Genomic DNA, 49349 nt, shown 5'->3' on the forward strand with positions numbered 1-49349 from the left:
CGCTCCTTCGCTCAACTGCCTCTCCAAAGAATCCTTTCTCAGCCTAAACTCAACCCCAAAATCGCCATATGCGATTCCCCTGCCCTTGCGGGGGAGATGTCCGGCAGGACAGAGGGGGGTGCGAAGGATCGCCGACGCTTATTCTCCGTCGCGCCCGCCGGCGCAAAAAATCAGCTCTTGTTGGCGGCCAGCACCAGCACCGGCTTTTCGCTGTAGAGATTGGGGAACAGCCGCTTCAGATTCTCGACCTTGGGCAGATCATTGTAGACGATATAGGGATAGGTCGGGTTGAGCGTCAGGAAGTCCTGGTGATAGTCCTCGGCCGGATAGAAGGTCTTGCCGGTCTCCAGCGTCGTCACGATCGGCTTTGCAAACACCTTGGCCCTGTCGAGCTGGGCGATGTAGCTTTCGGCGATCTTTTTCTGCGTGTCGTTTTCGGCAAAGATCGTCGAACGGTACTGGGTGCCGCTGTCCGGGCCCTGGTAGTTCAGTTGCGTCGGGTTGTGCGCCACCGAGAAATACACCTGCAGCAGCTGGCCGTAGGTCACCTCGGACGGGTCGTAGGTGATCTCGACGGATTCGGCATGGCCCGTCCGGCTGGTGCCGACCATTTCATAGACGGCGGTGTCCTTGTCGCCGCCGGCATAGCCGGAAACGGCGCTGGTGACGCCCTTGACGTGCTGGAACACGCCTTGGACGCCCCAGAAGCAGCCGCCGGCGAAGACCGCCTTTTCGGTCCCGGCGGTGGCCTTCTCGTCCATTGCCGGCGGCGGGATCACCACCGCGTCTTCGGCCGAGACTGCCGGTGTCTGCCAGAACACGGCAGCAGCAGCCGTGAGGATGAGCGCGGCAAGTGCTGCTTTTGCGAAAATCGACGATCGTTTCAGGGCTCCGGTCATGTCTGATCTCCCATGATGCTGGTGTGGATTATACGACGGATAGATCCGCCGGGCTCTCACATTGCTGTGCGCATCGCCTATTTGGCCGGAGCCATGGCATCGCAGGCCTTGGTCGCCTCTGCCTTCTTCATGGCGTCCGTCTCGGCGGCGGCCTTGTCCATGCAGTCGGCCTTCATCGGATCGCCCGCCTTCATCGCAGTTGTGGCCATTGCATCAGGCGCCATGGCGCCGGCCGGCTTCATGGCATCGGTTGCCGGCTTCATGGCGTTTGTCGCCATGGCGTTCGCCGGCTTCATCGCATCTTCGGCCCGCGCCGCGCCTCCGGCGAACAGCGCCGTCGAGCAAAGTGCGAAGGCGAGTGCCGCCAGGGTCGGGCGATTGGTCAAACGATTGGTCATGATGATCTCCTTGGGTTTGGCAGGGGTTGATCGCATGCGGCGGCGCCGCTGCGGCGTTGCGCAAATTTCGGAACGTGTTCTAATTCGCTGCGGCAGCAAGGATCGGCCCGCCGCCCGGCACCTGCACCAGCACCGCTGTGCTGAGGCCACCCGTCGCCGCCGGCAGTGGCAGCGCGGTGGCGTCGCCGGTCCAACTGCCCAGCCTGGTCAGCGAATGCACGACATTGGCGTGCGGCAGCGTGCGGCCGGTGTTTTCGCCGCGCGCCACCGGCACCTCGACGACGCCCTTGCCGGTAGTGAACCAGCCAGACGTCGGCCCTGCCGCCGGGCACCGGACCGGCGCCGATGCTGATCTTTCCGCCGGCGAGCGACAGCGAAGGTCCGTCACCGTGGCCGCCGCTCGAAATCAGCTGCTCGATCTCGCCCGGCCTGGCGCCGACGGCATCGGCCCTGCCGTTGACCACCACTTGCGGCGTGAACGGGCCGGAACGGCCGAGCGACGGTTCATAGCGGACCTGGCGCTGCGTGAATTCTTCTTTGCCGAATGTGTCCTTCCAGCCGAGATAGTCCCAGTAGGTGACGTTGAAGGACAGCGCCAGCACGCCGGGTCGGTCCTTGACCTTGATCAGATTGGCGTTGGCCGGCGGACAGGACGAGCAGCCCTGGCTGGTGAACAGCTCTACGACGGTCAGCGTCTGGCCGGCGGCCGCGCTGGTTACCGAAAAACCGATTGCCGGAAACAAAGTCGCGGAAAACAGTGCCGCGGCGAGCCCCATCAGGGCTGTGCTTCGTTCCGATCCGGTCATCGCTGTTCTCCTGTGCGGTTCCATGTCCACACTTCGCCGCCGACACACGGTTCGTTACAGCATCACCGCTTCGTGATTGAGGAGAAGTCCAAGTTTTTCGTCTTAGGGATTGGCGAGAGCGAGGCGACATCCGATCTCCCCCCTTGTGGGCGAGATGTCCGGCAGGACAGAGGGGGGCGCCACCGAGCGTCATCCTACGTGGACGCCGAGTAACGCCAACTCGATGCTAGGATGGGCCAAGCGGATTGGAGGTTGCCAGATTTGCAAATTACGAGAGCCGCGGGACAGCGCCCCCCTCTGGCCTGCCGGCCATCTCCCCCACACGGGGGGAGATCGGCACTTGGCCCGGCTATTGCGTAAGCACGGTCTCCGAAGGCCGCTTGTTGAAGGCGCATTTGCCGGTCACAAAATAGGAAAAATCGGCGTCACCTACGGTGTTGTTGGTAAGTGATCCGCCATCTTCCCACGCTTGGCTGCTGGTGGTGCCGCACGGCACGGCCGTAAAGATGTCGACAGTCGTATTGGCTAGCGTCTTGACCTTGTCGATGAACAATCGATCGGAAGTGACCGGATCGTCCGATCGCAGGGTTGTCTTCGTGCCTGAGGCCAGATAGCCGCCGCCAAGACCAGGATTGGGATTCGGAATCTTCATCTCGAGAGACAGGTTGTCGATGTCCTTCACATCGATCACCGCACCGGCGCCGGTCGCGGGATACATCGTGTTGACGCAGGTGGTTGCGTATTTCTTGGTGCCGCTGGTCTGAGTGATTGTGCCGGTGGGCAAGCCGTAGAAGCTGAGCACCGTGGCGGTCGTGCATACTTGTTTCTGGACCAGCGTCTCCGTCGTTCCGTTGATCGTGTAGACAGAGGACGTTCCGTAACCTTTGGGATCGCCAAACCTGTTGTGTACGTAGGAGATCCTCATCAGCTTGTTAGCCACCGTGTCACCGGGTTTGGTGCCGTACAGCGTCACCGTCTTGTCCCACCAGCCAGAGATCTTGTCGACCTTGAACGTCGCCTCCACCAGTGCCGGCCGCTTTGTCACCGCCGACGCAACGCCGACCTGCACCGTATTGATCTTGACGATCTGCATGAAACTTGTCGGCATGGCGAAGCCGGCCGAAGCCTTGATGCTGGCTGCGCCGTCGGTGGCGACGACGAAGCTGTCGAGCTTGGCCGTGCCTTGCCCGCCATTGGCCAGGTACACCTCCTGCAGCTTCACCTGGCGGTCCGCCAACGTCGTGGTCGTCTCCAGCGTCGTAATCGACAGCGACGCAGCATCGAGTGCGCTCTGCATCGAGGCCCTGGTTGAAACCGCCGAGGTATAGTCGATGGAAAAACCCAATGCGGCAACCATCGGGATAAGCAAGATGGCGAGCAATGGCGCGAACGAGCCGCTCACCGATTTGAGAAATTTGCGTGCGGACAGCGGCATTCCGATCCCCCCGAAACGGCGATGGCCAGTGGACTATCACGCCGGGCGCGAACTATGCTCTAATCTCATGGATCAAAGTTTAACGACTTTGCCGCCCCGCCGCCGCACCCGCGCCCCGCCGCTTGCCGATGTAGCGTGCCCCTGCTAAAGCGCGCCGCATGACCACGCCGATCAAAAACATCCGCAACTTCTCCATCGTTGCCCATATCGACCATGGCAAATCCACGCTTGCCGACCGGCTGATCCAGTCGACCGGCGGGCTGGAGCTGCGCGACATGAAGGAGCAGGTGCTGGATTCGATGGACATCGAGCGCGAGCGCGGCATCACCATCAAGGCGCAGACGGTGCGGCTGAAGTACCACGCCAACAATGGGCAGGACTATATCCTCAACCTGATCGACACGCCCGGCCATGTCGACTTCGCCTATGAAGTGTCGCGCTCGCTCGCCGCCTGCGAAGGTTCGCTGCTGGTCGTCGACGCCTCGCAAGGCGTCGAGGCGCAGACGCTGGCCAATGTCTACCAGGCGATCGACAACAACCACGAGATCGTCGTGGTGCTGAACAAGGTCGACCTGCCCGCCGCCGAGCCCGAGCGCATCCGCGAGCAGGTCGAGGAGGTGATCGGCATCGACGCCTCCAACGCCGTGCTGATTTCGGCCAAGACCGGCCTCGGCATTCCCGACGTGCTCGAAGCGATCGTCAACGATCTGCCGCCGCCGCGCGAGGGCGACATCACGGCCCCGCTGAAGGCGATGCTGGTCGACAGCTGGTATGATGCCTATCTCGGCGTCATCGTGCTGGTCCGCATCATCGACGGCGTGCTGAAGAAGGGCCAGACCATCCGCATGATGGGCACCGGCGCCAGATACCTGGTCGAGCGCACCGGCGTCTTCACGCCCGCCCGCATCAATGTCGATGAGCTCGGCCCCGGCGAGTTCGGTTTCTTCACCGGCTCGATCAAGGAGGTTGCCGATACCCGCGTCGGCGACACCATCACCGAAGACAAGCGCCCGACGGCACAAGCCCTGCCCGGCTTCAAGCCGGCGCAGCCGGTGGTGTTCTGCGGCCTGTTCCCCGTCGACGCCGCCGATTTCGAAGACCTGCGCGCCGCCGTCGGCAAACTGCGCCTCAATGACGCGTCCTTCTCCTTTGAAATGGAAACCAGCGCCGCGCTCGGCTTCGGGTATCGCTGCGGCTTCCTCGGCCTCTTGCATCTCGAAATCATCCAGGAGCGGCTGGAGCGCGAGTTCAACCTCGACCTCATCGCCACCGCGCCCAGCGTCGTCTACCGCCTGCTGTTGAACGACGGCACGGTCAAGGAACTCCACAACCCGGCCGACATGCCCGACGTGGTCAAGATCTCCGCCATCGAGGAGCCATGGATCCGCGCCACCATCCTCACCCCCGACGACTATCTCGGCGGCATCCTGAAGCTATGCCAGGACCGGCGCGGCATCCAGGCCGACCTGTCCTATGTCGGCAAGCGCGCCATGCTGATATACGATTTGCCGCTCAACGAGGTGGTCTTCGACTTCTACGATCGTCTGAAGTCGATCTCCAAGGGCTACGCCTCCTTCGACTATCATTTGACCGACTACAAGGAAGGCGACCTGGTGAAAATGTCGATCCTGGTCAATGAGGAGCCGGTCGACGCGCTGTCGATGCTGGTCCACCGCACGGCGGCGGAAAAGCGCGGCCGCCAGATGTGCGAGAAGCTGAAGGAGCTGATCCCGCACCATCTGTTCAAAATCCCGATCCAGGCGGCGATCGGCGGCAAGGTCATCGCCCGCGAAACGATCTCGGCGCTGCGCAAGGACGTCACCGCCAAATGCTACGGCGGCGACGTCTCGCGCAAGCGCAAGCTGCTCGACAAGCAGAAAGAGGGCAAGAAGCGGATGCGCCAGTTCGGCAAGGTGGATATCCCGCAGGAGGCGTTTATCCAGGCGCTGAAGATGGGCGATTGAACGGGGTTACGCCCATTTCCCCCGTGGCCGGGCTGTTCCCAATTTCGAGCTGACCGAACCGCCTCCCGATGCGATTAAATATGCGCCGGCCAATGCCCTTCGCTTTAGGCAGCGGGCCGCCATTGGAGAAGGTCCCGTCTTGAAGTATCCTTGAGCTTGGAAGGGAGGTCCCGATGCGTCCCGCCAGCCCTGCTATCTCCGACACGATCGCCGCGATCGGCCTTGCCATCGGCGGCGCGATGGGCCTCGTCGGCACCTTCGTCGAGAGCGCGTCCCTTCGCGAAACACTCTGGACGATCGACGGCGTCGCACTGGTGGTAGCAACCGCGCTGCTGACGATGAATATCAGCGGCTGGGCAATGACTGCGTGGCGGCCGGATTTCTGACCTTTCTCGCCGGCGAGAGCCTGCTGCTCGCCGGCAATGCGGCGGGGCTTGAGGCCAGCGTGCCCTCCTATGTCGGCGGTATCTCGCTCTGGGCGGCGGCGCTGATCATGGTCAGCGCGCCGAAAACCTTCGCCCTGTGGATGCGGCTCACCGCTGTCGTGGCGGCTGTGCTGTTTGTCGTCTCAGTGGGCCTGATCCTCTGGGGCACCCCTTTGCTGCCGACCTCGGCGCCGCTGCCCGCTGCCGGATATCCCTTCCTGGTGCTCACATTCATCGGCTGGATATGGACCCTGCTGAAGCCCGATCGTTGAGCCCGTCGGACCGCCCCTCTCCGGCAGCTTCGCGGCCACCTCTCCCCCACCATGTGGGGGCGAGGAACCCAGGTCTTGTGAGGCTTCGGCGATTGGCGGTTTCCTCGCCCCACGAAGTGGGGAGAGGTGGTTTGCGAAGCAAACCGGAGAGGGTTCTTCCTTAGCAGCCTCGCGCGTCTTGCGACGCAAATGCCGCAATCACCTCTTCCACCCTTCAACCCGCCATGCCATGTTCCCCCCGCGCGGCCGAGCAGGCCGTTTCATTCCGGGGGGGAATCATCATGTTGTCTTACGCTTTCGCGCGCCGCGTTGCCGCTGCGCTGTTCATCGTCGGATTGTTTGCGCCCGTCGCGCATGCCGGCGATGTCACGTTCGAGATCAAGAACAGCCATCCCAACGCCATGCGCGTCGAACTGTACAGCCAGGACCGCGACCACGTCTGGCCGGGCAACAATCAGGATTATTATCTCAACGACGGCGAGACCAAGTCGATCCCGCTGTCCTGCAATGACGGCGAATCGATCTGCTACGGCGCCTGGGTCGATGGTGACGAGAATACCTATTGGGGTGTCGGCCCGGCCAACGCGGAAAAATGCGACGATTGCTGCTACACCTGCAGTGGCGGCGAGACCGAGGAAATCGATCTGGTTCCGTGAACTGTCTCCCTTTTGTTCGAGGGCTATTGCACATCGGCAAGCGCCCCCTCACCCGGATTGCCAACCGAATTGCGAAGGGGAATTCGGGGCAATCCGACCTCTCCCCGAGGGGAGAGGAGTCGCCTGCACTGGCGCCAGCCTCTTCTCCCCTCGGGGAGAAGGTGGCCGCGAAGCGGCCGGATGAGGGGGACTCCCGTATGCGATTGCCTCACCCTTGTGGGCCAGGTGGTCGTACAGAGGCCATAGCAGCGGAGCGCTGTCCCGCCAGCGTCGGCCGGCAACGCCGGAATTCAAAGCTGAAACAAAAAACCCGCCTCGGTGGGGCGGGTCGTTGGAGCCAATTGGCACCATAGTCAAATTAGTAGCATAGCTGCCGGCACAAAGCAAGAACAAAATGTAGTGCTGCGAGCAAAAAATGCGAATTCCCTTCCCGCCGCGCCCGAGGTCGGCCCTCACGAGGTGGAGAATGCTGCCTTGACGTCGTCCTGGCCGTCGCCATAGCGTAGTCCGAGAGGAGATCCCACCCATGGCAGTGGTCGAAGGCGAAAACATAGAGATCGGCTTTTCGGGAAAACGTTGCATCCATTCGCGCAACTGCGTGCTTGGCGATCCGCGTGTCTTCGTGCCCAATGCGCCCGACCAGTGGATCCACCCCGAGGCGGCCAGCGTCGAGAAGATCGTGGCGCTCGCCGAAGGCTGCCCGTCCGGCGCCATCACCTATGTCCGCAAGGATGGCGGGCCGCAGGAACAGCCGCCGGTGGTCAACATTGTGCGCATAAGGGAAAACGGCCCGCTGGCCGTGCATGCCGAGATCGTGCTGGGCGGCGAAACATTTTACCGCGCCACGCTCTGCCGCTGCGGCGCCTCGGAAAACAAGCCGTTCTGCGACGGCAGCCACGCCAAGGCGGGCTTCACCGCCACCGGCGAGCCGGCGCTGAAAGACACGCCGGCATTGGAAGCGCGCGATGGCCCGCTCACCGTCACGCCGACCACCAACGGCCCGCTCAAGCTCGAAGGCAATCTCGAAATCGTCACCGGCACCGGCCACACGGTCGACCGCACGCAACGCACCTTCCTCTGCCGCTGCGGCCACTCCGCCAACAAGCCGTTCTGCGATGGCAGCCACAAGCGCGTGGGGTTTGTCGGGTAATTGCCAAGGTTGCGATCCGTCACACCCCCCTCTGTCCTGCCGGACATCTCCCCCTCAAGGGGGGAGATTGGCAGCTTCGCCGGCGGCCACCCTGTTTGCAGCGTTGAAAATTTGCGAGAGCGTGGGTGACACCCAATCTCCCCCCTTGAGAGGGAGATGTCCGGCAGGACAGAGGGGGGTGCTGTCCCGCCGGCATTGGGCGAGCCTGCAGCGTGTTCGCCCGTGGCCCAGCCATCGCGGCTTTATCGATCGGCCGGTATCCGCTAAGGGGCGGAGACGAATTCTCCGGACCCGCCAATGACCGCCAAGCTCAAACCCTCCCCCCTGTTCCTCGGCATAGACACCGGCGGCACCTACACCGACGCGGTGCTGTGGTCGGAGGCCGGCGGCCCCGGCGGAAAAGTTCTGGCCAAGGCCAAGGCGCTAACCACCCGTCACGACCTGGCGGTCGGCATATCGGGCGCGGTCGATGCGGTGCTGCAAAAAGCCGGCACCGACCCGGCGGCGATCAAGCTGGTGTCGATGTCGACGACGCTTGCCACCAATGCGCTGGTCGAGGGCCAGGGCGGCCGCGTAGCACTTGTGATGATCGGTTTTGCCGAGGGCGACCTTGCCCGCGACGGGCTGAAGGCGGCGCTCGGCACCGATCCGGTGGTGTTCTGCCCCGGCGGCCACGATGTCCACGGCAATGCGGCGAGCCTCAATCTGTCCGGGCTGGAGGCAGCTTTGCCGGAATTGGAAAAGTCGGTGTCCGGCTTTGCCGTCTGCGCCTATTTTGCTACCCGCAACCCGGCGCACGAGCTTGCCGCCCGCGACCTGATCCGCGACATAACAGGCCTGCCGGTCACCGCCAGCCACGAGCTGTCGGCCAAGCTCGGCGGCCCGCGCCGGGCACTGACGACCTTGCTCAACGCCCGGCTGATCTCGATGATCGACCGGCTGGTCGCGGCAACCGAAGGTTTTTTGGCCGCGCGCAAGATCGCCGCCCCGCTGATGGTGGTGCGCGGCGACGGCGCGCTGGTCTCGGCCGCCTTTGCCCGCCAGCGGCCGATCGAGACGATCCTGTCCGGCCCGGCCGCCAGCCTTGTCGGCGCCCGCCACATGACCGGCCTCGACAATGCCGTGGTCTCCGATATCGGCGGCACCACCACCGACGTCGCGGTGTTGGACAAGGGCCGGCCGCGGCTCGATCCGGAAGGCGCCACCGTCGGCGGCTTCCGCACCATGGTCGAGGCCGTCGCCATGCGCACTTTTGGCCTCGGCGGCGATTCCGAAGTGGCGCTGGAGGACGGCGCGCTCAACCCGAAGATCCTGCTCGGGCCGCGCCGCCTGGTGCCGCTGGCGCTGGCCGGCATGATGCATGGCGACGCGGTCACATCAGAACTGGAACGCCAGCTGCGCGCACCCAATCCCGGCCGCATGGATGGCCGCCTCGCGGTGCGCACCGGCGTGCCGGAGCGGCTCGCGGCCGGACTGACCGGTGCCGAAGCCAAGCTTTACGAGCTGATCGGTGCCGTGCCGCAGGCTCTCGACAGATTGCTGACTTCGAATGCCCAGAACGCCACCTTGAACCGGCTGGTGTCGCGCGGGCTGGTGCATGTCGCCGGCTTCACGCCGTCGGATGCCGCGCATGTGCTGGGCAGGCAGGCCAATTGGGATCTGGCTGCGGCGCGTCTGGGTGCCGAGCTGTTCGCGCGCAGGCGTGACGGCCGCGGCCAGTTCATCGCCGCCTCGCCGGAGGCGATCTCGGAACGGGTGCTGACCACGCTGACCCGCCTGTCGGCGGAAGTCATCCTCGAGACCGCCTTCGCCGAGGATGGGCTGGATGGCGCGGCGACCGTCGCCCACGCGCTGGTCCAGCGCGCCGTCGACGCCCATCCCGGCATCGCCCGGCTCAGCGTCGCGCTCGACCGTCCGGTCATCGGCCTCGGCGCCTCGGCGCCGTTGCACTATGCCGGCCTGGCCGAGCTGGTCGGCAATGACTGCGTGGTGCCTGAGGATACCGATGTGGCCAATGCGCTCGGCGCCGTCGTCGGCCAGGTCCGGGTTTCGGCCGAGGCGCGGGTCAGCCAGCCCAAGGAAGGGCTGTTCCGTGTCGCCTCAGGCGAAAGCGTGCGCGATTTCAACGACGAGGCGGCGGCGATCGCCGCGGCGGAGAGAGATGTGCGCGCTATTGCCGCCGGGCGGGCGAAGGACGCCGGCACCGACAGCGCCGAGATCGAAATCGCCAGCGAGTTCCGCGTCTCCACCGTCGAGGGCCAGCGCATGTTCATCGAGGCGCATGTCGTGGCGGTCGCGTCGGGCAGGCCAAGGATGGCGGTGTGATTAGCCGATCTCCCCCCTCGAGGGGGAGATGTCCGGCAGGACAGAGGGGGGCGCTGTCCCGCCAACGTCTCAGTCTTTCGCGGTAACACCTCAGACTTGCGGCTGGTCGTAAATGGCAAGGTCGGCGATCCTTCACGCCCCCCTCTGCCCTGCCGGGCATCTCACCCACAAGTGGGGAGATTGGCAGCTCCTGCAACGGCGAAAACGCCCTACCTTCACCTATGCCGAATTGACCCTGCAACCGCGACATGCCAAAGGCCCGGCCTAGCCTTTCGTCTGGAGAAGCCCTGATGACCGATCGCGTCGAGATCGCCGGATTGCGGATTGCCCGCGAGCTTCATGATTTTGTCGTGAACGAGGCGTTGCCGGGCACCGGCATTGAAGCGGAGGCATTCTGGAGCGGTTTTTCGGCGATCGTCCATGATCTCTCGCCAAAAAACCGGGCGCTGCTCGAAAAACGCGATGCCATGCAGGACAAGCTCGACCGCTGGTACCGCGACAATGGCGCGCCCGTCGACATGGAGGCCTACAAGAGCTTCCTCCGCGAGATCGGCTATCTCCTGCCCGAGGGGCCGGCCTTCAGCGTGACGACCGAAAATGTGGACCCGGAAATCGCGCTGGTCGCCGGGCCGCAGTTGGTGGTGCCGGTGATGAATGCGCGTTATGCGCTGAATGCCGCCAATGCGCGCTGGGGCTCACTGTATGATGCGCTCTACGGCACCGACGCCATCCCGGAGACGGACGGCGCCGAGCGAGGCAACAAATTCAATCCGGCGCGCGGCGCCAAGGTCGTCGCCTGGGCGAAAAGCTTCTTCGACGAGGCGGTGCCGCTCACGACAGGCAAATGGGCCGGCGTGAACGGGCTTTCGGTCGCCAACGGCATGTTGCGGCTGGGCGAGGGCGGCGGCGCCACCACGCTTGCCGACCCCAAGCAGTTTGCCGGCTATCGCGGCGATGCCGCCGACCCCGAAGCCGTCTTGCTGGTCAGGAATGGCTTGCACATCGAAATCGCCATCGACCGCAACAACCAGATCGGCCGCACCGATCCGGCCGGCATTGCCGATGTCGTGCTGGAATCGGCGCTGACAACCATCCAGGACTGCGAGGATTCGGTGGCGGCCGTCGATGCCGAGGATAAGGTGCTGGTCTACCGCAACTGGCTCGGCCTGATGAAGGGCGACCTGGCTGAAGAGATCACCAAGGCCGGCAAGAGCGTTGTCCGAAGGCTCAACCCCGACCGCACCTATACCGCGCCCGATGGCGGCACGCTGACCGTGCCCGGCCGCTCGCTGATGCTGGTCAGGAACGTCGGCCACCTCATGACCAATCCGGCGATATCGGACCGCGACGGCAATGAGGTGCCGGAAGGCATCATGGATGCGGCGCTGACGGCGCTGATCGCGCTGCACGATGTTGGCCCCAACGGGCGCCGCGCCAATTCTCGCGCCGGCTCGATGTATATCGTAAAACCCAAGATGCACGGGCCGGAGGAAATTGCCTTTGCCGTCGAGATTTTCGACCGCGTCGAGGCGCTGCTCGGCATGGCGAAAAACACCATCAAGATGGGCATCATGGACGAGGAGCGGCGCACCACCGTCAACCTCAAGGAGGCGATCCGCGCCGCCAGGGACCGCGTCGTCTTCATCAACACCGGCTTCCTCGACCGCACCGGCGACGAGATACATACCTCGATGGAAGCCGGCCCGATGATCCGCAAGGGCGACATGAAGCAGGCCGCCTGGATTGCCGCCTATGAAGCCTGGAACGTCGATACCGGGCTCGAATGCGGGCTGGCCGGCCACGCCCAGATCGGCAAGGGCATGTGGGCGATGCCCGACCTGATGGCGGCGATGCTGGCCGAGAAAATCGCGCACCTTAAGGCCGGCGCCAACACCGCCTGGGTGCCGTCGCCGACGGCGGCAACCCTGCACGCCACGCACTACCACAAGGTCGATGTCCAGGCCGTGCAGAAGGCGCTGAAAAGCCGGCCCAAGGCCAGGCTCGACGACATCTTGTCGGTGCCGGTAGCAAGGCGGCCGAACTGGTCGCCTGAAGACATCCAGAAGGAGCTAGACAACAACGCGCAAGGCATTCTGGGCTATGTCGTGCGCTGGATCGACCAGGGCGTTGGCTGCTCGAAAGTGCCTGACATAAACGACGTCGGCCTGATGGAGGACCGCGCCACGCTGCGCATCTCCTCGCAGCACATCGCCAATTGGCTGCATCACGGCGTCTGCACGCCCGATCAGGTCATGGAAACGATGAAACGCATGGCGGCGATCGTCGACCGCCAGAACGAAGGCGATCCACTCTACCGGCCGATGGCACCGGACTTCAACAATTCAATCGCGTTCCTCGCCGCCTGCGACCTCGTCTTCAAAGGCCGCGTCCAGCCCAACGGCTACACCGAGCCGGTGCTGCACGCGCGGCGGCTGGAACTGAAGGCGAAGCAAGGCGCCTGAAGCGAAGGCGCGGGAGCCGGCGTCCCCCTCCCCTTGAGGGCAGGGTGACCCGAAGGGCCGGGAGGGGTCCTGCATGAAGTGCGCCAACGCCCATTCTGACGATGCGCCTCAGGAAGAGGATCATCGGGGCCCAGGTTCGATTTCCAAAAATAGGGCAAGTCGAGGGACGCCGCGTCCTCCACACCGCGGCTGCCTCTAACCTCACGCGGGCGAGATCGAGCACGACATGAAAATATCGGTATGTCTGACCGGCTCCGGGGTTTCACGGAAGGGCGGGCAGGGCCTGAAGCCGAACGACTCATACACGGCAATGGCGTTTTTCATGTAGAACGTCGTGTGGATCAATACCGTCCGGATTCGGCCTTTCCGGATCTCCGCCAGCGCGGCCCCCATTAGCGCCCGGCCGATTCCTTTTCCGCGAAACGACGCGTCGACAAAAAACTTGTGAATCTCCGCCGTATGGTCGTCGAACTGGTCAAGGCGAGGCAGCCCGCCGGTAGGTTCTCCGATCGCGCGATAAACGCCATGGCATCTGGCGCGCCGAACTTCGCTGCCAGCGAACTGCCGCTCCTTTCGGGGTGGAAGATGGTCCTCACGTCCTCCTCCGAGACGCCGTAAGGCTGCACGGCGTCGACATCCCATTGTGCAAGCTTGCGGCAAAGCCCGGCCATGGTCTCGAAGTCTTCGGCACTGCGTGCCGGCGAAACAGAAATCATCCCCGCCTCAGCCCCGGTTAGGTGCATGACCGTAACATATGCGATCATCGGGCGCGAACCCGCAACCGTACTTCCAGCGAGCAGCAGAAGCACTACGCCGCCTGTGCCATCCGCTCCGAGCTCATGCGGTAGGAAATCGCCTCGGCCAGATGGATGCGGCCGACCGTTTCGCTGGCCTCGAGATCGGCCAGCGTCCGCGCCACCTTCAAGACGCGGTGGTAGGCTCTTGCCGAAAAGCCGAGCTTTTCGCTGGCGTCCCTCAGTAGCGACAGGCCGGCGGCATCGGGCATGGCGATCTCCTCGATAACCGACGGTGAGCAATGCGCGTTGGTGGTGGCGGAGGTCGCGCCGAGCCGTTCGAAACGCTCACGCTGGATCGTACGGGCACGGGCGACGCGCAGTGCCACGGCTGCACTCTTCTCCGCCCGGTCCGGCCGGATCAGATCGCTGGCCGAAACCGCCGGTACCTCGATCCTGAGATCGATGCGATCGAGCAGCGGGCCGGAAATGCGCGCCTGGTAGTCGGTGCGGCAGCGGTCGCCGCGCAGGCAGCGATAGCCCGGCTCGCCGGCCATGCCGCAACGGCACGGGTTCATCGCCGCGACAAGCTGGATACGCGCCGGATAGGTGACGCGATGATTGGCGCGCGCGATCATGCAGTCGCCGGTCTCCAGCGGCTGGCGCAGCGCATCGAGCGCCTGCGGCGAAAATTCCGGAAACTCGTCGAGGAACAGCACGCCGTGATGGGCAAGCGAGGCCTCGCCCGGCCGCACGCGCAGGCCGCCGCCGACCATCGCCGCCATCGAGGCCGAATGGTGCGGCGCGCGGAACGGCCGCCGGTCGGTCAGCTTGCCTTCGCCGAGTTCGCCGGCCACCGAGGCGATCATCGAGACTTCGAGCAATTCCTTCGGCGCAAGCGGCGGCAGGATCGACGGCAGCCGCTGGGCCAGCATCGATTTTCCCGACCCCGGCGGCCCGACCATCAGCAGGTTGTGACCGCCGGCGGCCGCCACCTCCAGCGCCCGCTTGGCGGTCTCCTGGCCCTTGATGTCGGCAAGGTCGGGCAAGTCGCGCGCCGAAGTATGGATGCCGGCTTCCGGCCGCGACAGAACCTGCGTGCCGCGAAAATGATTGGCGATGGCAATCAGGCTGCGCGGCGCCAATATGTCGAAATCCTTGCCGGCCCAGGCGGCTTCCGGGCCACAGGCGAACGGGCAGATCAGGCCCTTGCCTTCGGCATTGGCGCCGATCGCCGCCGGCAGCGCGCCGGCCACCGCGGCAATAGTGCCGTCGAGCGACAATTCGCCAAGCACGACATAGCCGGCCAGCATGTCGCCCGGAATGGCGCCCAGTGCCGCCATCAAACCGAGCGCGATCGGCAGATCGTAATGGCTGCCCTCCTTGGGCAGGTCGGCCGGCGCCAGATTGACGGTGACCTTCTTCGATGGCATCGACAGGCCGGATGCATGCAGCGCCGCCTGCACCCGCTCGCGGCTTTCGGCCACAGCCTTGTCGGCCAGGCCGACGATGTGCATGTTGACCTTGCCCGGCGCGATCATCACCTGCACGTCGACCGGCACGGCCTCGATGCCCTGGAAAGCAACCGTGCGAACCCGCGCCACCATGTCTTCACCCCGGCTGCAGGCTTGCCCCAAGCCCTTGCGATCATGCCGCGAACGGCGTCACCGGAGACAACCACAGATTTCCGGCGAAGGCAAGAACATTTGGGGAACAGCTGAGCGCAACGGCTGCAATGGTTTGCAACGCGGCCGCTCGCGAAGCGAGGCTAGGTGCGCTTCTCCTCCACGGCATCCCAGAACAGGCTGGCGATGTCGGCGCCGCCGAAGCGCTGCACTTCGCGTATGCCGGTCGGTGAGGTCACGTTGATCTCGGTCATGTAGTCGCCGATGACGTCGATGCCGACGAGGATGAAGCCGCGCTCCTTCAGCGAGGGGCCGATGCGGGCACAGATCTCGCGTTCGCGCTCCGTCAGCTCGGTCTTTTCGGCACGGCCGCCGACATGCATGTTGGAGCGCGAATCGTGCTCGGCCGGCACGCGGTTGATGGCGCCGACCGGCTCGCCGTCAATCAGGATGATGCGTTTGTCGCCGGCGCGCACCTCCTTCAGGTAGCGCTGCACGATGTACGGTTCGCGGAACATCTGGCCGAACATTTCGAGCAGCGAGGCTAGGTTGCGGTCGGCCTCATGCAGATGGAAGATGCCGGCGCCGCCATTGCCGTAGAGCGGCTTGACGATGATATCGCCGAACTCCTTGCGGAAGGCTGCGACCTCGAGCGGGTCCTTGGTGATCAGCGTGTCCGGCATCAGGTCGGGAAATTCGGTGACGAAGATCTTTTCCGGGCTGTTGCGCACCCAGGCCGGATCGTTGACCACCAGCGTCTTCGGATGGATGCACTCGAGGATATGCGTGGTGGTGATGTAGTTCATGTCGAACGGCGGATCCTGCCGCAAAAGGATGACGTCCATTTCCGAAAGGTCGGTGCGCACCTTCTCGCCCAGCGAATAATGATTGCCCTTCTCGTCGCGGACCTGCATCGCCTCGATGCGGGCAAACACCTTGCCGTCGCGCAGCGACAGCCGGTCGGGCGTGTAGTGGAACAGTTGGTGGCCGCGCCGCTGCGCTTCCAGCGACAGCGCAAACGACGTGTCGCCGGCAATCGACACGGTGGAGATGTGGTCCATCTGGACGGCGACTTTCAGGGGCATTGCGGCTCTCCGGCGCACTTGGAGCGATCCACTTGGATGCACAAAGTACGCTCCAACACTTTTGAATCCATGCATCGTGCTGTCCGAAAATCGATTCCGATTTTCGCGCCGATGCATCGACGACAGCGATATAAGGAAATCGGCGGCTTCTGCCAATCGGCCAAGGTCATGATGAGGCTGCGCTTCGTTTGGCGCAGATCCCAATGCGATGCGCCGTCAGCGATCGAAGACCAGCTTGGAATAGCCGAGGAAGGACAGCGCCATGGCAATCAGCGAGGCGACCGCAAGGGCGATGAGCGGCGACACCATCGGCAGCGCGAACAGCGTGGCGCAATAGACGAGATAATTGACGACGCTGGTGGCAATGCCGACGCCGCCATAGCGTGCGCCCTCCTGCGCGATGCCGCGGCTGGAAGGCGAAAACGTCAGATGGCGGTTGATCAACCAGGTGACGGACAGGGCAAAACCGATCGAAATGATGCGAGCCGCGAATGGTCCGAGCGGTGTTATCGCCAGCACCAGCCAAAGCGCCGCCGCGTCGGCGACGAAGCCGATGCCGCCGGCGAAAATGAAGCGGGCGAGGCGTCCCATTCAGGCTCTAGGCCGCGCGCGGGGTCTTGCCCGGTCCGGCCTTCAAAGTCGCGAGGGCGCTTGCACGTTCACGTTCGACGCGACCGGAAGGCATCGACAGATAGAAGATGCGCTTCTGCTCGGCCCGGCCGCGCGACACCGAATCGAGGATTACCCCGGTCACCGCCGCCAGCATCGACAGCAGCAGCAGCCCGACCGACAGCACCCAGGTCGGCATGCGCGGCACAAGCCCGGTTTCGGCGAACTCGATCAGCACCGGCGCCATCAGGAACAGGCTCGATGCCAGGAAGAACACCGAAAAAGCGCCGAAGAAACGCAGCGGCTGTGTCTCCTTCATCAGCATGGCGAACATCCACAGGATCTTCGCGCCGTCGCGAAAGGTCGACAGCTTCGACGAGGAGCCTTCCGGCCGGCGGCCATAGTCGAGCCCGATCTCGCTGACCGGCAATTTGAGCTGCGAGGCGTGCACCGACATTTCGGTCTCGATCTCGAAACCGCCGGAAACGGCGGGAAAGCTCTTGACGAAGCGCCTGGTGAAGGCGCGGTACCCCGAGAAGATATCGGTAAAGTCCGAGCCGAACAGCCGCTTGTAGAGGCTGTTGAAGATGCGGTTGCCGAAGGCATGGCCAGTCCTGCCGGCATCGTCGGCGACGCCGCGCCTGGTGCCCACCACCATGTCGGAGCGCTCGGTCAGCAGCGTGTTGATCAGTTGCGGCGCGTCCTCCGGCGCATAGGTGCCGTCGCCGTCGGCCATCAGGTAGATGTCGGCCTCGATGTCGGCGAACATGCGGCGCACGACATTGCCTTTGCCCTGGCGCGGCTCGCGCACCACGATGGCGCCGGCGGCGCGGGCTCGGAGCGCCGTCAGATCGCGCGAATTGTTGTCGTAGACATATATCGCGGCGGCAGGCAGCGTCTCGCGAAAGCGCCGCACCACTTCGCCGATCGTCAGCTCCTCATTGTAGCAAGGCAGGAGCACGGCGATGCTCGGCTCATGGCGCACTTCTTGTGGCATTTTCGTCTCCGGATGCCCTGTGAGATCCCTGACCGCTCAAACGCCGGCCTCGCTCGGGGCGGCTTTACTATTTATTGAAGCTGTTAAGGCTAGGTTTAAACCGCCCCGTATTCCTTCCAAAGGTCCTGATATGAGCACAGCCGACGATGGCGCCTCCATTTGGAGGTCCGATATCGCGCTGGCGCTGCTTGCCACGCTGCTGGCGCTTGCCGTCAATGCCTTTGCCGGTTTCCCGGAACTGACCAATGCCGGCGGCGACAACGACAATCTGCTGCGCCTTGTCGAAGTTCGCGACATGCTGGCCGGCCAAAGCTGGTTCGATCTGCACCAGTACAGGATGGGCCTGGAAGGCGGCTTCGTCATGCACTGGTCGCGGCTGGTCGATGCGCCGATCGCCGCCATCACGGCCGTGTCGGCCCTGACCGGGAGCACGGTCTTTGCCGAGAATTTTGCGCAAGTGCTGTGGCCGGCGCTGCTCTTTTGCCTGACCGTGTTTTTCACCGCTCGCACCGCGCGCAGCTTTGCTGGTGACGGCGCCGTGCTGCCCGCTGTCGTCGTCGGCGCCGCCGCACTGCACTTCCTCGGCATTTTTTCGCCTGGCGCGCTCGATCACCACAATGTCCAACTGATGCTGAGCATGGCCAGCCTGAGCCTTCTGCTTGAAGCGCCGTTGCGCAGGCCGGCGGCACTACTCTCCGGCCTGTGCGCCGGATTGATGCTGGCCGTCGGCATGGAAACCGCGCCTTATGTCGCCACCATCGGCGCCTCTGTCGCCACGCTGTTTGCCCTCGACGCCGATGGCGAGAGGCCGATTGCCAGGGATTTCGGCCTCGGCTTTGCCGGCGTGTCGGCTCTCGTCTTTGTCGCCACCATCGCACCGTCCGCCTGGGGTCAGGCGCAATGCGACGCCTTCTCGACCGTGCAGTTCGTCGTCGCAGCGATTGCCGGAACCGGCCTTGCGGCGATAGCGTCGGTCGAGCCCGCTGGCCGCACGCGCCAACGGCGCATCGCCTCGCTTGGCCTGCTTGCCCTGATATTGGCCGCAGTCGTCGTCTTTTTGTTCCCGCAATGCCTGGCAGCGCCCTATGCCAACCTCGATCCGCGCCTCAAGGAGCTATGGCTTGATCACATCGACGAGGCGCAATCGCTGTTCAAGCTTCTCGCTGAAGATCCGGCCGGGGTGGTGGCGCGCTATGCTACGCCGCTCATCGCGCTCGTGCTGATGGCGCTTCGCCTTGGCCGTGGCGGCTGGCGGCGGCAGGACAGCCTTGTCGGCACGCTGCTTGTCGTGGCCTTCATCGTCAGTGCCTGGCAGGTGCGCGGTTCGACATTCTCGATCGCCTTCGCCGTCATCCCGCTTGCTGCCTGGATTGCCAAATGGCGTCAACGGGCCGAGGCCAGCCCGTCGCGCGGCGTGGCGCTGCGCATGGCCGCCGTCTGGCTGGTTTCGGTGAATGCCGTCTGGACTGGGGCTGCCGCGGCGACCTCGGTCGCCTTCGAGGACAGCAATACCGCCGCCGATAATGGCGACGGCGCCGATGTCGCTTGCCAGCGCATGGCCTCCTTTGCGGCGCTTGGCCGCCTGCCCGGCACCACGGTGCTGGCAATTTCCAATCTCGGATCGCCGATCCTGGCCTATTCCGGACACCGCGTCTTCGCCGGGCCTTATCATCGCAACGTCGCCGGCAACCTGCTGGCGCTCGATGCCTTCCTTGGGTCCGATGCCGATGCCAGGACAATCCTGGCGGATCATCACGTCGGCCTCGTCGCATTGTGCCCCGGCAGCCCCGAAAGCAAGCTCCTCGCCGCCAAGGCGCCGGCAGGTTTTCTCGCCGGGTTGATGCGCGGCAGCGTACCGGAATGGCTTGAGCCGGTTGCCGGGACCAGCGGAGCCGCCGTCGAATTGTACCACGTCCGGCTGGGCGGCTGATCGATCGGGGGCGCGTGCGGCCTTTTGTCGGACATAAGTCCCGACTATCCACTCTTTCGCCCTTGCCCGCCCGACATGGCTGGATAGGATGCGCGCCGGTCAGACCGAGATCGTTGGACCGGGAGAGAATTCATGATGCCATCGGCACGCTTTGCCGACCTCGAAGGCGCTTCGGTGCTGATCACCGGTGGCGGCTCCGGCATTGGAGCCGCCTTGACCGAGGGATTTATCCGCCAGGGGGCAAAGGTCGCCTTTATCGATATCGCCGACCGTCCGAGCCTGGCGCTGGCCGATCGGTTAGACAAGGAGCTCGGCCGGCGGCCGCTCTATCTCAAGACCGATATACGCGATATCGAGGCATTGCGGTTATCAGTTGCCAAAGCCGCCGAGGCGCATGGCGACGTGACCGTGCTCGTCAACAATGCCGCGCAGGATGACCGTCATACCGTCGAAGACGTCACGGTCGAGTTCTGGGACAACAATCATGCCATCAACCTGCGCCCGCATTTCTTCAGCGCACAGGCGGTGGCGCCGGGCATGAAGCGGGCCGGTGGCGGCTCGATCATCAATTTCACCTCGACCTCGTTTCTCATCAACCATCCCGATATGCCGGCCTATACCGCCGCCAAGGCCGGCATCGTCGGCCTCACCAAGGGTCTTGCCGGCAAGCTCGGCGTCGACGGCATTCGCGTCAACGCAATCGCGCCCGGCTGGGTGATCACCGAGCGACAGAGAAAGCTCTGGGTCACCGAACAGGCGCTCGCCGCCCACGTCGCCAAGCAGTGCATCAAAGAGGTGATGCAGCCGGAAGACGTTGTCGGCACCGTGCTGTTCCTGGCGTCGGATGCTTCACGCATGCTGACCGCGCAGATGCTGATCGTCGACGGGGGGTTCCTGTGATCTCATCGAGCAAGGCCCCTTCTGTCGCGGCCGTCGACTGGGGCACCACCCGGATGAGGGTGTGGCTGCTCGACGGCGCCGGCAAGGTTCTCGCCGAGCGGCGCGGCGATGACGGGCTGATCACCGCCCAGGCTAAAGGATTTTCGTCCGTTCTCGAAGGGCATCTGGCTGCCATGGGTGCCCCCGAGGCGCTGCCGGTCATCATTTGCGGGATGGCCGGTTCGCGCCAGGGCTGGCTGGAGGCGCCCTATGTCAGCGTGCCGGCGCCGATCGGCGCTATCCTCGCCGGCGCTGCCCGCATCCCCGGCCAGCGCCGCGACATCCGCATCGTGCCCGGCCTTGCCCAACGCCTTGCCGATGCACCTGACGTCATGCGCGGCGAGGAAACGCAGCTTGCCGGCGCCGGTTTGCCGGCACAGGGACGCCACCTCGTCTGCATGCCCGGCACCCATTCGAAATGGGTGCTGGTCGAGGACGGTTCCATTGCCGGCTTCGGCACCTGGCCGACCGGCGAGCTGTTTTCGGTGCTGGCTGCGCACTCGATCCTGCGCCATTCGCTGGGCGAGCCGCTGCAGCCGGTTGCCGCCGAAAGTCCGTTTTTCCGGGACTGGTGCCTGAAGGCGTTGGCCGAGGGCGGTGACATCGTTTCAAGACTGTTCTCGATCCGCGCCGCCAGCCTGTTGCAGGACCTGAAGCCCGAAGATGCCGCAGCCTCTCTGTCCGGCCTGCTGATCGGCGGCGAGATCGCTTCGGCAAATAGCCGCTATGGGGCAAGCGCCGTGCCCGTCGTGCTGATCGCATCGGGCGCACTCGGCAGGCTCTATGCCGAGGCGCTCGGCCTTGCCGGGCTCGCTTTCAGGGCGGTCGACGCCGATGAGGCGGTGCGTGCCGGCCTTGCCGAAGCCGCGCGCGAAAATGGCATGATCGCCAAAAATGGAGTTGCCGCATGACCGAAACCGCACCTTTTCCAAAGCTCAAGCGGGGTCTGGTCGCGATCCTGCGTGGCCTCAAGCCAAGCGAGGCGGTGGCGATCGGCCAGGCGATCTTCGGCGCCGGCATCGAAGCAATCGAGGTGCCGCTCAACTCGCCCGAGCCTTTTGTTTCCATCGCCAGTATTGTCGAAACGCTTCCTCCGACGGCGCTGGTCGGCGCCGGCACGGTGCTCACCGCCGCCGATGTCGACGGTCTGCACAAGGCCGGCGGGCGGCTGCTGGTCAGCCCCAATATCGATGCCGAGGTCATGGGCCGTGCCATGCAGTACGGCATGGTGACGATGCCCGGCGTGTTCACGCCGACCGAGGCATTTCAAGCAATCCGGCTCGGCGCCTCGGCATTGAAATTCTTCCCGGCGAGCGTGCTTGGCGCGGCGGGCATTTCGGCGATGCGCGCGGTGCTGCCAGCCAGTGTGCTGGTCGGCGCCGTCGGCGGCGTTTCGGACAAGGACTTTGCCGGCTACAAAGCGGCCGGCGTCACCGTCTTCGGTCTTGGCTCCAGCCTGTTCAAGCCGGGCATGAGCATCGACGAAGTGGCAGCACGGGCGAAGGCTGCGGTCGTGGCCTGGGACGCGGCGTTTGGAGCGGCATGATGAGCGAGACCATCGTTTCGGTTTTTTCCGACCATGTCTGCCAACTCGGCGAGGGGCCAAGCTATGACCCTGCCACGGACACGCTCTATTGGTTTGACATCGTCAACGGCCAGCTCCTGGAACAGCGCTTGTCCGGCGGTGCGGTCAAAATCCACGAGCTCGGTCAGATGGCCAGCGCCATCGCCATTGTCGACGACCAACGCCAGCTGATCGCCACCGAGGCCGGCCTGCATGTCCGCGATGTCGCGACCGGAAAGCTGACGCTGCACACGCCGATCGAGGCCGATAATACGGTCACCCGCTCGAACGATTCCCGCGTTCACCCTTGCGGCGCCCTCTGGGTCGGCACCATGGGTAAGGGCGAGGAGAAGGCCGCCGGTTCTATCTACTGGTTCTTCAAGGGCGAGCTGCGCCGGCTCTATGCGGATCTCACGGTGCCCAATTCGATCTGCTTTTCCGAAGATGGGACTATCGCCCATTATACCGACACCAGCACCGGGCTGTTGATGCGCGTCGGCTGCGATCCTGCGACCGGCCTGCCGGTTGGCGAACTGAAGGTCTTCGTCGATCACCGTTCGGCCAAGGGCTATATCGATGGTTCGGTGCTCGACCGCGACGGCATATTGTGGAACGCTTGCTGGGGCGGCAGCGTCGTCGAAGCCTATGGACCCGACGGCAAGCTTGTCCGTTCGGTGGCGATGCCGGCGACGCAGCCGTCCTGTCCGGCTTTTGTCGGCAGGAATGCCGACCGGATCGCGGTCACCTCCGCCTGGTCCGGCAAGAGCGAGAAGCAGCGCCTGCTCGACCCGCAAGCCGGCATGACGTTTATGCTCGACATTCCAGTCAATGGTCGCTTCGAGCCGCGCGTGCTGATTGGCTAGACCATGGTCCCGAACCTTTGGTTCGGAAAAGATCATGGTCAAACAAGAAGATGGTGCGCTTGCTGTCGTGCAGGCGTCCGATCAACGTCGGTTCCGCGCAAGCCGAATGCGTTCCCCGTGCGATGGTAGGCAATCGTGCTGCCAGGAGCCGTTCCACCCATGTCAAGCCGCAAGCCGAAGCTGATCCTTGTCTACGAGCCGGAAAAGGCCTGCTTCGATCGGCTGGTCGCCGATAACCACGTGCCGGAGCGTGCCGTCGAAATCGCCTCCTATCTGGCGCAATCGACCGACATCGCTGCTGAATTCGACGCACTTGCCGCCGCTTGCCAGAAGCGCGGCTTGTCGTTTGCGCCGGTGACACTCGACGACGCCGCAAGCGTTCTCGCCGGCGAGGACCCGAAGACCACGCTCGTCTGGACGCTGACCGACGGCATCGCCTATTTCCGCGGCGGCGCGGCACCAGCTCTGGCACGGCTGAACGGCCTGAAGGCGATCGGCGCCGACGATGCGCTTTTTGCGCTCTGTCAGGATAAGTTCCGTTCCGGCGCCGTGCTCGGCGCGCTTGGCTTGCCGGTGCCGCGGGCGGGCCTTGCCCGTGACGGAGCCTGGCTGGTCGCGCCGCCGGACTCGCCCGCCGGCTGGTTCGTCAAGCCGAACCGGCTCGGCGCCAAGATCGGCATCTGGCCGGATTCGCGCTGCCACGATCTCGGCCACGCGCTGGAGCTTAGCCGGCGCGTCTTCGCCGCCTATCGCGACGATGTCGTGGTCCAGCCCTATGTCGCCGGCCGCAACGCGCGCGCCAGTTTTCTCGGATTGAAGCCGGATACCGGCGCCGAGGCGATCGGCATCGCCCTTGTCGATTCGGGCAGCGATTTCCAGACCATGCAGGACAGCCTGGCGCTTTACGGCGATACCGGTGTAGCGGCGAAAGCCGCGGGAAATTACGCTGAGCCGTTGCTGCTTCCCGTTGGCGCCAGCCAGCCTCGAGCCGATGCAAGAATTCGTCGCATCGCCGAAAGCCTGATGGTCGGGCTTGGCCTGCGGGATGTGTTTTCCATCGACTTCCGGGTCGAAGCCGACGACAGCGTGCACCTCATCGAGTTCGAGGTCTGCCCCGGCCTGCCCTGCTTCGATTTCCGCGATTACTGTCGCCAGCAATGGGGCCTGAGCCTCGCCAATGCGATGGCCGAGACCGCGATGAACCGACTTCGCGCCTAAATCCCCTCGACCAGCACGATTTCACCATCAGCCACCTTCTGGCGGATCGCGACCGCGCGCTGGTATTCGGGCGAGTGGTAGCAGTCATGCGCCGCCGCAAGTGACGGAAACTCGATGATCACATTGCGGTCGCGGCCCGGCCCCTCGGCCTTCTCATGCGCGCCGCCGCGCGCCAGGAACTTGGCGCCGAAGCGGTCGAAGGCCAGCTTGGCGGCTGCGACATAGTCCTTGTAGCCTTCCGCATCGCGCACGTCGACGCGAGCGATCCAGTATCCCTTGGGCATCGGTTTCTCCTGGTTTTTGGTCCTTATGCCGAGCGCATTTCATCGAGGATGGCTTCAGCTGCCGCCCGCCGGTCGGCCGCGCCGACGATCGGCCGGCCGACCACGAGGTGGCTGGAGCCGTTGCGGATCGCCTGCGCCGGCGTCACCACCCGCTTCTGGTCGCCATGGTCGCTGCCCGTGGGCCGGATCCCCGGCGTCACGACGGCCAGGTTGGGGCCGACGATGCGGCGCACCGCCTCCGCTTCCTCGGCCGAGCAGACGATGCCGCCCATGCCGGCATGTAGCGCCTGCTCGGAGCGCCTCAGCACCAGCGTATGCGGATCATATTCATAGCCGGCGTCGATCACGTCCTGCTCGTCCATCGAGGTCAGCACGGTGACCCCGAGCAGGCAAAGGTCGCTGCCCTTCGCAGCCTCGACCGCCGCCTTCATCGTCTTCGGATAGGCATGGATGGTCAGCATGCTCATGCCCATCCTGACGATGTTGTCGACCCCCTTGGCCACCGTGTTATCGATGTCGAGCAGCTTCATGTCGAGAAAGATCCTGGTGCCGCCGCTGGCCAGCTCGCGGGCGAAGTCGAGCCCGCCGGCAAAGGCGAGCTGGTAACCGATCTTGTAGAAGGAGACGATCCCGTCGAGCTCGCGCACCGCTTTCTCGGCTTCCTTCAGCGTCGGCAGGTCGAGGCCGACGATCAGCCTTTCCTGCATCGTGTCGGCATGCGCGGCGTCCGGGATCATGCCTCGATCCGCGTCGACAGCATGCGCGAGGTTTCGATCAGCGTTCGGCATAGGTGCTCCATCGATTGGCGTAGTCTCTCGTCCCTGAAGTTGCCCTCGTCGTCGAAGGCGTTGCCGCCCTCCGGCACCGAGCATTCCGGTGTCACCACCTCCATCCGGCAGCGCACCAGAACGGCGCGCAGATGGTTGATGCAGCGTATCCCGCCGAAGGGTCCGTTGGAAGACGAGCAGAGGCCGGCAACCTTGCCGGCAAGCGGCCTGAACGTCCGGCCGCCATCCTTGCGCAGCTGGCTTACCCAGTCGATGGTGTTCTTGAGCAGCGGTGGAATGGAGCCGTTATATTCGGGCGTCGCGATCAGCAGCCCGTCATGGGCGGCGATCATCCGGCCGAGCTTGACGGCGTTTTCGGGAATGCCTTCTTCCTTTTCCAGATCCTGGTCGAGGATCGGCAACGGATAGTCGGCGAGCGAGATGCGGGTCACCTCCGCGCCCTGCATGGCAAGTTCCTTCTGCGCAACGTCGGCGGTCCTGGCGCTATAGGCGCCGCTGCGCACCGAACCGGCGACGACGAGAATTTTCGGGATCACAGCCATGGGGTCTGCCTTGTCACCCGATGGGTATAAGACAAGTGCTATTCAAACCCAACGCTGCAATTCAGGCGGCCCCGCGTCGGTAGATCCAAAGCTGCGTCGGCGGAATGTTGCGGATGACGAAATGGAAATGCTCGACCGTATAGTCGCCGCGGCCCGGCGGGATCGGCGACAGCGGCCCGTAAGTCAGCTGCACGATCGGCCGGCCCGCCGGGATGCGGTCGAGCAGGCTCTCGACATAGGCGATGCGCTGGGCGACCGGGAAGTTGAGCAGCGGCACGCCCGATATCACCGAATCGAAGACCAGATCGCGCTTGTCACCGAGCGTCGCGTCGAGATTGAAGGCGTCGCCCTCGATGACGTTGACGCCTGGATAAAGCTGGCGCAGATGGCGCACGAAATCAGTGGAATATTCGACCGCGTAGAGATTTTCAGGCTTTATGCCCTGAGCGAGGATGGCGCGCGTGATGACGCCTGTGCCAGGCCCGACCTCGAGCACCGGCAGGCCGGATTTCGGATTGACGATCGAGGCCATCTTGCGCGCGGTGATGGAACTGGTCGGGACGATCGAACCGACCGCCTTCGGCTTGTCGATCCAGCCCTTGAAGAACTTCAGTTCGTCGTCGAACTTTTCCGCCAGCGTCTTTCGCAGTCCGGGACTACGCGTCATCGAAAGTCCTCCTCAACGCTCCCTCGCATGCTACTTAGCAGCTACGAGGTGCAAGACAAGGCGAATCCCCGGATAAGGTGTTGATGACGCTCGGGAAGCGTTTCCAGGGATCAGCTTCAATGCTCGCCGAACGTTTCGAAAAAGTCCTTCATGCGGGCGAAAAATCCGCTCGACTGGGGCGAATTGTCCTTTGAGGAAAGCTGCTCGAATTCTTCCAGCAATTCGCGCTGGCGGCGCGAAAGGTTCTGCGGCGTCTCGACCACGGTCTGGATGTAGAGGTCGCCGATATTGGGCTGGCGCAGCACCGGCATGCCCTTGCCCTTGAGGCGGAACTGGCGGCCGTTCTGGGTGCCTTCCGGCACCTTCACCTTCGTCTGGGTGCCGTCCAATGTCGTCACCTCGAACGAGCCGCCAAGTGCTGCCGTCGTCATCGAGATCGGCACCTTGCAATAAAGATCGGCGCCGTCGCGCTGGAAGAACTCGTGCGGCTTGACCGCGAGGAAGATGTAGAGATCGCCCGATGGGCCGCCGCGCAGGCCGGCCTCGCCCTCATTGGCAAGCCGGATGCGGGTGCCGTCCTCGATCCCGGCAGGGATGTTGACCGACAGCGAGCGCTCCTCGGTGACGCGGCCCTGGCCGGCGCATTTCGGACATGGATCCTTGATGGTCTGGCCGCGCCCCTGGCATTGCGGGCAGGTGCGCTCGATCGAGAAGAACCCTTGCGTGGCGCGCACCTTGCCGTGGCCGTTGCACATCGAGCAGGTGACGGGCTGGGTGCCGGGCTTGGCGCCGCTGCCCGAGCATTCCGAGCAGGAGATCGATGCCGGCACGCGGATCTGCGCGGTCTTGCCGGAAAATGCCTCTTCCAGCGTGATTTCCATATTATAGCGCAGGTCGGCGCCGCGCTCGCGACCGCCGGACGAGCGACGCTGGCGCCCGCCCATCATGTCGCCGAAAATGTCCTCGAAAATGTCGGCGAAGCCGCCGGCGCCAAAGCCTTGCGCCCCGCCATTCATGCCGCCGTGCTCGAAGGCGGCGTGGCCGAAGCGATCGTAGGCGGCGCGCTTCTGCGGGTCCTTCAGCGTTTCGTAGGCTTCGTTGATTTCCTTGAATTTGTGCTCGCAGGCATGGTCGCCTGGGTTGCGGTCGGGATGGAACTGCATGGCCAGCTTGCGGAAAGCGCTCTTGAGCTCCTTCTCGTCGGCGCCTTTTTGCACGCCCAGCGTTTCGTAAAAATCAGCTTTCATGTTTTCCCGCAGTCCGGATAGTCAACGTCTTGAAGTATCGTTGCGTCGTTTGCCGGCACGCTGTTCCGATTTAGGTGTGATGGAGCCGGGATGCCAGTGTCTACGAGGCTTTGTCCGCATTTTTTCGGGTAGCTCGGCGTTTTTCCGGCAAAGGGTTGCAAAAAAGCCCGGCTGTGCGCCGGGCTTTTTGCTTACCTGTACCGTCAGGCGGTTCAGGCCGACTTCTTCTTCTCGTCGTCTTCGTCGATTTCCTCGAAATCGGCATCGACCACATCGCTGTCCTTGGCGGCATCAGCCTTGGCGTCGGCCTCGGCGGCTTCCTTCTGCGAAGCCTCGTACATCGCCTGGCCGAGCTTCATCGAGACTTCGGCGAGCGTCTGCGTCTTGGCCTCGATCTCGGTCACATCATCGCCTTCGGCAGCGGTCTTCAACGCCGCGATCGCATCGGCAATCGCCGTGCGGTCGGTCTCCGAGACCTTATCGCCATAGTCCTTCAGCGACTTCTCCGAGGAATGCACCAGAGCCTCGGCCTGGTTGCGGGCCTCGACCAGTGCGCGACGTTTCTTGTCGACTTCGGCATTGGCCTCGGCATCCTTGACCATCTTCTCGATGTCAGCGTCCGAAAGGCCGCCAGACGCCTGGATGCGGATCTGGTGCTCCTTGCCGGTGCCCTTGTCCTTGGCCGAAACGTTGACGATGCCGTTCGCGTCGATGTCGAACGTGACCTCGATCTGCGGCACGCCACGCGGCGCAGGCGGGATGCCGACCAGGTCGAACTGGCCGAGCGCCTTGTTGTCGGCGGCCATTTCACGCTCACCCTGGAAGACGCGGATGGTCACCGCCGACTGCGAATCCTCAGCCGTCGAGAACACCTGGCTCTTCTTCGTCGGAATCGTCGTGTTGCGCTCGATCAGCCGCGTGAATACGCCGCCCAGCGTCTCGATGCCGAGCGACAGCGGCGTCACGTCGAGCAACAGCACGTCCTTGACGTCGCCCTGCAGCACGCCGGCCTGGATGGCAGCGCCAAGTGCGACGACCTCATCCGGGTTGACGCCCTTGTGCGGTTCCTTACCGAAGAACTGCTTCACGATCTCCTGTATCTTGGGCATACGGGTCATGCCGCCGACCAGAACGACCTCGTCGATCTCAGCGGCCTTGAGGCCGGCATCCTTGAGCGCCGCCTTGCAGGGCTCGATGGTGCGCTGGACGAGATCTTCGACAAGGCTCTCGAACTTCGCACGCGTCAGCTTTAGCGTCAGGTGCTTGGGGCCGCTGGCATCGGCGGTGATGAAGGGCAGGTTGATCTCGGTCTGCGTGGTGGACGACAGCTCGATCTTGGCCTTTTCAGCCGCTTCCTTGAGGCGCTGCAGGGCGAGCTTGTCGTTCCGCAGGTCGATACCCTGTTCCTTCTTGAACTCGGCCGCCAGATATTCGACCAAACGCATGTCGAAATCCTCGCCGCCGAGGAAGGTGTCGCCATTGGTCGACTTCACTTCGAACACGCCGTCGCCGATTTCGAGCACCGAAATGTCGAACGTGCCGCCGCCAAGGTCATAGACGGCAATCGTCTTGCCTTCCTTCTTGTCCAAGCCATAGGCAAGTGCTGCCGCCGTCGGCTCGTTGATGATGCGCAGCACTTCCAGGCCGGCGATCTTGCCTGCATCCTTGGTGGCTTGGCGCTGGGCGTCGTTGAAATAGGCCGGAACGGTAATGACCGCCTTCTCGACCTTTTCGCCGAGATAGGCTTCCGCCGTTTCCTTCATCTTCTGCAGGATCATCGCCGAGATCTGGCTGGGCGACTGGTTCTTGCCGCCGGCCTCGACCCAGGCGTCGCCATTGTCGCCCTTGACGATCTTGTAGGGGACAAGCTTCTTGTCCTTCTCCGTCACCGGATCGTCATAGCGGCGGCCGATCAGGCGCTTGACCGCGAAAATGGTGTTTTCAGGATTGGTGACCGCCTGGCGCTTGGCCGGCTGGCCGACGAGGCGCTCGCCGTCGCTGTTGATGGCGACGATCGAAGGGGTCGTGCGCGCGCCTTCCGCATTCTCGATGACCTTGGATTCCTTGCCGTCCATGATGGCGACACAGGAGTTGGTTGTTCCCAGATCGATACCGATTACTTTTGCCATTTCTCTAATCTCTCCGCTAAGCAGGCTCTCAGGACCCGTACAGGCGTTCCGACGAAAGCCCCTGTTCACAAGAAATTCCGCTCCGGCAACCGGCATTCGGCGCTGGACGGCTTGGCGCGTATATAAGAACAGGCTGCGTGGCGCGCAAGCATTCTGCGCAAGGCGTTCACCATTCATCGCGGTTGATCGGATTCGGGACCGGCAGGCCCGTATTTTCCGGCCGTGATCCAGCCGGCCCGGCCCCGGTCCATGAACCTTTCCGCCTCACCTCGCGACTGACGCTCAGGTGCCGCGTGGTGCGGCCCCGGAAAGGAAAGCCCCATGACCACAGATCCAGAGGCTCGATGGTCTCCGGGAACAGCAGGAACTCAGCGCGACAGTCGCCTTCGGGACCGGGTCGATGCGCTGGGCTTTCCGCTGGTTCCGTTGACCCTGCGCGGACGCCGGCGTATCATGACGGTGAGGAAAGCAGACAATTCGATCAGGGATGAACGTGCCGGAACGCCGCGCCTTGCCCTGATTTGCGCGCCGAGACCGGATGTTTCTCCCATGACCTGTGGGGGGAGATCCATGTCTTGCGACCATGGCGCGTCCGTGCGCTCTCGTGCCGGCCATTTGCGCCGCGCAATCCAGGCTGCCAGCGGATTATCGGCTTTGGCACTCGCCGCTGGGCTCTGGCTCGGCGGCTCGGCACAGGCCCAGGAAACCCAGATCATCTATCCCGGCTCGATGGCAGTGACCGGATTCTCTGGCACCATCATCCCCAATTTCGAGGAAGGCCTGCCGCCGGGCGTCGATCCGGTCGACGAGACCTTCATCGACACGGCGCGCGCAACCTTGCGCGTCTTCGACGTTTCAAGGCTGGGCGGGCCGGCGTCTGGCCAATTGGTCTTCCCCCCGCCACCCTTCGAGGTCACGGCCGAGCAAATCGGCCAGGTGTTCGGCATCACTTATGACGACGGCGTGCGCGACGGCGTTCCCTCGGCCATTCCAAACCTCTATGCCGGCGCCACCTCGCTGCACGGCATCCGCGTCGTCACACCAGACGGCGACGCCGACGGCCGGCCGGAGCGGCAGCGCCGCGGCACGGCTGACGCGGTCTTCATGGACGGCCAGTTCGGCACCGAAAACGGCGGCGGCCCCGGAACGATCTGGAAGATCGATGGCATCACCGGCGCCGTCTCGAAATTCGCCGATATCGACGCCAATAGCGGTCCCGGCATCGGCGACGTCACTTTCGACAATATCCACCGCCAGTTCTTCGCCAGCGATCTCGACACCGGCCTTATCCACCGCATCGACGCCAATGGCGCGCTAGTCGACACGTTCGACCACGGCGTCGCCGGCCGCCCGGCGCACGGGCTGCCCCCAGTCGCCGACGACGGCTCGGTGATGGACATCCAGGGTGCTGCCTTCGACAGCGAGGACCCCGATAGCTGGGGCTACACAATGGACGAGCGCCGCGTCTGGTCGGTCGCCTATCGTGGCGGCCGGCTCTATTATTCGCTCAGTGAAAAGGCGGAGATCTGGTCGGTGGGCATTGCCGGCGACGGCAGCTTCGGCGACCCGCGCTGGGAGCTGACCGTCAAGGCCGACAAGGATTACGCGGTCACCGACATCGCCTTTGACAACAAGGGCTTCATGTATCTGGCTCAGCGCGGCCCGGTGGAAAACCGCTACGACTACAGCCAGTTCGCCGATTCCGGCAAGGGTGAGGTCATCCGCTACTGGCGCGAAAATCCGGACGATCCGGCAACGGAATCGGTCTGGGTGGAAGTGCCGCAGGAATATGCGGTCGGCTTCCCGCAAGACAACCGGCAGTCGGCCGGCGGCCTCGACCTGCAATATGGCTACGATTCCGAAGGCAATCTCGATACCGGCATCTGCACCGACACGCTGGTCGATACCGGCGACAAGTTGCGCGACAACCCGGCGCTCGCCGAACAGCTCGCAGCCGGGGGGCCGCTTGCCGTGCACGGCGTGCAGATCACGCCGACGGCGCTGGTCAGGCCGGCCAACGTGCCGCCTTTCGGCTCGTGGTTCGTCGATTTCGACACTTATTTCGAAGACCCGGAAGTGGAAGGCCATGTCGGCGACGTCGAGGTCTGGCGCCCCTGCGAAGGCCGTGCCGGCTATTACGAGCAGGTGCCGGGCGGCTATCTGCCACCGTTCTATCCGCCGGACTTCCCGCCCCCCGGCAATCTGCCTCCTTGCCTTGATGTCGAGGATGTCGAGTATTTCTGCACGCCCTCCGGCCTCGAGGCCGATCTCTATCTTCATGACCATACCGGCTTCGGCGGCGATTCGATCAAGGCTCTGTCCAGGACGCCCGGCGTCGGGGTGACTTCGCCCCTGTCGCATGCGCCCGGCGCGCCATTCACGATCGGTATCACCGGCCATTATCCTGGCGACAGGGTCGATGTCGGGCTCTGCTTCTACAGGCAGTCCGACCGCGACAAGGGTGGCTACTACCCTTGCTGCAAGATGACCTTGCCGCTCAGAACCCCAGCCGTCAGCTGCGAACCGTGAGGAGGGGAAGATGAGCAATCTTGCACAGTCCCCGCTTGCGACGAGCAGCCAATCAACCGGCAAACAATCAATCGTCATGGAGACCGTCATGAAACCCCTGTCACTCGCCAGGCGGAGCGCGCGCTGGCTGATGGCGGCCGGTATCGCGGTCGCCATGCTGAGCCCGCTGCAAGGCTTCGCTGAAGACCTTGCTCCGGCCAAGGCCAAGCCTGCCGATGCAGGCACTGTCATTCCAGATCCCAAGCTCGATTTCGACAACCCCCGCATCGTCAACCCGGAGCCGGGCCGGATCGTGCCCTTCTTCACCAAGAAAGGCGGCCAGAGGGGCTGCGACTATGTCGTATACTCGCTGAGCTTTGGCTTGCGTGGCAATCCGCAGGGTTTTGCCAGCCCGGGCCTCGCGGCCATGCTGAAAAAGGTCAGGCTCGATTTCAGGGACCAGCTCCCGCACGGCCTGCGGATTGTCGGCGTGCATGTGACCGGCGACGGCACCGACGCATCCGGCGGACCGCTGCCCGGCGCTACAATCAGCAGTTCGGCTGGCCCGGACGATAAGGCGACGGTGTCCGATTTCCGGATTTCCGCCAGCGACCTCGACGGCATCGGCGCTCCGAACGAGCGCGCCATCACCTTCCAGATCACCGCCAAGATCGACCATGCGGCGTTTCCGTCGCCGACGATCGTTCACAACCAGGGCATGGTCAAGGTGAGCCGCGAACGCGGCGCCGGCATCGAAATCCCGTCGCAGGATCCGGGCAAGCCGGACGACGGCAATTATCTCACGGGTGCAAAGACGTCGATCAAGATCGACGTCACAAGGTGCAACCCGCCGCCTCCACCTCCCGGCAAGGAATGCTTCAAGGTGGAGCGAGGCACGGTCGATTGCGTGCCCGGCGGCGGCGCCTTCATCTACCACATGCCGGTCGGCCCAGAGATGGCTGGCAAATGGGTGCAGCTTTCGACGACGACACCCGGCATCACCATCATTCCCGACACCCAATTGGTGCCGGCCGGCGGCGGTGTGCTCAACTGGAAGATCGTCGGCGCCTCACCGGGCGACGTCATCCACATCATCGTCACCGGTATCGAAACCTATGCCGGCCCGAAGGAGGGCTGGGGCCTGTGCTGTACGCAGACCATCGACATCGTCATCCCGCGTGACCAGAGGTGCCCGCCGAAGGACAAGGAACCGGATCTGAAAGTCGAAAAGCGTGCCGACGTGCAACGTTGCACGATGGCGGGCGGCTGCGACTTCACCATCAGGGTCACCAATGTCGGCGATGCGCCCTACTACGGCAAGATCGTGCTCGACGAAGTCACCCTGCCGGCCGGCTCCACCCTCGATTCAGGGCCGAACCCGCCTTGGGTCTGCGCGCCTGGAATCACCCCGATGATTTGCACTCATCCGGTGACCACGCTCAATCCGGGTGCCTCTGTCGACCTCGAGCTCGGCTTCAAGCCGGCCGCAGGCTGGCAAGGCAGCGTTTTGCGCAACTGTGCCACCTACAATTACGGCGCCAGCGGCAAGCCGCTTTTCGGCAGCCAGCAAAACGACCGCGGCTGTGCGTCGATCCCGGTCTGCCGGCGTGGCGATCGTGGCCGCGACTGCCGGCTACCGGTGGAGAAGAAGGTCGACCTGATCCTGAAGAAGCGCGCCCGCACCGAATTCTGTTCGGCCGATGGCGTCTGCACCTTCGTGATCGACATCATCAACAATGGCAGCGTCCTCTATAACGGGCCGCTGACGGTCGTCGATACCTATCCGGGCGGCGCGCCGGCATCCTCGACCTTCGGCCCGACTCCGCCATGGACGTGCGGACCGAACGGTTCCGGCAAGTTCCGCTGCGACAATCCCGGCATCGCGCTTATGCCGGGCGCCTCGACGCCGATCGTCGTCAGGGCGGTGATGCCGGCCAACTTCCGGCCCGATAGTGTCGAGAACTGCGCCGAGGTGAAGGCCATTCCCGGTGAGAACGACATCACCAACAACAGGGCCTGCGCCAAGGAACGCATCCGTCATCCGAATGGCGGGCAGCCGGCCATGCGCATCACCAAGGTGTGCAATGGCTCGCTGGCCGGTGCTGCGGTCGTTTCCTGCCGCATTACCGTCATCAGCCTCGGCGCCACAGCCCCGACCGGTCCGGTGCGGGTCAACGATGCCGCGACGGTGATAGCCGGTGGAGCGCAGGTCCAGATCCAGAGCGTCACCCCAGTCGGTGCGGAATGGGCTTGCGGACCGGTTCCGGCCAATGCGCTGTCGTGCCAGATTCCCGGCGCCGTTATGACGCCTGGAACCAGCCGCCATTTCGACGTTACGGTTGCCGCGAACGGCGAATTCGAGAACTGCGCACGCGGCTCCTACGGCCCGGCTCCGGGAGACGATATCGTCTATCCGATCGGCCAGGCCTGCGCCAAGGGCGGCGGTGCCTCGACCATCCGGGTCGAGAAGACCGGCGACGCCGAGTGCAAGCCCGGCCAGCCCTGCTCGTTCGAGATCACCATCACGAACGATGGGACGAGCGCCTTCTCCGGTCCGGTTCGCATCGGCGATGCGATCGGCGTCGAAGGCCTCGGCCGGCTGGAAGGCGTTGCGATCACCTCGATCGATCCGCCCTTCGGCTGCTCGCCGGAGCCGGCAACCTTGCCTCTGTCCTGCATCGCCCAACTGACGCTCGGCGCCGGGGAAAGCCATGTGCACAATGTGACCGTGATCATTCCCGACGATGGCCGTCTGACCAATCTGCAGGGCACTGTCAACGGCCAGAACTGCGTCGGCGTGCTGTCTCCGAACACGTCGGTGCAAGGCGGTGGCGACGTGTTGTCTCGTGGTGCCGCCAATGTGCAGGGCGATCGCGGCAAGGCCCATGCCTGCCATCCCTTCATCATCACGCATGAGGTGAAGAAGGAATGCTCGCAAGGCTTTGTCATGAACGACGCCGGCAACTGCGTCTGCCCGCCAGGCACGACCTTCCGTAACGGCCAATGCTCATCCGGCGGCGGCACGGTCATCGTGCCGAAGCCAAAACCTTGCGTCCTGCTCAAAGGCCAGATCCGTACCGAGGACGGACGCTGCGTCTGCCCGCGCGGGACCGAGCTGGAGAACGGCGCTTGCGTGGGGAACGAGCCGAAGCCGGAGCAGTGCACCATTCGTGGTCAGATCCACAACGCCAACGGCGAGTGCGTCTGCCCGCGGGGCACGGAAGTCAGGGGTAATGTCTGCCGGCCAATCCAGCCAAAGCTCGAGGAGTGTACCATTCGTGGCCAGAGCCACAACGCCGCTGGCGATTGCGTCTGCCCGAGAGGTACGGAAGTCAGGGGCAATGCCTGCCGGCCAATCCAGCCAAAGCCCGAACAGTGCACCATTCGGGGCCAGATCCATAACGCCGCTGGCGATTGCATCTGCCCGAGGGGTACGGAAGTCAGGGGCAATGCCTGCCGGCCAATTCGGCCGCAGCCCAAGCAGTGCACGATCCGTGGTCAGATCCACGACGCCAACGGCGATTGCGTCTGCCCCCGGGGCACGGAACTGCAGGGCAATGCCTGCAGGCGCAAGAAGCCGGTTGTGGTGGAGTGCCCGATACCTGGCCAGATCCACAACAAGCGCGGCGCCTGCGTCTGTCCGCGTGGGACAGAGCTGCGCGACGGCGCCTGCCGCAAACCACGGCTGGAATGCGCACCGGGCGCGCGGCCGATCAATGGCCAGTGCCAGCCGATCATCAAGCGGCGCTGCCCTATCGGAACGGTCGGACGATATCCGGACTGCGTCCCGGTCCGCAGGAAATCGACGCTTGAGCCGAACCTGCTGCTGAATCCGAATGTTCCTCAGCAGGTCGTGCCAAGGCGCAAGCCGCAGCCGGAGCAATAGGATACGGCAGGATACGGCGCGGGAAATCCAGAACTTCAAACAGTGACCGTACTCGTCACCCAATACCCGCCGGAGCGATCCGGCGGGGTTTTTCTTCAGCGGGCAGATGAGAAGGCAGCGCAAACCTGAAGCCGCTGCATCGGCGGAAGGACAAACCGGCTTCCACTTTCCGGACTCATGGTCTAGGCAGTCGATACAGACAGAGGGTCCGCAAACCGGGGCGTACGGGAAGGCCGCATCATGAGCAAAAAAACCCTGATCGCGCCATCGGTGCTGGCTTCCGATTTCTCGAAGCTCGGCGACGAGGTCGAGGCGGTGACGGCCGCCGGCGCCGACTGGATCCACCTCGACGTCATGGACGGGCATTTCGTCCCGAACATCACGTTTGGGCCACCGGTGATCAAGGCGATCCGCAACCGCACCGAGGCGTTTTTCGACTGCCATCTGATGATCGCGCCGGCCGACCCCTATCTGGCCGCCTTCGCCGAGGCCGGCTGCGACGGCATCACGGTGCACGCCGAAGCCGGGCCGCATCTCGACCGCTCGCTGCAGACGATCAAAAACCTTGGCAAGAAGGCCGGCGTGTCGCTCAACCCGGCGACACCGGAGACGATGATCGAATACGTGCTCGACCGGCTTGATCTGGTCCTGATCATGACGGTCAATCCGGGGTTCGGCGGCCAGGCCTTTATTCCAGCGATCGTCGACAAGGTGAAGCGGATGAAGGCGCTGATCGGCAACCGGCCGATCCGGATCGAGATCGACGGCGGCATTTCGCCTGAAACTGCGCCCCTTGTCACCGCGGCCGGCGCCAGCGTGCTGGTCGCCGGCGCGGCTATCTTCAAGGGCGGCAGCGTCGACGCCTACCGGGCAAACATCGAGGCAATCAGGGCAGCGGCGGACAAGGCGGCCGGCTGACCGCTGCCGTCCGGCCGGACCAGCCGCTCGGGGGGAAATATGAGCAACCATCTGTTCGATGCTTTCCGTGCCCGGATGCCCGCGCCCGAACGCCTTTTGATGGAGACAGAGGATGGGCGCTCGATCAGCTATGGCGAGACGCTGGCGCGCTCCGCTCAACTGGCGCATGCGCTGTCGCAGCTGGGCGTCGAAGCCGGCGACCGCGTCGCCGTTCAGGTCGAGAAGAGCCCGGAGGCCATTTTCCTTTATCTCGCCTGCCTGCGTGCCGGCGCGATCTTCCTGCCGCTCAATACCGCCTATACGCTGACCGAGCTCGACTATTTCTTCAGGGATGCCGAGCCGCGACTGGTCGTCTGCGACCCGGCGCGAGCGGGCGAGATCGGCGCTTTGGCGCAGACCTCGGGCGCTGCGGTCGCGACACTCGGCAGCAAGGGCGAGGGTTCGTTGACTGATCGAGCCTCTGAGGCGGCCGTGGACTTCCACGATGTGGCGCGCGGACCGGACGACCTTGCCGCGATCCTCTACACGTCCGGCACCACCGGCCGTTCGAAAGGCGCCATGCTCAGCCACGAAAACCTCGCCTCGAATGCGCGGGTGCTGGTCGACCTCTGGCGCTTCACTGCCGCAGACGTGCTGATTCACGCGCTGCCGGTTTTCCACACGCATGGCCTTTTCGTCGCCACCAATGTCGTCCTGATGGCCGGCGCCTCGATGCTGTTCGAAACCAAATTCGACCCGACCCGCATCGTCTCGCTACTGCCGCGCGCCACCGCGCTGATGGGCGTGCCGACCTTCTACGTCCGCCTGCTGCAGCAGGACGGTTTGAACCGGCAAGCGGCGAAAAACATCCGGGTGTTCATTTCCGGCTCGGCACCGCTTTTGGCCGAGACGCACAGAGCGTGGCGCGAGCGCACCGGCCACGCCATCCTCGAGCGCTACGGCATGACCGAGACCAACATGAACACGTCGAACCCGTACGAGGGCGAGCGGCGTGCCGGCACGGTCGGCTTCCCTTTGCCCGGCGTCTGCCTGCGCATCTCCGATCCCGATGGCGGCGAAACACTTGCCCGGGGCGAGGTCGGCATGATCGAGGTCAAGGGCCCGAACGTCTTTTGCGGCTACTGGCGCATGCCGGAAAAGACCAGGGCGGAATTCCGCGACGACGGCTACTTCATCACCGGCGATCTCGGGCTGATCGATGCCGACGGCTATGTCCACATCGTCGGCCGCGGCAAGGACCTGATCATTTCCGGCGGCTACAATATCTACCCGAAGGAAGTGGAGAGCGAGATCGACGCTCTTGCCGGTGTTGCCGAAAGCGCTGTCATCGGCGTTGTCCATCCGGATTTCGGCGAGGGTGTCACGGCGATCGTGGTGAGGGCGCCGGGCTCGACGATCAGCGCCGCCGCGATCATCGAGGCCATCGCTGGGCACCTCGCCAGGTACAAGCATCCGAAACAGGTGATCTTCGTCGACGAACTGCCGCGCAACACGATGGGCAAGGTGCAGAAGAACCTGCTGCGCGAAGCCTACAAAGACCTCTATACGTCCAAAGCCGGCTAACCCTAACAAGCAGGGCTGGCTGCAAAAACCCTGGCGCCGTCGATCCAGACGCTTTTCATGTCCAGATCGTCCGACAACGAAACGATGTTGGCGGCGGTTCCCCTGGCGAAGCGCCCGAGCCGGTGCGACTGGCCGATCGCCTGCGCCGGATAGAGCGAGGCCATGCGCAAGGCTTCGTCGAGGTCGAGACCGACCACGCGATGCACGAAGCGCACCGCGGAAATCATGTCGAGATCCGCGCCCGCCAGCGTGCCGTCGGCAAGTGTCAGCCTGCCATCCTTGCGGTGGATGGTGCGACCGTTCAGCGTGAACGAGGTCATGTCGGTGCCGATCGTCGCCATGGCGTCGGTGACGAGCAGGATCTTGCCCGGCCCCTGCTTGGCGCGCAAGGCGATGGCCATGGTGGCCGGATCGACATGGATACCGTCGGCGATGATGCCGGCATAGAATGTGCCGGTATCGATTGCCGCGCCCGCCAGCCCCGGCTCGCGATTGCCGATCTGGCTCATCGCGTTGAAAAGATGGGTGACCACCGTTGCGCCGGCCTCGGAAAAGGTGCGGGCCGTGGCATAGTCGGTATCGGAATGGCCGATGCTGACGATGACGCCGGCATTGCTGAGCGCCGATACCTGGTCGGGCTCGACGGATTCGGGCGCCACCGTAGTCAGCAGCACCGGCAGGTTTTTCCGCGTCGCGATCAGCATCGCCTGGTCGGGATCTAGCATCGGCCGGATCAAGGCCGGGTCATGTGCGCCCTTGCGGGCGATCGACAGATGCGGGCCTTCGAGATGCAGGCCTAGGAAGCCCGGCACCTTCCGTTGTGCGGCCTCTGCTCCGGCGGCAACCGCCGCGGCGGTGATCTCGGACGTGTCGGTGATCAGCGTCGGCAATAGCGCCGTCGTGCCGAAGGGCGCGTGCGCCCGGCAGATGGTCTCGATCGAGGGGACGTCGGGATGGTCGTTGAGCATGACGCCGCCACCGCCATTGACCTGCAAATCCACGAAACCCGGAACCAGCATACCGCCGCCGGTCTCGATAGGCGCAACACCGGATGGGACGGCGCCGGCGGCAACGATGGCCTCGACGAGGCCGTCGCGCACGACAAGCGCCGCATTGTCGTGCCAGTCATCGCCATCGAATATCCGGGCGCCGGTCAGCGCAAAGCGATCGCTCATAGCGTTTCCGTCACCTTGCGCAGATTGGGCGGCGTGTCTGGGTCGAGGCCGCGATGGCGGGCAAAAGCCTCGACGAAACCATAGAACGACACGATCAGTGTCAGCGGGTCGGTCAGCGGATGACCGGTGGCGACATGCGGCAGAGGCTGCGCCTTCTTTGCCTTGTCCGAAGTCACAAAGACAGCGGCGCCCTTGCCGGCCAGGCTGTCGGCGGCCTCGGCGACGGATGGTTCGGACGCATCGCGGGCAGCCAGCGCCAGCACTGGGAAGCCGGGACCGACTAGCGCCAGCGGGCCGTGCATGACTTCGGCGGCACTATAGGCTTCCGCATGCATGGCGCAGGTTTCCTTGAATTTCAGCGCCGCCTCGTTGGCGATCGCCGCCGACGGGCCCCGGCCAAGGATGAACAGCGAGTTCGGCGTCTCGAGTGCCCCGGCCAGCGCCATCCAGTCGCAAGCGATCGCCTTCCGAAAATGCTCCGGCAAGCGGGTAAGTGCTGCCAGAAGTTTGTCGTCGCCGGTGCAATGCGCCATCAGAGCGAGCCCTGCGACCGCCGAATTGACGAAGGTCTTCGTCGCTGCGACGCTGCGCTCCGGTCCGGCAAGGATGTCGATCGCGTAGTCCGAAGCCCGCGCGAGCGGCGAATCGGCGGTGTTGGTGATGGCGACGGTCAGCGAACCGCCGGCCCGCGCCGCTCGCGCCATCGCAACGATGTCCGGGCTCTTGCCCGACTGCGAGATCGCCAGGCAGGCCGAGCCGCCCAGCTTCAGCTTGGCGCCATAGATCGAGGCGATCGACGGGCCGACCGATGCGACCGCCAGCCCGGCGGTCAGCTCCACGGCATATTTCATGAAGGTCGCGGCATGGTCGGACGAGCCGCGCGCCACTGTGACGATGAAATTCGGATCGCGCTCGCGAATGCCGCGCCCGGCTTCCGTCAGCACCGCGGCCGAGCCGTCGAGCAGGCGGGCGGTGGCCTCGGGGATCTCCTCGATCTCGCGCCGCATATGGGTCATTGTTGCGGTCATGGCCTGCCCTCTTCGCCCGGCCCGCTCAGCCGGAGTTCGGCGACAAAATCATAAGCGTCGCCCCTGTAGATGGAGCGGGTGAACTCGATCACCTTGCCGCTCGCCAGATAGGAGATACGCTCGATGTGCAGGCCGGCAATGCCCGGCGGCACTTCCAGCAGATGCGCGTCGCCATCGCCGAGATTGGTGGCGGAAATGCGCTGCACCGCCCGCACCGGCCTGTTGCCGGTCTTTTCCAGCGCCGCGTAGAGCGACGAACCGATCGCCGCCGGATCGGGCAGCACGCTTGTCGATAGTGAGGCGCGCTCGATCGCCAGCGGCGTGTCGTTGGCAATGCGCAGGCGCGCGACGCGCGCCACCAATTCGTTCGACGCCAGGCCGAGCACCATCATCTCGTCGGGCGATGGCGGATAGAGGCCGCGGTCGAGCCAGGCCGAACGCACCGCCATGCCGCGCCGTGCCATGTCCTCGGTAAACGAGGTCAGCATCGACAGGGACTGCTCGACGCGCTCCATGCGCGGCGCAACGAAGGTGCCGGAACCATGACGCTGGACGAGGATGCCGCCCTTGACCAGGTCCTGCACCGCCTTGCGCACGGTGACGCGCGAAATATCGGCCTTGCTGGCGATGTCGCGCTCGGAAGGCAGCGCATCGCCCGGTCCGATCAGCCCGCGTTTGACGGCGTCCTCGATGCTTTTCCTCAGCTGCAGATAGAGTGGCGCGCCACTCTGCGACGATTGTCTCAGCGCCGCGAAAATCTGGTCGGCGGCGTCGCTCATCGCGCCGCCTCCGCCGCCTTCGTAAAAATCCGAACCGCCATCTGAACCGCGCCGCCCAGCGCGTCGTCGAGCGGCGGCTTCAGCAGCGCCCGGTAGCGCGCCGACAGGCGCGGCGCGTAAAGCGGCGCCAGGCCGCCGAGCAGGCAAAGCGGATCGTCGCCACCAAGGTCGAGCACGCCAAGTGCTGCCTCGACATCGGCCACCGCCTTGTCGAGGATCCAGATAGCGACGACGTCGCCTTTTTCGGCATGTTCGAACACCTTGGGTGCGAAGCCGCCGAAATCGCCGGGCTTGGCATTGGTGGTGAATTCGACCACATCCTCGGGATTGTTGCGGAAGATGGCGAGCATGGCCTGCGTCAGTGGCGATCCTTCGCGGATGCCGTCATAGGCGAGCAGCGTCTGCTCGAGCAGGTCGCGGCCGATGCGGGCGCCGCTGCCCTGGTCGCCGACCTGGAACCCCCAGCCGCCGATGGCACGCGATCGGCCGTTCTTGCGCGCCATATAGGCGGTGCCGGTGCCGAGTATGGCCATGGCGCCGTCACCAGAGCCGACCGCGCCTTCCAGCGCGATCTCGGCGTCGGTCTCGACACGGCTGATGCGGAACGGCAAGATCGCTTCGAGCTGCTGCCTGTAGGTGCCGACATTGGCGCCGGCTAGGCCGAGAATGGCCGGAGTTTGCGGGATCAGTCCGGGATCTCTGCCCGCGGCGACAAAGGCCTGCTGCGCCGCGTCGACGATGTTGGCCCTGGCGCCGGTGAGATCGGTTCGGATGTTGGCGGCGCCGCTTTTGGCGCGGCCGAGGACGCTGCCATCGGCCGTCGCAAGGGCCGCCCTGCAGCTGGTGCCGCCGCCATCGATGCCGAGCACGAATTTCACGCGATTTCTCCTCCAGACGGATAATACCAATAAAATACCAATAGCCAAGGATTAATTTCCGTTTCAAAAAAGTTAAGGCGTAGTTTGTTGGAAAATCAGCTGATTTCGTCCGCAAGCCTGCGCCACCGCAAGGATTTGATTAATGCGTGTGGACAAGTGGTATTTTTTTGGTATGGTTTTCTCGATTGGAGGAAAGCGGATGGCCGAAACGCGCACCGAAGCGCTTCACCACAATGCCGAGGGACTGGATATCCAGGCCCCGGAAGCCGTCCTTTCCTCTTTGGCCAACGCGCAGATCGAGGCCGCCAAGGCCGTTCACGGCGCCATTCCTGCCATTGCCGCGGCAGCCGAAATCATCGCAAGCAGACTGAAAAGCGGCGGCAAGCTCGCCTATGCAGCCGCCGGCAGCTCGGGCCTGATGGCATTGGCCGATGCGCTGGAGCTGCCGGGCACTTTCGGCATCCAGCGCGACCGTATCGCCATCCTGATCGCTGGCGGCGACGAAGCTTTCAAGACACTGGCCGGCGGGCCGGAGGATGACACTGACGAAGCTTCGGCAGCGGTCGCCGCCGCCGGCGTTGGCAAGGGCGACTGCCTGATCGCCGTCTCGGCCAGCGGCTCGACGCCTTATGCTGTCAGGGCGATCGAGGATGCCAGGCGCCGCGGCGCGGCGACCATTGCTGTCGCCAACAACGGGGATGCGCTGCTGCTGCGGCTGGCCGACATCGCCATCCTGCTCGAAACGCCGCCCGAGCTGATTGCCGGCTCGACGCGCATGGGTGCCGGTACCGCCCAGAAGATCGCACTCAACATGCTGTCGACGCTGGCAGCCATCCATCTCGGCCATGTCCATGATGGCTACATGGTCAACCTCACGGCCGACAACATCAAGCTGCGCGACCGCGCCGCACGCATCGTTGCCGCCGTCAGCGGGCGCGACAAGGACGAGGCGGCGCGCCTGCTCGATAAGAGCGGCGGCGTCGTCAAGACCGCTATTCTGCTCGCCGCCGGCGCCGCCAGCGCCGATGCGGCCGAGAAGATACTGGAAGGGACCGGCCACAAGCTGCGGCCAGCCCTTTCCGCGATCGAGGGGAGCAAGGGGCGCAATGCCTCCGTTCTCATCAAAACCGAACCTGAAAAAGGTCAACAGGGAGACTGAGCATGACAACGAAGCTACTGACGGCACTTCTTCTCGGCACCAGCATTCTCGGCACCGCCGGGGTGGCTTATGCCGACGACGTAACGCTCAACATCGAAAGCTGGCGCGGCGACGACCTTGCCATCTGGAAGGACAAGCTGATCCCGGCTTTCGAGGCCAAGAACCCCGGCATCAAGGTGGTGTTCGCACCGTCGGCGCCGACCGAATATGACGCCGCCCTCGGCGCCAAGCTCGCCGCCGGCTCGGCCGGCGACCTGATCACCTGCCGCCCGTTCGACAAATCGCTGGAACTCTTCAAGAAGGGCAATCTCGCCGATATCTCGACGCTGCCCGGCATGGAGAACTTCTCCGATGTTGCCAAGGCCGCCTGGCAGACCGACGACGGCAAGTCGAGCTTCTGCGTGCCGATGGCCTCGGTCATCCATGGCTTCATCTACAACAAGGACGCCTTCGACAAGCTCGGCATCAAGGTGCCGACGACCAATGAGGAGTTCTACGCCGCGCTCGACAAGATCAAGGCCGACGGCACCTACATCCCGATGGCGATGGGCACCAAGGATCTCTGGGAAGCCGCGACCATGGGCTACCAGAACATCGGCCCGAATTACTGGAAGGGCGAGGAAGGCCGCCTGGCGCTGATCAAGGGCGAGCAGAAGCTGACCGATCCGCAGTGGGTCGAGCCCTACAAGGAACTGGCCAAGTGGAAGGACTATCTCGGCGACGGCTTCGAGGCGCAGACCTATCCGGACAGCCAGAACCTGTTCACGCTCGGCCGCGCCGCCATCTACCCGGCCGGCTCGTGGGAAATTGGCCTGTTCAACACGCAGGCGCAATTCAAGATGGGCGCCTTCCCGCCGCCGGTGCAGAAGGCCGGCGACACCTGCTACATCTCCGACCACACCGATATCGGCATGGGCCTCAATGCGGCCTCGAAGAACGCGGATGCGGCCAAGACCTTCCTGTCCTGGGTGGCCTCGCCGGATTTCGCTACCATCTACGCCAACGCGCTGCCCGGCTTCTTCAGCCTGAACAACACGCCGGTGAAGATGGAAGACCCGCTGGCCCAGGAATTCGTCTCTTGGCGCGGCAAGTGCAAGTCGACGATCCGCTCGACCTACCAGATCCTGTCGCGCGGCACGCCGAACCTCGAAAACGAGACGTGGGTTGAATCGGCCAACGTCATCAACGGCACCGACACGCCGGAAGCTGCCGCCAAGAAGCTGCAGGACGGCCTCGACAGCTGGTACAAGCCGGCGAAGTAAGGCGCGGCGAAGCGATATCTCCCCCCTTGAAGGGGAGATGTCGCCAAAGGCGACAGAGGGGGTCGGTCGAGGCAGGCGGCAGCTTGATCGTTGCTGGAAAGCACGGTCGAACGACGATGGCGCGCTGCCTCGGCCGACCCCACCCGCCTCGCTTCGCGAGGCACCCTCCCCTCGAGGGGGAGGGAGGCGCCGTGGCTTTTGACGGCAATAGCAAGACCTGATCGGCGGGGACCGAACGCATGGCCGCAGCACCGAAAAGACCGTTCCGCTGGCATATCGGCGTTTTCCTGGCACCGGCGTTGCTGGTCTACACGGCGATCATGATCTTGCCGCTGGCCGGCACGCTGCAGCTGTCGCTGTTCCGCAACATCAACCAGTCGCAGGTGTTCGTCGGACTGGAAAATTTCCGCATGCTGTTCGGTGATCCCAACTGGTCGGTCAATTTCTGGAACGCGCTGCGGAACAATGTCTGGTTCTTCATCATCCACATGCTGGTGCAGAACCCGATCGGCGTCCTTTTGGCAGCACTTCTGTCCAGCCCCCGATTGCGGTTTTCCGCCTTCTACCGCACGGCAATCTTCGTGCCGACGATCCTGTCCTTCGTTATCGTCGGCTTCGCCTGGAAGCTGATACTGTCGCCGCTATGGGGCGTGGCGCCGCATATGATGGACCTTGTCGGCCTGAAAAGCCTGTTCACGCCCTGGCTCGGCAAGGCGCAATATGCACTGACCGCGCTCAGCCTGATCTCAGTGTGGCAGTTCGTCGGCATCCCGATGATGCTGATCTATGCGGCACTGCTGTCCATCCCCGAAGAGGTGATCGAGGCCGCCGAATGCGACGGCATCACCGGCATGGCGCAATTCTGGAAGATCAAGCTGCCGCTCATCCTGCCGTCGATCGGCATTATCTCGATCCTGACCTTTGTCGGCAATTTCAACGCTTTCGACCTGATCTACACGGCGCAAGGCGCCTTGGCCGGGCCGAACTATTCGACCGATATCCTCGGCACCTTCCTCTACCGCGCCTTCTTCGGTTTCCAGCTGCAGGTCGGCGACCCCAATATGGGCGCGGCGATCGCCACGATGATGTTCCTGATCATCCTCGGCGGCGTCTGCGTCTACCTATTCCTCGTGCAGACGCGCTTGCGTCGCTACCAGTTTTAGGGGAGCGTGACCATGAGCACCGCAACCCGTTCGCTGCCCCGCACCATCGGCGCGCATGCGATCCTTCTGACCTACACCGCGATCGCGCTGTTTCCGGTGATCCTCGTGATCATGAATTCGTTCAAATCACGTGCCGGTATCTTCGGCGCGCCGCTGACGCCGCCGACGCCAGGGACCTTCGACTTGATCGGCTACACCACGGTGATCGGCCAGGGCGACTTCATCCACTATTTCCAGAATAGCCTTGTCGTCACCGTCGCCTCGCTGTTCTTCGTGCTTCTGTTCGGCGCCATGGCGGCTTTCGCGCTGTCGGAATACCGCTTCCGCGGCAATTCGCTGATGGGGCTTTACCTGGCGCTCGGCATCATGATCCCGATCCGCCTCGGCACCGTCGCCATCCTGCAGCTGATGGTGGCGAGCGGGCTGGTCAACACGCTGACGGCGCTGATCCTGGTCTACACGGCGCAAGGCCTGCCGCTCGCCGTCTTCATCCTGTCGGAATTCATGAAGCAAGTCTCCGACGATCTGAAGAATGCCGGCAGGATCGACGGCCTGTCCGAATACACCATCTTCTTCCGGCTGGTGCTGCCGCTTGTGCGGCCATCGATGGCGACGGTCGCGGTCTTCACCATGATCCCGATCTGGAACGACCTGTGGTTCCCGCTGATCCTGGCGCCGTCGGAGGAGACCAAGACGGTGACGCTCGGCGCGCAGCTGTTCCTCGGCCAGTTTGTCACCAACTGGAACGCCATTCTGGCCGCACTGTCGCTGGCGATCATGCCGGTGCTGATCCTCTACGTCATCTTCTCGCGGCAGCTGATCCGCGGCATCACTTCGGGAGCGGTCAAGTGAGTTCGCAAACACCCCTTCGCGTCGTCGTCGCCGGGCTCGGCAATATGGGGCGCAGCCATGCGCTGGCCTATCACACCAACCCGGGCTTCCAGATTACCGCACTGGTCAACCGCTCGGATGTGCCGCTGCCGGAAGGGCTTTCGAGCTATGGCATCCGGCGTTCATTCGACGAGGCGCTGCGTGACGAACGGCCTGACGTCGCCTGCATCGCCACCTATTCCGACAGCCATGCCGATTATGCGGTCAAGGCATTCGAGGCTGGCTGCCACGTCTTTGTCGAAAAGCCGCTGGCAACGACGGTCGCGGACGCAGAACGCGTCGTAGCCGCGGCCAAGGCCAACGGCAAGAAACTGGTGATCGGCTACATCCTGCGCCACCACCCGTCCTGGATCAGGCTGATCGCCGAGGCGCGGAAGCTCGGCGGCCCGTACGTGTTCCGCATGAATCTCAACCAGCAATCCTCCGGACACAGCTGGGAGACGCACAAGCAGCTGATGCAAACGACGTCGCCGATCGTCGACTGCGGCGTGCATTATCTCGACGTGATGCTGCAGATCACCGACGCCAGGCCGGTCGAGGTGCGCGGTATGGGGCTGCGGCTGAGCGACGAGATTGCGCCCACGATGTACAATTACGGCCACCTGCAGGTGCTGTTCGACGACGGTTCGGTCGGCTGGTACGAGGCCGGCTGGGGGCCGATGATTTCGGAGACGGCTTTCTTCGTCAAAGACGTGATCTCGCCCAACGGCTGCGTGTCGATCGTCATGAAGGAGGGCGTCAGGTCCGACGACATCGACACCCACACCAAGACCTCGACCATCCGCCTGCACAGTGCTGCAACCGGCGCGGACGGCAAGTTCGCCAAACCGGACGAGATGCTGTCGATGGAAGGCGAGCCCGGCCATCAGGACCTCTGTGACCTCGAACAGGCGTTTGTGCTGAAGGCGATCCGCGAGGACCTCGATCTTGGCCGCCACATGGACGACGCGGTGAAGTCGCTCGCCGTCTGCCTTGCCGCCGACGAGAGCGTGCGCAGCGGCCTCGCCGTGAAACTCTAGAACAGGGACGAAGCCGTGGGCTCGCTGAACATCGAGAACGTGAAAAAGGCCTTCGGGCCGGTCGAGGTGCTGAAGGGCATCAACCTCGAGGTGACGGATGGCGAGTTCGTCGTCTTCGTCGGTCCATCCGGCTGCGGAAAGTCGACGCTGCTCAGGGTCATTGCCGGGCTGGAGGACTCGACCTCGGGCCGCGTGGTCATCGACGGGGCGGACGTTTCCGCCACGCCGCCGGCCAAGCGCGGCATCGCCATGGTGTTCCAGACCTATGCGCTCTACCCGCATCTGACGGTGAAGAACAATATGGGCCTCGGCCTCAAGCAGGCGGGCACGCCGGCGGCCGAGATCGACCGCCGCATCGGCATCGCCTCGTCGATGCTGTCGCTGGAGCCCTACCTCGAAAGGCGCCCGGCCGAATTGTCCGGCGGCCAGCGTCAACGCGTCGCCATCGGCCGCGCCGTGGTGCGCGAACCCAAGCTTTTTCTGTTCGACGAGCCGCTGTCGAACCTCGATGCCGCACTGCGCGTCAACACCAGGCTGGAGATCGCCCAGCTGCACCGTCGGCTGAAGGCGACGATGATCTATGTCACCCACGACCAGGTCGAGGCGATGACGCTGGCCGACAAGATTGTGGTCCTCAACGCAGGCAAGATCGAGCAGATCGGCGGCCCGATGGAGCTTTACAATTCGCCGGCAAATGAATTCGTCGCCGGCTTCATCGGCTCACCGAAGATGAATTTCGTCGACGGCACCAGGCTTGGCGAAACGGCAAAGACCATCGGCGTCCGGCCCGAACATTTGACCGTCGATCCCAAATCCGGCGCCTGGAAAGGCACGGTCGTGCATGCCGAGCACCTCGGCGCCGACACCAACCTCTATCTCGACTGCGAGAAGGCCGGCTTGATCACCGTGCGCATTTTTGGCGTCTACAATGCCGAACCCGGCACCACGCTCTATGCGACGCCGGATCCGGTAAAGACCTATCGGTTTGGAGCGGATGGCAAGGTGATGAAGTAGCGCCCCTCTTCCTTCTCCCCTTGCGGGCCTGTTGCGTAATTCGCTGATTGTGATTCTCTGAGGTGGACGGTCTGAGGGAATCGCGATGGCAGT

42 protein-coding genes and 1 pseudogene are annotated in these 49349 nt (G+C 64.1%); 23 read left to right on the forward strand and 20 right to left on the reverse strand.

Annotated elements, in window-relative coordinates; genetic code table 11:
* Nucleotides 1–170: 170 nt before the first annotated feature.
* From msrA to NKJ93_RS31850, 4 genes and pseudogenes are all read right to left on the reverse strand, one after another.
* Entirely contained in the window at nucleotides 171–899 is a 729-nt protein-coding gene (msrA, locus tag NKJ93_RS31835; RefSeq protein ID WP_352593261.1) for a peptide-methionine (S)-S-oxide reductase MsrA, read from the reverse strand.
* Nucleotides 900–976: 77 nt separating this feature from the next.
* Nucleotides 977–1297, reverse strand: coding sequence for a hypothetical protein (locus NKJ93_RS31840; protein WP_352593263.1), 321 nt, complete (start codon nucleotides 1295–1297; stop codon nucleotides 977–979).
* A gap of 79 nt (nucleotides 1298–1376) precedes the next feature.
* Nucleotides 1377–2103, reverse strand: a pseudogene (locus NKJ93_RS31845) (DUF1223 domain-containing protein).
* 349 nt (nucleotides 2104–2452) lie between these two features.
* Nucleotides 2453–3538: a TadE/TadG family type IV pilus assembly protein gene (locus NKJ93_RS31850; protein ID WP_352593266.1), complete on the reverse strand. Its 1086-nt coding sequence runs from the start codon at nucleotides 3536–3538 to the stop codon at nucleotides 2453–2455.
* Nucleotides 3539–3696: 158 nt separating this feature from the next.
* Here NKJ93_RS31850 and lepA point away from each other — a divergent pair, with 158 nt between their 5' ends.
* The 7 genes from lepA to NKJ93_RS31885 all read left to right on the forward strand — a co-directional run bounded on the left by lepA (nucleotide 3697) and on the right by NKJ93_RS31885 (nucleotide 12792).
* On the forward strand, nucleotides 3697–5502 hold the full coding sequence (lepA, locus tag NKJ93_RS31855; protein WP_352593269.1) for a translation elongation factor 4: 1806 nt from the start codon (nucleotides 3697–3699) through the stop codon (nucleotides 5500–5502).
* A 173-nt stretch (nucleotides 5503–5675) separates the two neighbouring features.
* The gene (locus tag NKJ93_RS31860; RefSeq protein ID WP_352593272.1) at nucleotides 5676–5888 is read left to right on the forward strand and encodes a hypothetical protein; all 213 of its coding nucleotides are present in this window, start codon (nucleotides 5676–5678) and stop codon (nucleotides 5886–5888) included.
* A complete protein-coding gene (locus NKJ93_RS31865; protein ID WP_352593275.1) occupies nucleotides 5870–6199 on the forward strand; it encodes a hypothetical protein in 330 nt (109 codons plus the stop codon). The genes NKJ93_RS31860 and NKJ93_RS31865 overlap by 19 nt, the downstream gene beginning before the upstream one ends.
* A 281-nt stretch (nucleotides 6200–6480) precedes the next feature.
* On the forward strand, nucleotides 6481–6855 hold the full coding sequence (locus tag NKJ93_RS31870) for a hypothetical protein (RefSeq protein ID WP_502896353.1): 375 nt from the start codon (nucleotides 6481–6483) through the stop codon (nucleotides 6853–6855).
* Between the two features lie 526 nt (nucleotides 6856–7381).
* Nucleotides 7382–8005, forward strand: coding sequence for a CDGSH iron-sulfur domain-containing protein (locus NKJ93_RS31875; RefSeq protein WP_023718894.1), 624 nt, complete (start codon nucleotides 7382–7384; stop codon nucleotides 8003–8005).
* 297 nt (nucleotides 8006–8302) lie between these two features.
* Nucleotides 8303–10330, forward strand: a complete 2028-nt coding sequence (locus NKJ93_RS31880) for a hydantoinase/oxoprolinase N-terminal domain-containing protein (RefSeq protein WP_352593278.1) — start codon at nucleotides 8303–8305, stop codon at nucleotides 10328–10330.
* A gap of 290 nt (nucleotides 10331–10620) precedes the next feature.
* Nucleotides 10621–12792 (forward strand): malate synthase G, encoded by a 2172-nt coding sequence (locus NKJ93_RS31885; protein WP_352593280.1) that lies wholly within the window; start codon nucleotides 10621–10623, stop codon nucleotides 12790–12792.
* A 201-nt stretch (nucleotides 12793–12993) separates the two neighbouring features.
* Here NKJ93_RS31885 and NKJ93_RS31890 read toward each other — a convergent pair whose 3' ends face one another.
* The 6 genes from NKJ93_RS31890 to NKJ93_RS31915 all read right to left on the reverse strand — a co-directional run bounded on the left by NKJ93_RS31890 (nucleotide 12994) and on the right by NKJ93_RS31915 (nucleotide 17842).
* On the reverse strand, nucleotides 12994–13302 hold the full coding sequence (locus NKJ93_RS31890; RefSeq protein WP_352481514.1) for a GNAT family N-acetyltransferase: 309 nt from the start codon (nucleotides 13300–13302) through the stop codon (nucleotides 12994–12996).
* Entirely contained in the window at nucleotides 13185–13508 is a 324-nt protein-coding gene (locus NKJ93_RS31895) for a hypothetical protein (protein WP_352495471.1), read from the reverse strand. The genes NKJ93_RS31890 and NKJ93_RS31895 overlap by 118 nt, the downstream gene beginning before the upstream one ends.
* Before the next feature lie 92 nt (nucleotides 13509–13600).
* Nucleotides 13601–15133 (reverse strand): YifB family Mg chelatase-like AAA ATPase, encoded by a 1533-nt coding sequence (locus NKJ93_RS31900; RefSeq protein ID WP_352593282.1) that lies wholly within the window; start codon nucleotides 15131–15133, stop codon nucleotides 13601–13603.
* 161 nt (nucleotides 15134–15294) lie between these two features.
* Nucleotides 15295–16236 carry a glutathione synthase gene (gshB, locus tag NKJ93_RS31905; RefSeq protein WP_352481397.1) on the reverse strand — a complete coding sequence of 314 codons (942 nt, stop codon included), beginning with the start codon at nucleotides 16234–16236 and terminating at the stop codon, nucleotides 15295–15297.
* Between the two features lie 216 nt (nucleotides 16237–16452).
* Entirely contained in the window at nucleotides 16453–16827 is a 375-nt protein-coding gene (locus NKJ93_RS31910) for a GtrA family protein (protein WP_352481398.1), read from the reverse strand.
* Nucleotides 16828–16834: 7 nt separating this feature from the next.
* Complete coding sequence (locus NKJ93_RS31915) at nucleotides 16835–17842, reverse strand: glycosyltransferase (protein ID WP_023718901.1); 1008 nt, start codon at nucleotides 17840–17842, stop codon at nucleotides 16835–16837.
* Between the two features lie 130 nt (nucleotides 17843–17972).
* Here NKJ93_RS31915 and NKJ93_RS31920 point away from each other — a divergent pair, with 130 nt between their 5' ends.
* From NKJ93_RS31920 to NKJ93_RS31945, 6 genes are all read left to right on the forward strand, one after another.
* Nucleotides 17973–19772, forward strand: a complete 1800-nt coding sequence (locus NKJ93_RS31920; protein ID WP_352481399.1) for a GtrA family protein — start codon at nucleotides 17973–17975, stop codon at nucleotides 19770–19772.
* A 132-nt stretch (nucleotides 19773–19904) separates the two neighbouring features.
* Entirely contained in the window at nucleotides 19905–20672 is a 768-nt protein-coding gene (locus tag NKJ93_RS31925) for an SDR family NAD(P)-dependent oxidoreductase (RefSeq protein ID WP_352481400.1), read from the forward strand.
* The gene (locus NKJ93_RS31930; protein WP_352593304.1) at nucleotides 20672–21622 is read left to right on the forward strand and encodes a 2-dehydro-3-deoxygalactonokinase; all 951 of its coding nucleotides are present in this window, start codon (nucleotides 20672–20674) and stop codon (nucleotides 21620–21622) included. The genes NKJ93_RS31925 and NKJ93_RS31930 overlap by 1 nt, the downstream gene beginning before the upstream one ends.
* Nucleotides 21619–22257: a 2-dehydro-3-deoxy-6-phosphogalactonate aldolase gene (locus NKJ93_RS31935; protein ID WP_352593285.1), complete on the forward strand. Its 639-nt coding sequence runs from the start codon at nucleotides 21619–21621 to the stop codon at nucleotides 22255–22257. The genes NKJ93_RS31930 and NKJ93_RS31935 overlap by 4 nt, the downstream gene beginning before the upstream one ends.
* Nucleotides 22257–23138: an SMP-30/gluconolactonase/LRE family protein gene (locus tag NKJ93_RS31940; protein ID WP_352593288.1), complete on the forward strand. Its 882-nt coding sequence runs from the start codon at nucleotides 22257–22259 to the stop codon at nucleotides 23136–23138. The genes NKJ93_RS31935 and NKJ93_RS31940 overlap by 1 nt, the downstream gene beginning before the upstream one ends.
* Before the next feature lie 159 nt (nucleotides 23139–23297).
* On the forward strand, nucleotides 23298–24356 hold the full coding sequence (locus tag NKJ93_RS31945; protein ID WP_352593290.1) for a D-alanine--D-alanine ligase family protein: 1059 nt from the start codon (nucleotides 23298–23300) through the stop codon (nucleotides 24354–24356).
* Here the strand turns inward: NKJ93_RS31945 and NKJ93_RS31950 are convergent.
* From NKJ93_RS31950 to dnaK, 6 genes are all read right to left on the reverse strand, one after another.
* The gene (locus NKJ93_RS31950) at nucleotides 24353–24640 is read right to left on the reverse strand and encodes a DUF1330 domain-containing protein (protein WP_023718908.1); all 288 of its coding nucleotides are present in this window, start codon (nucleotides 24638–24640) and stop codon (nucleotides 24353–24355) included. The genes NKJ93_RS31945 and NKJ93_RS31950 overlap by 4 nt on opposite strands.
* A 23-nt stretch (nucleotides 24641–24663) precedes the next feature.
* Nucleotides 24664–25377, reverse strand: coding sequence for an orotidine-5'-phosphate decarboxylase (pyrF, locus tag NKJ93_RS31955; protein WP_352593293.1), 714 nt, complete (start codon nucleotides 25375–25377; stop codon nucleotides 24664–24666).
* On the reverse strand, nucleotides 25374–25970 hold the full coding sequence (locus tag NKJ93_RS31960; RefSeq protein ID WP_352481403.1) for an NADPH-dependent FMN reductase: 597 nt from the start codon (nucleotides 25968–25970) through the stop codon (nucleotides 25374–25376). The genes pyrF and NKJ93_RS31960 overlap by 4 nt, the downstream gene beginning before the upstream one ends.
* A 61-nt stretch (nucleotides 25971–26031) precedes the next feature.
* Nucleotides 26032–26637, reverse strand: coding sequence for a phospholipid N-methyltransferase PmtA (gene pmtA, locus NKJ93_RS31965; RefSeq protein WP_352481404.1), 606 nt, complete (start codon nucleotides 26635–26637; stop codon nucleotides 26032–26034).
* A 116-nt stretch (nucleotides 26638–26753) separates the two neighbouring features.
* Entirely contained in the window at nucleotides 26754–27884 is a 1131-nt protein-coding gene (gene dnaJ, locus NKJ93_RS31970; RefSeq protein ID WP_023679852.1) for a molecular chaperone DnaJ, read from the reverse strand.
* A gap of 212 nt (nucleotides 27885–28096) precedes the next feature.
* Nucleotides 28097–30013 (reverse strand): molecular chaperone DnaK, encoded by a 1917-nt coding sequence (dnaK, locus tag NKJ93_RS31975; protein ID WP_023718912.1) that lies wholly within the window; start codon nucleotides 30011–30013, stop codon nucleotides 28097–28099.
* 321 nt (nucleotides 30014–30334) lie between these two features.
* On the opposite strand from dnaK, the gene NKJ93_RS31980 reads away from it, so the two are divergent.
* The 4 genes from NKJ93_RS31980 to NKJ93_RS31995 all read left to right on the forward strand — a co-directional run bounded on the left by NKJ93_RS31980 (nucleotide 30335) and on the right by NKJ93_RS31995 (nucleotide 38888).
* Nucleotides 30335–32542, forward strand: a complete 2208-nt coding sequence (locus NKJ93_RS31980) for a hypothetical protein (protein WP_502904413.1) — start codon at nucleotides 30335–30337, stop codon at nucleotides 32540–32542.
* A 10-nt stretch (nucleotides 32543–32552) separates the two neighbouring features.
* A complete protein-coding gene (locus tag NKJ93_RS31985) occupies nucleotides 32553–36407 on the forward strand; it encodes a DUF7929 domain-containing protein (protein ID WP_352593299.1) in 3855 nt (1284 codons plus the stop codon).
* Nucleotides 36408–36647: 240 nt separating this feature from the next.
* Nucleotides 36648–37325, forward strand: coding sequence for a ribulose-phosphate 3-epimerase (rpe, locus tag NKJ93_RS31990; RefSeq protein WP_352481407.1), 678 nt, complete (start codon nucleotides 36648–36650; stop codon nucleotides 37323–37325).
* A gap of 39 nt (nucleotides 37326–37364) precedes the next feature.
* On the forward strand, nucleotides 37365–38888 hold the full coding sequence (locus NKJ93_RS31995; protein WP_352549622.1) for a malonate--CoA ligase: 1524 nt from the start codon (nucleotides 37365–37367) through the stop codon (nucleotides 38886–38888).
* 2 nt (nucleotides 38889–38890) lie between these two features.
* Here NKJ93_RS31995 and nagA read toward each other — a convergent pair whose 3' ends face one another.
* The 4 genes from nagA to NKJ93_RS32015 are packed head-to-tail and all read right to left on the reverse strand — an operon-like array spanning nucleotide 38891 to nucleotide 42748.
* The gene (nagA, locus tag NKJ93_RS32000) at nucleotides 38891–40063 is read right to left on the reverse strand and encodes an N-acetylglucosamine-6-phosphate deacetylase (RefSeq protein WP_023718916.1); all 1173 of its coding nucleotides are present in this window, start codon (nucleotides 40061–40063) and stop codon (nucleotides 38891–38893) included.
* Nucleotides 40060–41091: an SIS domain-containing protein gene (locus NKJ93_RS32005; protein ID WP_352593301.1), complete on the reverse strand. Its 1032-nt coding sequence runs from the start codon at nucleotides 41089–41091 to the stop codon at nucleotides 40060–40062. The genes nagA and NKJ93_RS32005 overlap by 4 nt, the downstream gene beginning before the upstream one ends.
* Nucleotides 41088–41870 carry a GntR family transcriptional regulator gene (locus NKJ93_RS32010; protein WP_023718918.1) on the reverse strand — a complete coding sequence of 261 codons (783 nt, stop codon included), beginning with the start codon at nucleotides 41868–41870 and terminating at the stop codon, nucleotides 41088–41090. The genes NKJ93_RS32005 and NKJ93_RS32010 overlap by 4 nt, the downstream gene beginning before the upstream one ends.
* The gene (locus NKJ93_RS32015; RefSeq protein ID WP_023718919.1) at nucleotides 41867–42748 is read right to left on the reverse strand and encodes a glucosamine kinase nucleotide-binding domain-containing protein; all 882 of its coding nucleotides are present in this window, start codon (nucleotides 42746–42748) and stop codon (nucleotides 41867–41869) included. Before NKJ93_RS32015 ends, NKJ93_RS32010 begins: the two co-directional genes overlap by 4 nt.
* Before the next feature lie 199 nt (nucleotides 42749–42947).
* Between NKJ93_RS32015 and NKJ93_RS32020 the strand changes: the two genes are divergently transcribed.
* The 6 genes from NKJ93_RS32020 to NKJ93_RS32045 all read left to right on the forward strand — a co-directional run bounded on the left by NKJ93_RS32020 (nucleotide 42948) and on the right by NKJ93_RS32045 (nucleotide 49256).
* Nucleotides 42948–43907: an N-acetylmuramic acid 6-phosphate etherase gene (locus NKJ93_RS32020; protein WP_023718920.1), complete on the forward strand. Its 960-nt coding sequence runs from the start codon at nucleotides 42948–42950 to the stop codon at nucleotides 43905–43907.
* Between the two features lie 2 nt (nucleotides 43908–43909).
* The gene (locus NKJ93_RS32025; protein WP_023718921.1) at nucleotides 43910–45169 is read left to right on the forward strand and encodes an ABC transporter substrate-binding protein; all 1260 of its coding nucleotides are present in this window, start codon (nucleotides 43910–43912) and stop codon (nucleotides 45167–45169) included.
* Nucleotides 45170–45408: 239 nt separating this feature from the next.
* Nucleotides 45409–46332 (forward strand): carbohydrate ABC transporter permease, encoded by a 924-nt coding sequence (locus NKJ93_RS32030; protein WP_023718922.1) that lies wholly within the window; start codon nucleotides 45409–45411, stop codon nucleotides 46330–46332.
* A 12-nt stretch (nucleotides 46333–46344) separates the two neighbouring features.
* Nucleotides 46345–47184: a carbohydrate ABC transporter permease gene (locus tag NKJ93_RS32035; RefSeq protein WP_023718923.1), complete on the forward strand. Its 840-nt coding sequence runs from the start codon at nucleotides 46345–46347 to the stop codon at nucleotides 47182–47184.
* On the forward strand, nucleotides 47181–48242 hold the full coding sequence (locus NKJ93_RS32040; protein ID WP_023718924.1) for a Gfo/Idh/MocA family protein: 1062 nt from the start codon (nucleotides 47181–47183) through the stop codon (nucleotides 48240–48242). Before NKJ93_RS32035 ends, NKJ93_RS32040 begins: the two co-directional genes overlap by 4 nt.
* Before the next feature lie 15 nt (nucleotides 48243–48257).
* Nucleotides 48258–49256: an ABC transporter ATP-binding protein gene (locus NKJ93_RS32045; RefSeq protein WP_023718925.1), complete on the forward strand. Its 999-nt coding sequence runs from the start codon at nucleotides 48258–48260 to the stop codon at nucleotides 49254–49256.
* The last annotated feature ends 93 nt before the right edge of the window (nucleotides 49257–49349 follow it).

The organism is Mesorhizobium sp. M0028 (assembly GCF_040323855.1).
Lineage (GTDB): Bacteria > Pseudomonadota > Alphaproteobacteria > Rhizobiales > Rhizobiaceae > Mesorhizobium.

Bases quoted from the DNA above. Each gene is read 5' to 3' on its own strand.
- msrA (WP_352593261.1), bottom strand. From the start codon at position 899: ATGACCGGAGCCCTGAAACGATCGTCGATTTTCGCAAAAGCAGCACTT.
- NKJ93_RS31840 (WP_352593263.1), bottom strand. From the start codon at position 1,297: ATGACCAATCGTTTGACCAATCGCCCGACCCTGGCGGCACTCGCCTTC.
- NKJ93_RS31850 (WP_352593266.1), bottom strand. From the start codon at position 3,538: ATGCCGCTGTCCGCACGCAAATTTCTCAAATCGGTGAGCGGCTCGTTC.
- lepA (WP_352593269.1), top strand. From the start codon at position 3,697: ATGACCACGCCGATCAAAAACATCCGCAACTTCTCCATCGTTGCCCAT.
- NKJ93_RS31860 (WP_352593272.1), top strand. From the start codon at position 5,676: ATGCGTCCCGCCAGCCCTGCTATCTCCGACACGATCGCCGCGATCGGC.
- NKJ93_RS31870 (WP_502896353.1), top strand. From the start codon at position 6,481: ATGTTGTCTTACGCTTTCGCGCGCCGCGTTGCCGCTGCGCTGTTCATC.
- NKJ93_RS31875 (WP_023718894.1), top strand. From the start codon at position 7,382: ATGGCAGTGGTCGAAGGCGAAAACATAGAGATCGGCTTTTCGGGAAAA.
- NKJ93_RS31880 (WP_352593278.1), top strand. From the start codon at position 8,303: ATGACCGCCAAGCTCAAACCCTCCCCCCTGTTCCTCGGCATAGACACC.
- NKJ93_RS31885 (WP_352593280.1), top strand. From the start codon at position 10,621: ATGACCGATCGCGTCGAGATCGCCGGATTGCGGATTGCCCGCGAGCTT.
- NKJ93_RS31895 (WP_352495471.1), bottom strand. From the start codon at position 13,508: ATGATTTCTGTTTCGCCGGCACGCAGTGCCGAAGACTTCGAGACCATG.
- NKJ93_RS31900 (WP_352593282.1), bottom strand. From the start codon at position 15,133: ATGGTGGCGCGGGTTCGCACGGTTGCTTTCCAGGGCATCGAGGCCGTG.
- gshB (WP_352481397.1), bottom strand. From the start codon at position 16,236: ATGCCCCTGAAAGTCGCCGTCCAGATGGACCACATCTCCACCGTGTCG.
- NKJ93_RS31910 (WP_352481398.1), bottom strand. From the start codon at position 16,827: ATGGGACGCCTCGCCCGCTTCATTTTCGCCGGCGGCATCGGCTTCGTC.
- NKJ93_RS31915 (WP_023718901.1), bottom strand. From the start codon at position 17,842: ATGCCACAAGAAGTGCGCCATGAGCCGAGCATCGCCGTGCTCCTGCCT.
- NKJ93_RS31920 (WP_352481399.1), top strand. From the start codon at position 17,973: ATGAGCACAGCCGACGATGGCGCCTCCATTTGGAGGTCCGATATCGCG.
- NKJ93_RS31925 (WP_352481400.1), top strand. From the start codon at position 19,905: ATGATGCCATCGGCACGCTTTGCCGACCTCGAAGGCGCTTCGGTGCTG.
- NKJ93_RS31935 (WP_352593285.1), top strand. From the start codon at position 21,619: ATGACCGAAACCGCACCTTTTCCAAAGCTCAAGCGGGGTCTGGTCGCG.
- NKJ93_RS31940 (WP_352593288.1), top strand. From the start codon at position 22,257: ATGAGCGAGACCATCGTTTCGGTTTTTTCCGACCATGTCTGCCAACTC.
- NKJ93_RS31945 (WP_352593290.1), top strand. From the start codon at position 23,298: ATGTCAAGCCGCAAGCCGAAGCTGATCCTTGTCTACGAGCCGGAAAAG.
- NKJ93_RS31950 (WP_023718908.1), bottom strand. From the start codon at position 24,640: ATGCCCAAGGGATACTGGATCGCTCGCGTCGACGTGCGCGATGCGGAA.
- pyrF (WP_352593293.1), bottom strand. From the start codon at position 25,377: ATGATCCCGGACGCCGCGCATGCCGACACGATGCAGGAAAGGCTGATC.
- NKJ93_RS31960 (WP_352481403.1), bottom strand. From the start codon at position 25,970: ATGGCTGTGATCCCGAAAATTCTCGTCGTCGCCGGTTCGGTGCGCAGC.
- pmtA (WP_352481404.1), bottom strand. From the start codon at position 26,637: ATGACGCGTAGTCCCGGACTGCGAAAGACGCTGGCGGAAAAGTTCGAC.
- dnaJ (WP_023679852.1), bottom strand. From the start codon at position 27,884: ATGAAAGCTGATTTTTACGAAACGCTGGGCGTGCAAAAAGGCGCCGAC.
- dnaK (WP_023718912.1), bottom strand. From the start codon at position 30,013: ATGGCAAAAGTAATCGGTATCGATCTGGGAACAACCAACTCCTGTGTC.
- NKJ93_RS31980 (WP_502904413.1), top strand. From the start codon at position 30,335: ATGACCACAGATCCAGAGGCTCGATGGTCTCCGGGAACAGCAGGAACT.
- NKJ93_RS31985 (WP_352593299.1), top strand. From the start codon at position 32,553: ATGAGCAATCTTGCACAGTCCCCGCTTGCGACGAGCAGCCAATCAACC.
- rpe (WP_352481407.1), top strand. From the start codon at position 36,648: ATGAGCAAAAAAACCCTGATCGCGCCATCGGTGCTGGCTTCCGATTTC.
- NKJ93_RS31995 (WP_352549622.1), top strand. From the start codon at position 37,365: ATGAGCAACCATCTGTTCGATGCTTTCCGTGCCCGGATGCCCGCGCCC.
- nagA (WP_023718916.1), bottom strand. From the start codon at position 40,063: ATGAGCGATCGCTTTGCGCTGACCGGCGCCCGGATATTCGATGGCGAT.
- NKJ93_RS32005 (WP_352593301.1), bottom strand. From the start codon at position 41,091: ATGACCGCAACAATGACCCATATGCGGCGCGAGATCGAGGAGATCCCC.
- NKJ93_RS32010 (WP_023718918.1), bottom strand. From the start codon at position 41,870: ATGAGCGACGCCGCCGACCAGATTTTCGCGGCGCTGAGACAATCGTCG.
- NKJ93_RS32020 (WP_023718920.1), top strand. From the start codon at position 42,948: ATGGCCGAAACGCGCACCGAAGCGCTTCACCACAATGCCGAGGGACTG.
- NKJ93_RS32025 (WP_023718921.1), top strand. From the start codon at position 43,910: ATGACAACGAAGCTACTGACGGCACTTCTTCTCGGCACCAGCATTCTC.
- NKJ93_RS32030 (WP_023718922.1), top strand. From the start codon at position 45,409: ATGGCCGCAGCACCGAAAAGACCGTTCCGCTGGCATATCGGCGTTTTC.
- NKJ93_RS32035 (WP_023718923.1), top strand. From the start codon at position 46,345: ATGAGCACCGCAACCCGTTCGCTGCCCCGCACCATCGGCGCGCATGCG.